The sequence below is a fragment of the Mycolicibacter heraklionensis genome (genome assembly GCF_001021505.1).
In the GTDB taxonomy this organism is placed as follows: domain Bacteria; phylum Actinomycetota; class Actinomycetes; order Mycobacteriales; family Mycobacteriaceae; genus Mycobacterium; species Mycobacterium heraklionense.
In genome coordinates this window covers 57,672-114,490 of sequence record NZ_LDPO01000007.1, presented here as the reverse complement: position 1 = coordinate 114,490, position 56,819 = coordinate 57,672, and the positions used below count along the sequence as shown (strand labels likewise).

Below are 56,819 nucleotides of genomic sequence, written 5' to 3'. Positions count from 1 at the left end.
TCGGTGGGGTGCGGCTGACGGTCTTCCTGTTGGCCAGCGCAGGGGCGGCGGCGTCGGCGACGGCCGCGGAGATGCTGGCCTCTGAGGCCACCCGCGATCGCGTCTATTTCGGCACCGACACCCGTGCGCAGGCCCTGCTGATCGGTGCCGCGGCGGCGGCCCTGCTGGTGGGGGACTGGCCGGCGCTGACCGCCGGCTGGTCGGTGGTGCGGACCCGCCGCGCGCTGTGGGTCGCTCGCCTGCTGCCGCTGGCCGGGCTGGCCGTGCTGGCGACGGCGGCCCACCGCGCCACCGGCACGGCCGCGGAGTTCCATGGCGGCTTGCTGACCCTGGTGGCCGTCGCCGGGATCGCGGTGATCGCCCCGGTCGCCCTACACCAGAGCGGCCTGGTCGCCCGGGCATTGGCCTGGTCTCCGCTGGTGTGGCTGGGGACTATCTCCTACGGCGTGTACCTGTGGCACTGGCCGGTCTTCCTGGTCCTCAACGGCCAGCGCACCGGATGGACGGGGTGGGCGCTCTTCGGCGTGCGGTGCGCCGCCACGCTTTTGCTGGCTGCGTTGTCGTGGTGGGCCATCGAGGAACCGATCCGCCGGTGGCGGCCGGCGCGGGTGTCGCTGCTGCCGCTGGGGGCGGCGGTCAGCGGCACCGCGGTGGCGGTCACCGTGCTGGTGGTCCCGGTCGTCGAGCTGCCCACGGCCGAGAACGGCGTGACTCCGGATGTGGCCGCGGCCGCGGCGGTGTCCCCGTCGCCTCCGGCGCGGCTGTCGGATCCCAAAAAGCCACGGCCCCAGCCCGTGCGCCACGACCCGAACCGGCCGCGCACCGTCTCGGTGTTCGGGGATTCGATCGGCTGGACGCTGATGCACTATCTGCCGGAAACCCCCGGCTATGACTTCATCGACCACACCGTCGTCGGCTGCAGCATCGTGCGAGCCGGCCCGTACCGCTGGGCCGGCAAGACCATCGATCAGGGTAAGGAGTGCGACGGATGGCCGGCCCGCTGGACGCGGCAGGTCAAGGCCGACCAGCCCGACGTCGTGCTGTTGTTCGTCGGCCGCTGGGAGACCGTGGACCGAGTCAACGAGGGCCAGTGGTCGCACATCGGCGACCCGACCTTCGACGCCTACCTGATCGCGGAGCTGCGCCGTGCGCTCGACGTGCTGGAGTCCGCCGGCAGCCGGGTCGTGGTGACGACCGTGCCCTACAGCCGTTACGGCGAGCGGCCCGACGGCAGTCTGTGGCCCGAGGACAATCCGGAGCGGGTGGACCGCTGGAACGCCCTGCTGCGCCGGGAGGTCTCCGGGCGGAGTGCCGTCACGGTGATGGACCTGAATAAGAAGCTGGGGCCGGCTGGCACCTACACCGCCAAAGTCGACGGCATCAAGGTCCGCAGCGACGGTATTCACCTCACGCCCGAAGGGGTGAAGTGGCTGCTGCCGTGGCTGGAGGAATCGCTGAGCTGACCACCGCGGGCAAACGCGGCGTGAGTGCAACGTCACACCCGCTCGGGGATCCTCAATTAAGTTAGTTTTGCTAACGTAGTTTACATCGGTGCAGACCGCGCCCATGAAAGCCCAGAAAAATCACTTTCGCGAGATATTCATTAGAGGTTTGAACATGTCCACTGTTTCCCCCACTGCTGACGAGGAGCAACTCGCCCGCCGCATCGCCGATCTAGTCGCCACCGACCCGCAGTTCGCCGCTGCCCGGCCTGACCCGGCCGTCGCCGCCGCTGTCGAAGGGCAGTCGCGGCTGGCGCAGATCGCCCGAACCGTCTTCGACGGCTACGCCGAGCGGCCGGCGCTCGGCCAGCGTGCCGTCGAGTACGTCACCGATCCGGCCACCGGCCGTACCGCCGCCGCACTACTCCCGCACTACGAAACCATCACCTACGCCGAACTGGGTGAGCGAGTCCGCGCCGCGGCCGCCGCCCTGGTCGCCGGCGCGGTGCGGCCCGGTGACCGGGTCGCGGTGCTGGGCTTCACCAGCGTCGACTACACCGTCATCGACGTGGCGCTGGGCCAGATCGGCGCTGTGTCGGTGCCGCTGCAGACCTCCGCGGCGATCAGCACGCTGGTGCCGATCGTGACCGAGACCGAGCCCCGCGTCATCGCCGCCAGCGTCGACTCGCTGCCCGATGCGGTCGAGTTGGTGCGGACGGGTCCGGCGCCCACCCGCCTGGTGGTCTTCGACTACCACGAGCAGGTCGACGACCACCGCGAGGCGCTTGCCGACGCCCGGGCCCGGTTGGCCGGCGTCGAGGTGGTCGTCGAGCCGCTCGCCGACCTGCTGACCCGCGGCCGCTCTCTGTCTTTGCCGACCCAGGTGGACTCCGGCGACGACGCCGACCCCCTGGCTCTGCTGGTCTACACCTCGGGCAGTACCGGCGCCCCCAAGGGTGCGATGTACCCGGAGCGCAACGTGGCCCGGATGTGGGTGCGGTCCACCAAGAACTGGTTCGGCCCGACCGCCGTCTCGATCACGCTGAACTTCATGCCGATGAGCCACATCATGGGCCGCGGCATCCTCTACGGCACCCTCGGCAACGGCGGTACCGCCTACTTCAGCGCACGCAGTGACCTGTCCACCTTCCTCGAAGACCTGGCCCTGGTCCGGCCGACCGAACTGAACTTCGTGCCCCGAATCTGGGAGATGCTCTACCAGCACTTCCGCAGTGAGGTCGACGGGCTCGGGGGAGATCGAGCCGCCGCCGAAGCACAGGTCTTGGCGCAGATGCGCACCGAGCTGCTCGGCGGGCGGTGCGTCTTCGCGATGACCGGCTCCGCGCCGATCTCCGACGAGCTGCGGTCCTGGGTCGATCAGCTCACCGAGCAGCACGTGCTCAACGGCTACGGCTCCACCGAAGCGGGCATGGTGCTCTTCGACGGCGAAGTGCAGCGGCCGCCGGTCCTCGACTACAAGCTGGTCGACGTCCCGGATCTGGGCTACTTCGGCACCGACACCCCGCACCCGCGCGGTGAGCTGCTGCTCAAGACCGAGAACCTGTTCCCCGGCTACTACAAGCGTCCCGAGGTGACCGCCGAGGTCTTCGACGCCGACGGTTACTACCGGACCGGCGATGTGGTGGCCGAGGTCGCACCGGACCACCTGGTCTACGTCGACCGGCGCAACAACGTGCTCAAGCTGGCCCAGGGCGAGTTCGTCACCCTGGCGAAGCTGGAGGCGGTGTTCGGCAACAGCCCGCTGGTGCGCCAGATCTACGTCTACGGCAACAGCGCCCAGCCCTACCTGCTGGCCGTGGTGGTCCCGACGCCGGAAGCTCAGGCGCGCTTCGATTCCGACGCCGCCCTCAAGGCCGGGATCGCCGAGTCGCTGCAGCAGGTGGCCAAAGACGCCGACCTGCAGTCCTACGAGGTTCCGCGCGACTTCATCGTCGAGACCGAGCCGTTCACACTGGAGAACGGACTGCTGACCGGGATCCGCAAGCTGGCCTGGCCGAAGCTGAAGGCGCACTACGGCGATCGCCTCGAACGCCGCTACGCCGAGCTGGCCGAGGGCCAGGCCAGTGAGCTGAGCGAACTGCGTCAGCACGGTGCGCAGCGCCCGGCGCTGGAGACCGTCGGTCGCGCCGCCGCGGCGCTGCTGGGGGCCTCGGCCGGTGAGGTGTCTGCGGACGCCCATTTCACCGACCTGGGCGGCGACTCCCTGTCGGCGCTGACGTTCGGAAACCTGCTGCGTGACATCTTCGGGGTCGACGTGCCGGTGGGCGTGATCGTCAGCCCGGCAAACGATTTGGCGGCGATCGCGGACTACATCACCGCCGAGCGCAACGGCTCCGGACGGCCCAGCTTCGCCTCGGTGCACGGCCGGGACGCGGTGGAAGTGGCTGCCGCCGACCTGACCCTGGACAAGTTCCTCGACGCGGCGACCCTGGCCGCGGCCCCGTCACTGCCCGGCCCCTCCGAGCAGGTGCGCACCGTGCTGTTGACCGGTGCGACCGGCTTCCTCGGTCGCTACCTGGCGCTGGAATGGCTGCAGCGGCTGGCCCCGGTGGACGGAAAGCTGATCTGTTTGGTGCGGGCGAAGTCCGACGAGGATGCCCGCCGACGGCTGGACAGCGTCTTCGACAGCGGAGACGCGCGGCTGCTGGCTCGCTACACCGAACTGGCCGCCAAGCACCTGGAAGTGCTGGCGGGTGACAAGGGCGAGGCGAATCTCGGTCTGGACCAAGAGGTTTGGCAGCGGCTGGCAGACACCGTCGACGTGATCGTCGACCCGGCGGCGTTGGTCAACCACGTGTTGCCCTACAGCGAGCTGTTCGGCCCGAACGCGCTCGGCACCGCCGAGCTGATCCGGGTGGCGCTCACCGGCAAGATCAAGCCGTTCACCTACTTCTCCACCATTGGTGTCGGCGACCAGATTCCGCTGGGCAAGTTCACCGAGGACGCCGACGTGCGGGTGATGAGCTCGGTCCGTGCGATCAACGACGGCTACGCCAACGGCTACGGCACCAGCAAGTGGGCCGGCGAGGTGCTGTTGCGTGAGGCCAACGACCTCTGCGGCCTGCCGGTCGCGGTGTTCCGCTGCGACATGATCCTGGCCGACACCAGCTACGCCGGCCAGCTCAACCTGCCCGACATGTTCACCCGGATGATGTTCAGCCTGGTCGCCACCGGCGTGGCACCCGGTTCGTTCTACGAACTGAGCGCCGACGGCCAGCGGCAGCGCGCCCACTACGACGGCCTGCCGGTGGAGTTCATCGCTGAGGCGTCCACCACGCTGGGGTCCTTCGCAAGCGGCGGGTACACCACCTATCACGTGATGAACCCGTACGACGACGGTCTGGGGATGGACGAGTTCGTCGACTGGCTGATCGAGGCCGGCTACCCGATCCGGCGGATCGCCGATTACGGCGACTGGTTGCAGCGGTTCGAGACCACGCTGCGGGCGTTGCCCGAACACCAGCGCCAGGCGTCGCTGCTGCCGCTGCTGCACAACTACCAGAAGCCGCAGCCGCCGATCTGCGGGTCGATCGCCCCGACGGACAGGTTCCGGGCTGCCGTGCAGTCTGCCGGGATCGGGCCGGACCCCGAGCATCCCGACATCCCGCATGTCACGCCGGCGGTGATCGTCAAGTACATCACCGATCTGCAACTGCTCGGGCTGCTCTAAACGCAGCAGTGAATCAGCCGCTCCGCGAAGCGGTTTCGGGACAGCTCCGGCCACCGCCAGCCCGGCGGCCGGAGCCGTCCCGGCCCGTTTGCGTTTGACGGTCCGGTGTTTCGATGCCACCATGGTGGAAATTGCCACGACATGCCCGTGTGTCTCGGCCGGAAGGAGGTGAGGGCAAAGTGAGTTCCAGTGACGGTCCGCATCCGTATCCGTGTTCCACGATCGATTTGTTCCTCACCGGCTCCGGCACCTCCGCTGAAGGTTTTTCAGTATCTTTCAGGGCCTGAACCTCGAGTTCCGCCAACCCGTACGGGTTGTGTCGGCCGGTGAATATCCCGGCAGGAGAAAATCATGGCTTTCATCACCATCAGTGTTCTGGCTCTCCACAGCTCGATCGAGCACCAGGCGGGCGACCGCATGGTGAGCCGGCTGCGTAACCGCCTGGCCGCTCGCCGCGAAATGCGGCGCGAGCAGCGCGCTGAGCGCTACGTGGCGCACATGCCGACGGCGGTGCTCGGCGCCTGCTGAAGCGATGCGGCGGAGCCGCGCGCAACCACCATCCGGTTGCGCCGGCTCCGCCGCGTTTCGCCTTAGGCCTGCACGATGATTGGGTCGCCCAGGTGCACCGAGTTGAAGTACCACGCGGCGTCGTCCGGGCTTAAGTTGATGCAGCCGTGGCTGACGTTCGAGTAGCCCTGCGAGCCCACCGACCACGGGGCGGAGTGCACGTAGACGCCGCTCCAGGTGACCCGAACGGCGTACTCGCCGTTGAGCAGGTAACCCTCCGGGTCGTTGAGCGGGATGCCGATGGTGCGCGAATCGAACTTGATGGTGCGCTCTTTCGAGAGTGCGGTGAAGGAACCGATCGGCGTGGGGCGCTTGGGTTTACCCATGGATGCCGCCATGATCCGCTGGATCTCGCCGTTGACGCTCACGGTGAAAGTGTGGTCGGAGATGTCGGCGAGCCCCACGACCGCGTCGCCGGTCTCGAAACCCGTTGACATCCCGTGGGCGTCGACGCTGATCTTGCTGTGCGGTGACCAGTAGCCGTCCGGGACCCACTGCACGACGTCGCTGCTCGTCCACTCGAAGTGACCGGCATTGTTGCCCGTGGAGTTGATGTGGATCCCACGTTCGGCGACCGCCCGGTTCTCGACCGGTCCGTTGAAGGTCACGATCACCGGGTAGGCCACTCCCACGACAGAGCCGGCGGCCGGCTCGATCGCCGCGACGGCCAGCCCCCGTGCCGGCGATGTCTGAGCCGCTTCGCTGATGCCGGCCGACGCCCCTATAGATACGACAGCCAGGGCCACCGACCCGGCAATCGCCACAATTCCCCGCCTCACGTTGCGCATGGCGTCCATTGTGCCAACTGCAACGTCATCAGCGCAGGTTTAGCCGTCGTCCGACGCGCTGAGCAGGTCTCCCCAGGCCGCCTCGGTCCCGGTCGAGCCGATGGTGTGGATCGCGAACATCGACCCGCCGGCCAGCGCGATCACCACGGTCACGATCCCCAGCCGCAGCAGTGAGCCGACTTTGCTGCCGCGCGACAACGCCACGTGTAGCCCTGCCAGCAACGTCGCGGCGACCGCCAGGCCCACTGCCATATAGAGGCCGTACTCGCCGGCGGCCATGTGGGCGTCCAGCTTGGGAGACGGGGCGAACTTGCCGGTGTCGGCCAGCCACTCGCCGGCGGTGACCGTCAACGGCGTCACCAGCAGTGTGATGGCGGAAAACGTCACCACCAGCCAGACCAATCGGCGCCGGGCCGCCGGCCACACCGCGCACACGATCAGCAGGACCGCGGTCAGGGGAACCAGCGACACCACCACGTGCAGCAGCAGGACGTGCGCGGGCAACCCGGCGATGGTCGACATGGACGTCCTCTCTGCGGGGATCAGGCGGTGCTGGCGGCGTGCGCGGCCGCCGCCTCCGACAGCGGTTCGTAGCGGGCGAAGCCGCGGCTGAACGAACCGGCGCCGTGGGTCAACGATCGCAGGTCGACCGCGTACCGGATGAGCTCGGTCTGCGGCACTTCGGCCTTCACGCACGTGTGGTCGGCGCCGACTTTGTCGGTGCCCAGCACCCGGGCGCGGCGGGCGGACAGATCGCCCATCACCGCGCCTACCAATTCGTCGGGTATCAACACGGTGACCTCGTCGATCGGCTCGAGCAGTCGCACCGTCCCGTTGGTCGCGGCGTCGCGCAGCGCGGCCGCGCCGGCCATCTGGAAGGCGAAGTCTGAGGAGTCGACGCTGTGCGCCTTGCCGTCGGTCAGGGTGACCCGGATGTCGACCACCGGATAACCGCCGCCGGTGTCGTTGGTCAGCCCGCGCTCCATCTGGGCGCGAATGCCCTTCTCGACGCTGGGGATGAACTGGCGGGGCACGGCTCCGCCGACGACGCGGTCGACGAACTCGAAGCCGCCGCCTTGGGCTACCGGCTCCACTTCGATATCGCAGATCGCGTACTGGCCGTGTCCTCCGGACTGCTTGACATGCCGGCCGTGGCCTTTGGCCTTGCCGGAGAACGTCTCTCGCAGTGCCACCCGCAGGGCTACGGTGTCCACCGATACCGCATAGCGGTGGGCCAGCGCGTCCAGCACGATGCCCGAGTGCGCCTCGCCCATGCACCACAGCACGGTCTGATGGGTTTCCGGGTTCCGCTCGATGCGCAGGCTGGGGTCTTCGGCGGCCAGCCGGGCCAACCCGACCGCCAGCTTGTCCTCGTCAGTCTTGGCGTGCGGAATGACCGCGACCGGCAGTAGCGGATCGGGCATCGACCAGGGTTTGCACACCAGGGGTTCGTCCTTGCCCGACAGGGTGTCTCCGGTCTCGGCGTGGCTGAGTCGGCCGACAGTGCAGATATCCCCGGCCATCACGACGGTGGCCGGGCGCTGTTGTTTGCCGAGCGGAAACGCCAGGGTCCCGATCCGATCGTCTTCGTCGTGGTCGCAGCGACCGGTCCCATCGCCGAAAAACCCGGCGCAATGACCGCTGACGTGGATTCCACTGTCGGGCTTGATGGTTCCCGAGAACACCCGCACCAGGCTGACCCGGCCGAGGTAGGGGTCCGACGTCGTCCGGACGACTTCGGCCAGCAGTGGCCCGTCCGGGTCGCAGCTCAGCCCGGCGCGCGCGACGCCGTTCGGGCTGAACACCTCCGGCAGCAGATGTTCCGGCGGCGCCGGGAAGCCGGTCGCGATGACCCCGAGCAGTTCGGGAATGCCGAGGCCGGTGACGCTGCACACCGGGATGACCGGGAAGAACGAACCGCGGGCCACGGCCCGCTCCAGATCGGCGGTGAGAACCGCTCGGTCGATCTGCTCCCCGCTCAGGTAGCGGTCCAGCAGCGACTCGTCCTCCGATTCCTCGATGATCGCCTCGATCAACGCGCCGCGCTGCTGCTCCGCGCCGGGCAGGTCGATCGAGTCGGCCGCCAGCAGCCCGATCAGGCCGCCACCCTCAGCCGGTGCCGGTACATACAGCGGCAGCACCGTGTCGCCGAACGCCGCCTGGGCGGCGACCAGGCGGGCGGGGAAGTCGGCCCGCGCGTGGTCCAGCTTCGTGACGACGACCGCGCGCGGCATGGCTACCTGGCTGCACTCCTGCCACAGCGCGGCGGTCGCGTCGTCGATGTCTTCGTTGGCCGCGATCACGAACAGTGCACAGTCGGCGGCCCGCAACCCGGCGCGCAGTTCTCCGACGAAGTCCGCGTAGCCCGGGGTGTCGATCAGGTTGACCTTGACACCGTCGTGCGCCAGCGAGGCGCAGGCGACCCCGACCGAACGCTGCTGACGCAGCTCCGCGTCGTCGTAGTCGCAGACCGTGCTGCCGTCGGCGATGCAACCGGCTCGAGGCAACACCCCAGCGGCCACCAGCATCGCCTCGACCAGCGTGGTTTTGCCGGAGCCGGGCGGACCGACCAGCACGACGTTGCGGATGGCGGCCGGGGTGGCCGCGGTGGGGGCGGAACCGGCGCCCCGTGATGTCCCGGTCTTGTCTGCCATGGCAGCCTCCTCCGCAGATCAGCCTTCCCTCAACAGGCGCTGAGCACAAGAGTTGCGCCGCGGCGACATCTGCCCGGCCGGTCTATAGCGTTTGCCGGCCGGATCGGCGGTTCCGGTAAGCTGGGCATTCTTGTTTCGCGAGTCAGTGTGGCCCGACTGCAGGAGGTATGACGTATGAGCAGAGCGCATCGCCCCGGCCGGTGGCGGCTGCTCAGCGTGACGACCGCGGCGATCGCCACCGCGGGGCTGGTAGCGGTGCCGGTCCAGGCGTCGCCCACCCTGCCCGCTCCGCCGCTCGACCCGGGGGCGATGGTTGCCCAGGTCGGTCCGGCAGTGGTCAACATCGACGCCCAGATGGGCTACCAGAGCGCGGTCGGCGCCGGAACCGGCATCGTGTTGGACCCGAGCGGCGTGGTGCTGACCAACAACCACGTCATCGCCGGCGCCACCAGCCTGACGGCGGTCTCGGTCGCCAACGGCCAGAGCTACGACGTCGACGTGCTCGGCTTCGACCGCAGCCACGACGTCGCGGTGCTGCAGTTGCGCGGCGCCGATGGGTTGCCCGCCGCGAATATCGGCAACTCCTCGCGGGTCGCCATCGGTGACCCGGTGGTCGCGATGGGCAACGCCGGCGGTCACGGTGGCACGCCGAGTGCGGTGCCCGGGCGCGTCATCGGGCTGAACCAGACCGTCTCAGCGGCCGATGAGCTGACCGGCAGCACCGAGACCCTGACCAACATGATCAAGGCCGACACCGCGATCCGCCCCGGTGACTCGGGCGGTCCGATGGTGAACGCCGCCGGACAGGTGATCGGGATGAACACCGCGGCCTCGGACAACTACAAGTTCGCCCAGCCCGGCGGCGAAGGCTATGCCATCCCGATCGACCAGGCGATGGCCATCGCCGGCCAGATCCGGGCCGGCGTCTCGTCGAACACGGTGCACATCGGCGAGACGGCGTTCATGGGTGTCGGCGTGGTCGACAGCAACGGCGGCGCGCGGGTCGCCCAGGTGCTCGACGGCACCCCGGCCGCGGGCAGCGGTATCGCCCGGGACGACATCATCACCTCGGTCAACGGCCGGCCGGTGAACTCGGCCACCGACCTGACCGACGTGCTCGACCAGCAACACCCGGGTGACACCGTCACGCTGACGTGGCGCAACCCGGGCGGCGGCGACCACAGCGCCACCGTGACTCTGGTGCCGGGCCCGGTCGGCTGACGCACTAGGCGCGCGTGCTAGATCAACGCTATGGCAGCGAAGCCAGGCTGTCATGGGTGCTTGCTGGGCTGGCCGGGGTCTTGGCCGCCACGGCCTTCACCCATTCCGAGGGTTACTTCGTCACCTTCATGACCGGCAATGCCGGGCGTGCGGCGCTGGGGTTGTTCACCGACAGTCAGTGGATGTCGATCTCCGCCGCGGCCCTGCTGGTGTCCTTCATCTCCGGTGTGGTGATCGCCTCGCTGTGCCATCGTCACGTTTGGCGCAGCCGGCCGCACGGCGCGTTGCGGCTGACCGCCGTGTCGCTGCTGGCCGCGACCCTGACCGACTGGGTCGAGGGCGGGCCGGCGCTGCCGGTGCCACTGCTGCCGATCCTGCTCGTCGCGTTCGGGGTGGGCGCGCTGAACACCACCTTCGTCCGCGACGGCGAAGTGTCGATTCCCCTGAGTTACGTGACCGGAACGGTCGTCAAGCTGGGGCAGGGCATCGAGCGCCACATCAGCGGCGGATCCATTCACGACTGGTTCTTCAATTTCATGCTGCTGACCGGGTACATCTCCGGGGCGGCTATCGGTGGCGTGATCAGCCTGTTCGTCGGCGGTACCTGGATGCTGGCCACCGCCACCGTCATCTGCCTGCTGGCCACCTGGTACAGCCACCGCTACGTCGACCGCCGCGGGCTGTGGCGCTGACCGCTCGCCCGCTCTAGCCGGTCGCCGCTTTCCCGACAAACACGTCGGCGGCAGTGCTCGATTGCACTGCCGCCGACGTGTTGGGGGTCGATCAGGTCGGGTCGATGCCCACGCCCAGCGCGCGCTGGATGTCCGACTTCATCGCGACCAGCTGCTGGTTCCAGTACGGCCAGTCATGGGTGCCGTCGGACGGGAAGTTGAAGACCCCGTTGTTGCCGCCGGCCGCCGTGTAGTTCTGCTGGAACGTCTTGTTGGTGCTCAGTGTCATGCCCTCCAGGAACTTGGCGGGCAGGTTGTCGCCGCCGAGCTCGCTGGGCGTGCCGTTGCCGCAGTAGATCCAGATCCGGGTGCGGTTGGCCACCAGCCGCGGGATCTGCACCATCGGGTCGTTGCGCTTCCACGCCGGGTCGGACGACGGACCCCACATGTTGGAGGCGTTGTAGCCGCCGGCGTCACTCATGGCCATCCCGATCAGCGTCGGCCACCAGCCCTCGGACGGGTTCAGGAAACCGGAAAGCGCTGCCGCGTAGGGGAACTGCTGCGGGTAGTAGGCCGCCAGTGTCAGCGACGAGCTACCCGCCATCGAGAGGCCGACGACGGCGTTGCCGAACGGTGACACGCTCTTGTTGGCCTGCAGCCAGGACGGCAGCTCCCGGGTCAGGAAGGTCTCCCACTTGTAGGTCTGGCAGCCGGACTTGCCGCACGCCGGCTGGTACCAGTCGGAGTAGAAGCTGGACTGCCCGCCCACCGGCATGATCACCGACAACCCGGACTGGTAGTACTCCTCGAACGCCGGGGTGTTGATGTCCCAGCCGTTGAAGTCGTCCTGGGCGCGTAGGCCGTCCAGCAAGTAGACGGCGTGGGTGCCGCCGGGCTGGAACTGCACCTTGATCTCACGGCCCATCGCAGCCGAGGGCACCTGCAGGTACTCCACCGGCAGGCCCGGGCGGGAGAACGCCGACGCGTTGCCCGAACCACCGACAACCCCTACCAGGCCGCTCAGCAGCGCGGCCCCCACCGCCGCGACCATCAGCCGGCGCGGTAGCCGACGGGCCGCGTTACGCAACTTCTCAACGCTCTTCATAGCTCTTTCCCATCCGAATGTCGTGCGGTCTTGCCCTTCTGAACGGAGTCAAACACGGTGCGCCGCCGTGACCTGTTCGCCGCCACGGGTTTTCATATCGCGGTTCGGCAACGATTGAGATTCGGCGCGGACTCGCCACCGGCCGGGCGGGCGTTGGGGGTGGGCATATAGTCGACGTAATCATCGACGAAGGGCAGGTCATGCAGGCGAGTGCTCGGGTCTTGGGGACCGCTGGGGCTCCGTTGGCCGGAGTGCGCGTCATCGAGATCGCCAGCTTTGTCGCCGTCCCGCTCGCCGGAATGACGCTGGCGCAGCTGGGCTGCGACGTGGTGCGTATCGACCCGATCGGCGGTGCGGCGGACTACCGGCGCTGGCCGGTCACCGACGACGGCACCTCGATCTACTGGACGGGCCTCAACAAGGGCAAGCGCTCGGTGGTCGCCGATCTGCGCGCGCCCGAGGGCCAGCGTGTGGTGCAGCAACTGATCGCCGACAGTGGTGTATTGCTGACGAATATGTCTGGCCGACAATGGCTTTCCTACGACACGCTAGCGGCGCAGCGTCCCGACCTGATCCATCTTGAGGTGCTCGGACGTGCCGACGGCTCTACCGCGGTGGACTACACGATCAATGCGGGTGTCGGCTTTCCGCTGGTCACCGGCCCCGGCGACTACGCCGCACCGATCAACCACGTGCTGCCGGCGTGGGATATCGCCTGCGGGCTGCACGCCGCCCTGGCAGTATCCGCCGCGCTGCACCGCCGCGACCACACCGGCGAGGGTTGCCGGATCCGGTTGGCGCTGGAGGACGTCGCGCTGGGCACCGCCAGCGCCCTGGGCTTCCTCACCGAGGCCATGGTCAACGGCGCCCGGCGGGAACGCATCGGCAATGCGGTCTACGGGCAATACGGGCAGAGCTTCACCAGCGGCGACGGGGTGTCGTTCATGGTCGTCACGCTGACCGACCGGCACTTCCGCGATTTGGCCGAGCTGACCGGCTCGACGAAAGTCCTTGCCGCACTGGCCGAAGCGCGCGGTATCGATTTCGGCGACGAAGGACAGCGCTACCGCCACCGCGACCTGCTGACCGGGCTGTTCAGCGGCTGGTTCGCCGAGCGGCCGGCGGCGCAGATCGAAGCCGCCCTGGCGGAGACGTCGCTGCTGTGGGACCGCTACCGCAGCTTTGCCGAGGTGGCCGGCGACGCGCGTCTGCGCGACAATCCGATGTTCGCGCCGCTGCATCAGCCCCGGGTGGGGGAGTACTTGGCGGCCGGGCTGCCGGCGTCGATCGACGGCGCTCACCCGCCTGCCGTCGCGGCACCCGCGCTGGGCGCCGACACCGAGCAGGTGCTGGCCGACCGCCTGGGGATGAGCGCCGAAGATATCGACCGACTGCGCCAAAGCGGCGCGGTGGCAACGGATTAGCAAAGGAGCTTCGAGCACGTGCGTACTTTTCGATCGATCGATGAACTTGCCGCATGCCAGGACCAGGTGATCGGGCACAGCGACTGGGTGACCATCACCCAGGACGCCGTCAACCTGTTCGCCGACGCGACGGGCGACCATCAGTGGATTCACGTCGACCCCGAGCGTGCGGCCACCGGGCCCTTCGGCACCACGATTGCCCACGGATATATGACCCTGGCCATGCTGCCGCAGCTGATGGCGCAGATCAGCCGCCTCGACGGGGTCAAGTTGGCGATCAACTACGGGCTGAACAAGGTCCGCTTCCCGGCGCCGGTACCGGTCGGCTCCAAGATCCGGGCCGAGACCTCGGTGGTCGAGGTGGCCGATGTCGGCGGCGGCGCCCACCAGGTGACCTACTCGACCACGGTCTCCATAGATGGCAGCGCCAAGCCGGCCTGTGTCGCCGAGAGTGTCGTGCGCTACGTGCTCTGAGTACGGCCCGGCTTCGCGTCCCGGCCCCGGGGTCGGGACGCGAAGTAGTGCGCGACGATCGCCGCGATCTGCAGAAATCGGCGGCGGGTCGCCGGTGCCATCTCGGTCATCACGTCGATCACCCCGCCCGGGCGCAGGTGCGGGTCGAAGGGCACCTCAACCACCGCCTGGCCGTGCTGCAGGAACTGCGTCGCCAGTGCCGAGCGGGTGCGTCGGTCGGCGTGGCCGTCGGAGTCGTTGAGCACCACCACCGTGCGCTGCAGCAGCCCGCCCTGGCCGTGGTCGGCGAGCCACTCCATGGTCTTGGCGGCCGCGCCGGCACCGTCTGCCCACGGTGACGAGACCACGATCAGGGCGTCCAGGTCACGCAGCGCCTCTTGGGTCACCGGCGAGTCCATCGTCGAACCGCAGTCGATGATCGAGATGGTGAAGTGCCGGTCCAGGCGCAGCGCGGCCTCCCGGTACAACGCCGCGTCAAGGATCCGGCGACGTCCCGCGGCCGGCTCACCCACCAGCACGTAGAGTCCCGCCGCGTTGGCGCCCACCCGGCTGCTGATGTCGGCGAACGATTGCATGCTCTGATCGGCGGCCAGATCCCAGTAGGAACTGGTGGCGTGCGGATCGATGCGGCTGCCGAGCCGGCCGAACGCGGTGTCGGCGTCGACGGCCACCACATGGTCGGCCCGGCGCAGTGCGGCGAACACCGACCCGACGCTGGCCGCCACCGTTGTCTTGCCGACACCGCCTTTACCCAGTACACCGACCTTGAAGCTGCCGTTGGGCATGGCCCGGATGGCCGCCTGGTAGGCCATTTCCTCCCGCTCGGCCGGTGACGGGCCCAAGTTGACCAGCCCCAGCGTCGCGGACAGCACCACGCGCCGCCAGCCACGGGTCGGCTGAGGCCGCGGCATCGGGGCCGACGGCGGGTAGGGCGCGGCCGCCGGCGGCCGCTGTGGAGGTGGCGTCCAGGGGCGCGGCTGTTGCTGCTGCGGCGGCACCCGCTGCCGCAGAAAGTCGTCGTCTGCGTTCATCGGCTCCTCGAGGCATACGGCAGCGGCACGGCCAGCTGGCCCAACAACACCGCAGCCTAGTCGCGGAGGTGCCGATCACCGGTGAGCCCTGCCCGAGAAGCGCGAGTCGCGCTTGCGCCCGGGTCAGCAGTCGTAGTACAGCGCGAACTCGTAGGGGTGCGGGCGCAGGTTGACCGGGGTGATCTCGTTGTCCCGCTTGTAGTTGATCCAGGTCTGGATGACGTCCGGGGTGAAAACCCCACCTTCGGTGAGATATTCGTGGTCGGCCTCGAGGTTGTCCATCACCTCGGCCAGGGTGGTCGGGGCCTGCGAGATCGCGGCCGCCTCGTCGGCAGGGAGGTCGTAGAGGTCCTTGTCGATGGGGGCGGCCGGCTCGATCTTGTTCTTGATGCCGTCGATGCCGGCCATCAACATGGCCGAGAACGCCAGATAGGGGTTGCCGGACGAGTCCGGACAGCGGAACTCCAGCCGCTTGGCCTTGGGGTTGGTGCCGGTGATCGGGATACGCACGCAGGCCGAGCGGTTGCGCTGGCTGTAGACCAGGTTGATCGGCGCCTCGTAGCCCGGGACCAGGCGCTTGTAGGAGTTGATCGTGGGGTTGGTGAACGCCAGCAGCGACGGCGCGTGGTGCAGGATGCCGCCGATGTAGTGCCGGGCGGTGTCGGAGAGTCCGGCGTAGCCGATCTCGTCGTAGAACAGTGGCTCACCGTCCTGCCATACCGACTGGTGTACGTGCATTCCTGAACCGTTGTCCCCGAAAAGCGGCTTCGGCATGAACGTGACGGTCTTGCCGTGCGCCCAAGCGGTGTTCTTGATGATGTATTTGAACAGCATCAGGTCATCAGCGGCGTGCAGCAGGGTGTTGAACTTGTAGTTGATCTCCGTTTGCCCGCCGGTGCCGACCTCGTGGTGGCCGCGTTCGACAGTGAAACCGGCGTTCGTGAGGTTGGTCGCCATTGCGTCGCGCAGATCGACGTATTGATCGGTCGGCGCGACCGGGAAATAGCCGCCCTTGGGGCGAACCTTGTAGCCGAGGTTGGGGCTGCCGTCGGCTTCGGTCGTGCGGCCCGTGTTCCACCAGCCGGCGATCGAATCCACTTTGTGGAACGAGCCGTTGATCTGAGAGTCGAAGCTCACGGAGTCGAAGATGTAGAACTCGGCTTCGGCGCCGAAGTAGGCGGTGTCGGCGATGCCGGTGCTGGTGAGGTAGCTCTCGGCTTTCCGCGCGATGTTGCGCGGGTCGCGCGAATACGGCTCACGGGTGAACGGGTCGTGGACGAAGAAGTTGAGGTTCAGCGTCTTTGCGGCCCGGAACGGATCGATGCGGGCGGTTTCCGGGTCGGGCAGCAGCAGCATGTCCGACTCATGGATGGACTGAAAGCCGCGGATCGATGAGCCGTCGAAGGCGAGGCCATCCTCGAATACGCTTTCATCGAGCGCAGCGGCCGGGATCGTGAAATGCTGCATAACCCCCGGCAGGTCGCAGAATCGAATGTCGACGTACTCAACGGACTCGTCGGCGACGAGCTTGAAAATGTCGGCGGCCATATTGGTCTCCTTCACGTGCAGACAGCCAAACGATAGGCAGCACACATTTCCTGGACATCATCCAGTTATTGCGTTGGCGTAACACAAACCTCACGGGAAGCTCGCTGTCCTGCGAACTAGCATGTTTGCTAGGTCGGGGTATATCGTGGCGTTGCCTGTGAGATTTTTCAGGCAGGAACGCCGTTCAACGTCGCACGGACCAATCCCCTTGACCGCTTGTCCATACCGGGCAACGGGCAAGGACGTGCGAAGGGTCAGGTGGCGATGGCACCCAGTCGGGTGGGGCTCTACAACCCCGCGTTCGAACACGACGCGTGTGGGGTGGCCATGGTGGTCGATATCCATGGCCGGCGCAGTCGCGACATCGTCGACAAGTCGATCACGGCGCTGCTCAACCTGGAGCACCGCGGCGCTGCCGGAGCCGAACCGAACAGCGGTGACGGCGCTGGGATCCTGATTCAGATTCCGGACCTATTCCTGCGCGCCGTAACCGATTTCGACCTGCCGCCCGAAGGCAGTTACGCCACCGGGATCGCCTTTCTGCCGCAGTCGGCCAAAGAGTCGGCGGCAGCGTGTGTCGGCCTGGAGAAGATCGTCGAGGCCGAGGGCCTACAGGTGCTCGGCTGGCGCGAGGTACCGATCGACGACTCGTCGTTGGGCGCGCTGGCTCGGGATGCGATGCCGACCTTCCGGCAGCTGTTCATCGGCGGGGCGTCGGGCATGGCCCTGGAGCGCCGGGCCTATGTGGTGCGCAAGCGCGCCGAGCACGAGCTGGGCAGCAAGGGTCCCGGACAGGATGGTCCGGGACGGGAGTCCGTCTATTTCCCAAGCCTTTCCAGCCGGACCATGGTGTACAAGGGCATGTTGACCACGCCGCAGCTCAAGGCGTTCTACCCCGACCTGGCCGACGAGCGGATGCAGAGCGCGCTGGGCATCGTGCATTCTCGGTTCTCCACCAACACCTTCCCGTCGTGGCCGCTGGCCCATCCGTTCCGCCGTATCGCGCACAACGGCGAGATCAACACCGTCACCGGCAACGAGAACTGGATGCGCGCCCGCGAGGCGCTGATCCGCACCGACGTCTTCGGCCCCGAAGGCGGCCAGCGCAGCGCCGACAAGCTGTTCCCGATCTGCACGCCGGGCGCCTCCGACACGGCTCGGTTCGACGAAGTGCTCGAGCTGCTGCACCTGGGTGGCCGCAGCCTGCCGCACGCGGTGCTGATGATGATCCCGGAGGCCTGGGAACGGCACGAAAGCATGGACGGGCCCACCCGGGCTTTTTACGAGTACCACGACTCGCTCATGGAGCCTTGGGACGGCCCGGCCTCCATGACCTTCACCGACGGCACGGTGGTGGGCGCGGTGTTGGACCGCAACGGCTTGCGGCCATCGCGTATCTGGGTCACCGAAGACGGGCTGGTGGTGATGGCGTCCGAGGCCGGTGTGCTCGACCTGGACCCGGCCACTGTGGTGCACCGGCAGCGGTTGCAGCCCGGGAAGATGTTCCTGGTGGACACCGCCGCCGGGCGGATCATCTCCGATCGTGAGATCAAGTCGACGCTGGCCGGCGAACGGCCGTACCAGCAGTGGATCGATGAGTGCCTGATCGGCATAGACGAGCTTCCCCCCGGTGACGCAGCCCGGATGGAGCGTCACCGGGTCCTGTTGCGCCAGCAGATATTCGGCTACACCTACGAAGAGCTCAATCTGGTGCTCGCGCCGATGGCGCGTGCCGGCGCCGAGCCGATCGGATCGATGGGTACTGACACCCCGGTGGCGGTGCTCTCGGCGCGCCCGCGCCTGCTGTTCGACTACTTCCAGCAGTTGTTCGCCCAGGTCACCAACCCACCGTTGGACGCCATCCGTGAAGAGGTGATCACCAGCCTGCAGGGCGCGCTCGGCCCGGAGGGTGATCTGCTCAACACCGAAGAACCCACCTGGCGGCAGATCGTGCTGCCGCAGCCGATCCTGAGCAACTCCGAGCTGGCGAAGCTGGTAAAGCTGGACCCGCAGCAGCGGATCGGTTCCCGGGGGCCGCACGGGCTGTCCACGGCCGTCATCAGCTGCCTGTATCCGCCTGCCGCCGGCGGTGCCGGACTGCGCGCAGCGCTCAAGCAGGTGTGCGCTCGGGCCTCGGAGGCGATCGCCGAGGGTGCCAGCTTCCTGGTGATCTCCGACCGGGAGTCCGACGAGACGATGGCTCCCATCCCGTCGCTGTTGGCCACGGCCGCGGTGCATCATCACCTGGTCGCCGAGCGGACCCGCACCAAGGTGGGCTTGGTGGTGGAGTCCGGTGACGCCCGCGAGGTGCATCACATGGCGGCGCTGATCGGGTTCGGTGCCGCCGCCATCAACCCGTACATGGCGTTCGAGTCCGTCGAGGACATGCTCGACCGGGGCCTGATCGAAGGCTTGCAGGGGCCCCAAGACCGTGACAAGGCGTTGTCCAACTACGCCAAGGCCGCCGCCAAGGGTGTGCTGAAAGTCATGTCCAAGATGGGGATCTCGACGCGGGCGTCCTATACCGGGGCGCAGCTGTTCCAGCCCATCGGTATCTCCCAAGACGTTCTCGACCAGTACTTCACCGGCCTGTACTGCCCGATCGGCGGTATCACCCTCGACGACATCGCCGCCGATGTCGCCGCCCGCCACGGGCTGGCCTATCTGGACCGCCCAGCAGAGCGGGCGTACCGCGAACTGCCGGTGGGCGGGGAGTACCAGTGGCGTCGCGAGGGCGAACACCACCTGTTCAACCCGGAGACGGTGTTCAAACTGCAGCACTCCACCCGGACCGGCCAGTACGAGGTCTTCAGGGAGTACACCAAGCTGGTCGACGACCAGAGTGAACGCCTGGCCACGCTGCGCGGTCTGCTGCGGTTCAAGGCCGGGGAGCGGCCACCGGTTCCTCTGGAGGAGGTGGAACCGGCCACCGAGATCGTCAAACGGTTCGCGACGGGCGCGATGAGTTACGGATCGATCTCCGCCGAGGCACACGAGACCCTGGCGATCGCGATGAACCGGATCGGCGGCCGCTCCAACTGCGGTGAGGGCGGCGAGCACGCCGACCGTTTCCTTCCCGACGCCGACGGTTCCTGGCGGCGTAGCGCGATCAAGCAGGTCGCCTCGGCGCGATTCGGCGTGACGAGCGAATACCTGGTCAACTGCACTGACCTGCAGATCAAGATCGCGCAGGGGGCCAAGCCCGGCGAGGGCGGTCAGCTTCCGGGCAACAAGGTGTATCCGTGGATCGCCGAGGTCCGGCACGCCACCCCGGGCGTCGGGCTGATCTCTCCACCGCCGCACCACGACATCTACTCCATCGAGGACCTCAAGCAGCTGATCCACGACCTGAAGAACGCCAACCCGGAGGCTCGCATCCACGTGAAGCTGGTCGCCGAGAACGGTGTGGGAACAGTGGCGGCGGGAGTGTCCAAGGCGCACGCCGACGTGGTGTTGATCTCCGGTCACGACGGCGGCACTGGGGCGGCGCCGCTGACCTCACTCAAGCACGCCGGAGCTCCGTGGGAGCTGGGCCTGGCCGAAACCCAGCAGACGTTGCTGCTCAACGGACTTCGGGACCGGATTGTGGTGCAGGTGGACGGCCAGCTCAAGACCGGGCGCGACGTGGTGATCGCCGCGCTGCTGGGGGCCGAGGAATTCGGCTTCGCCACTGCGCCGTTGGTGGTCTCGGGTTGCATCATGATGCGGGTCTGCCATCTGGATACCTGCCCGGTGGGGGTGGCAACTCAGAACCCGGAGCTGCGCGAACGGTTCAGTGGCCGGCCGGAATTCGTCGAGAACTTCTTCTGGTTCATCGCCGAAGAGGTTCGCGAGTACCTTGCGGCATTGGGATTCCGCACCATCAACGAGGCAGTCGGGCAAGTGAACGCGCTGGACACCACGTTGGCCCGCGCCCACTGGAAGGCCCACAAGCTCGACCTCGCACCGGTTCTGCACGAACCGGAGTCAGCGTTCATGAACCAGGATCTGTACTGCACCTCCAGTCAGGACCACGGTCTGGACAAGGCATTGGACCAGCAGTTGATCGCTATGAGCCGCGAGGCTCTCGATTCGGGCACCCCGGTGCAATTCACCAGCGCGATATCCAACGTCAACCGGACTGTCGGCACCATGCTCGGCTATGAGGTCACCAAAGCCTATGGTGCCCAAGGGTTGCCGGACGGAACCATCGACATCACCTTCACCGGGTCGGCCGGCAACAGCTTCGGTGCATTCCTCCCTCCGGGCATCACCCTGCGGGTCTTTGGCGACGCCAACGACTATGTCGCCAAGGGCCTGTCCGGTGGCCGGATCGTGGTCCGCCCCCCGCTGGATGCGCCGGTCGGCTACATCGCGGAGGAAAACATCATCGGCGGCAACGTGATTCTGTTCGGTGCCACGTCCGGCGAAGTGTTTTTGCGGGGCGTGGTCGGCGAACGGTTCGCGGTCCGCAACTCCGGTGCGGTGGCGGTGGTCGAGGGAGTCGGCGACCACGGCTGTGAGTACATGACCGGGGGCAAAGTGGTGGTGTTGGGCCCGACCGGGCGCAACTTCGCCGCCGGCATGTCCGGGGGAGTGGCCTACGTCTATGACCCGGACCGGGAGCTGGGTGCCCGGCTGAACACCGAGATGGTTGACCTCGACACGTTCGACGATTTCGACGCCGACGACGTGGCCTGGCTGCGTGACGTGCTGGCGGCGCATGCCGCCGCCACCGACTCGGTGCCCGCCCGCGCGATCCTGGCCGATTGGGCCAACCGCGGAAGGGACTTCGTCAAAGTGATGCCGCGCGACTACCGGCGGGTGCTCGCCGCGGTCGCCGAGGCGAAAGCCAGCGGCACAGATCCAGAGGAGGCGATTATGGCGGCGGCTCATGGCTGACCCGAGAGGATTTCTCACCAACACCCAGCGCATCCTGCCGCTGCGTCGACCGGTCTCGGAGCGGCTGGGCGACTGGAACGAGGTGTATCAGGATTTCGCCGAGGACACCCTGCGTCAGCAGGCGGGCCGCTGCATGGACTGCGGTATTCCGTTCTGCCACAACGGCTGCCCGTTGGGCAATCTCATCCCGGAGTGGAACGACCTGGTGCGTACCGGGCGCTGGCGTGAGGCGTTCGATCGGCTGCATGCCACGAACAACTTCCCGGACTTCACCGGGCGGCTCTGTCCCGCGCCATGCGAGCCGGCCTGTGTGCTGGGCATCAACCAGCCGCCGGTGACCATCAAACAGGTCGAATACGAGATCGTCGAACGCGGCTTCCAAGAGGGCTGGGCGGAGCCGATCCGGCCGTCGGTGCTCACCGGCAAGTCCGTCGCGGTGGTGGGTTCCGGTCCGGCAGGCTTGGCTGCTGCCCAGCAGCTGACTCGGGCGGGGCACACCGTCACGGTGTTCGAGCGCGACGACCGGATCGGTGGGCTGCTGCGCTACGGCATTCCAGAATTCAAGATGGAGAAGCGAATCCTGGACCGGCGGCTGGAGCAGATGGTCGGCGAGGGCACGACGTTCCAGACCGGTGTGAACGTCGGCGTGGACCTGACGGTCGAGCAGCTGCGCGCGGACTTCGACGCTGTTGTGTTGGCCGGCGGTGCTACCGCCTGGCGCGACCTGCCGGTTCCGGGCCGGGAGCTGGACGGCATCCATCAGGCGATGGAATACCTGCCGTGGGCGAACCGGGTGCAGGCCGGCGATCTGGCCGAGCCCCCGATCACCGCGCACGGCAAGAAGGTGGTCATCATCGGTGGTGGTGACACCGGCGCCGACTGCCTGGGCACGGTGCACCGCCAGGGCGGGACCTGCGTGCACCAGTTCGAGATCATGCCGCGCCCTCCGGAGATTCGTGACCCCTCCACGCCGTGGCCGACCTATCCGTTGATCATGCGGACGACGTCAGCGCACGAGGAGGGTGGTGAGCGGGTGTTCTCGGTCAACACCGAGGCGTTCACCGGACGCGACGGTCGGGTGACCGGGTTGCGGGCCCACGAGGTGCGCCGCCGGGGCGGCGGTTTCGAGAAGGTGGACGGCACCGACTTCGAGCTGGAAGCCGACCTGGTGCTGCTCGCGATGGGCTTCGTCGGGCCGGAACGCTCGCCGCTGCTGGCCGACCTGGGTGTGGAGTTCACCGAACGCGGCACCGTGGCACGCGACGCGGAGTACGCCACCGCGGTGCCGGGTGTCTACGTCGCCGGGGACATGGGTCGAGGCCAGTCCCTGATCGTCTGGGCGATCGCCGAGGGACGCTCCGCAGCGGCCAGTGTGGACCGTTATCTGATGGGTCGCACCGCATTGCCGTTGCCGATCGTTTCGACGGCGGCACCCATTCGGTAGCGGGCAGCTGGTCAGGTATCAGCGCTGCGCGTGGCGGCGTGGCGCGAGCAGGATGCGGGCCGCCAGGTCGAGCAGGTAGCCCAGTACACCGATGACGGCGATCACCGCGACCACCTGGTCGTAGGCGAGCTGATCGCGGGCGTTGAGGATTTGGTACCCGAGACCGGACCGCACGCCGAGCATTTCGGCAGGCACCAGCACCACCCAGGCGATGCCGAGGGCGAGCCGCAGACCGTTCTGTACCTGTACGCGGACCGCCGGCAGCACCACCGCGGTCAACTGCTCGAACCGGCTGGCGTGCAACGACCGCGCGACATGGAGATATCCCGGGTCGATCGCATGTACCCCGGCGACCGTTCCGAGCAGCACCGGCCAGACCGCCGCGGCGGCGATCAGGAAGATCACCGGCTGGCTGCCGATACCGAACACCGCCACGGTGATCGGGGTCCACGACAGCGGAGAGATCATCCGCAGGAACGCCACCACCGGCCCGGCCGCCCGCTCCGCGGTGCGGCTCAGGCCGATGAGCAGGCCGGCCGGGATGCCGACCAGCGCGGCGATCAGCAGACCGATCAGCAGACGGTAGAGGCTCACGGCGGTGTCGGCCAGCAGCACGCCCCGACTGACCAGGTCCGCCAGCGCCGCAAGGACATGCTGCGGTGCGGTCTGCCGCAGCAGTGACTGCGGCGCGCAGAGTGCAGATGTGGCCGCCCACCACAGCGTGATGGCAACGCCGACACTGGCGACCGGCGGCCATACCCGCGGCCACCACCGAGACCGCCCGCCCGCATCGGCACCGGGGCCGGGCTGGTCACTGCGCTGCACTGCGATGGTCGTCATGAGGCGAGTACCTGTTCTTCTCGGGTGAGGGATGCGGCCAGGCCGAACGCGCCGGGCCCGCCGTGTTGCGCCAGGGCAGATCGCACGAACTGGTCGTCGACGAGGTCAGCGTGCACCCGGGCGGGATCCAATCGGTCCAGGAAGCGGCGATCGCCGTCGATGACCGTCTCACCCATGGCCTCGACGAGGCGGTGGGTGAAGCCGGCAAAGGGAAACGGGGTGAAGCCCAACCGCTGCGGCTGCCAGTCCGGATGCGCCAGCGGATACGGGGGATCGGGATAGGTGAGCGCCAGCTGCACCGCCGGCACCGGTTGCGGCAGGTAGTGGCCCCCGCCAAGGGCTTTGGCCGCTTTGACGCGGTCGGAGTTCAGCAGCAGCTGGGCGCCGACCACGGCGTCGGTCACCTGTTGGATGGCGGTGGGTCGCTGGGCGATCACGTCGTCGCGGGTGATGAGCACGCAGCAGGCGTGGTCACGCCAGACGTCGCCGAGGAAGGTGTGGATGCGGCCGATCTTCTTGATCTGGGCGACCGCGTTGAACGGGTCTGCCACGACGTAGCCGCCGATCGAGCGGTTGGCCAGTGCGGGCACCATGTCCGATGGGCTCATCACGATCAGCTCCACGGTGCGTGCGGCGCGAGAAGCGCTGCGTCGCACGACTGGTCGCAATCCGTGCGCGCGCAGCAGCTGCTGCAGCACGATGTTGTGGATGGACCACCAGAACGGGATGGCCACTTGGGTGCCGGCCAGGTCCGCCAGGTCCTTGATGTGCGGCGCCACGGTCAGCGCCGAGCCGTTGGTGTGATTCCAGCCCAATACCCGAACGCCGCCGCCCAGGGCGTAGCGCAGCTGGACGGCCATCGGCATCAGTAGATGCACCACATCCACTTTGCCGGTGACGAAGGCCTCGCCCAGCGCTGCCCAGCTGCGGAACAGCACGGGTTTGGCCGAACTGACCAGCCCGGCCGGATACAACGCGGCGCTGTGCGCCAGCAACAGTGGGGCGGCGTCAGTGATCGGCAGGTAACCGATGCGCAGCGGGCCGGTGCTGTCGGAGGCGCGGCCGACGGTGGCACTGCGGGCCAGATCGCCGATCCCGAAGACGCCGCCGGCCGCCGCGGCAGCCGCCGCGCCGATCAGCAGGCCGCGCCGTGTCAGCGTGGTCACGCCCGCACTCCTACGTCGCCAACGCGGTCGGCGTCGTAGTGCGCCAAGATCTCCTGTCGCAGGCCGGCGTGATCGTCCGCTGCGGTGCCGCCGACCAGCCACTCGTTGCGCAGCCGCCCGTCGGCGCCGAGCAGCACAACCCGCTCGGCCAGCCGCAGTGCTTCGTCGACATCGTGAGTCACCAGGACAACGGTCACCCCCAGCTCCGCTGCCAACTGCGCCAGCCAGCCCTGTAGGTCGGTGCGGGTGGTCGGGTCCAGGGCGCTGAACGGTTCGTCGAGCAACAACAACCGCGGGTTGGTGGCCACCGCGCGCAGAATGGCCACGCGTTGCGCCTGACCTCCCGACAGCTGATCGGGGTAGCGATCGGCCAGCTGGTCGACACCGAATCGGGCCATCAACTCAGCGGCGCGCGCCGGGTCGAAGTCAGCGCGGTGGGCGGCGAATCGCCGTGCGTAGGCGACATTTTCGGCGACGGTGAGCCAGGGCATCAGCAGCGGCCGCTGGAACACCACACCGGTACGTGGCCGGTTGCCGTCGGAATTCCAGGTGACAGTGCCGCCGTCCAGCGACTCCAGCCCGGCCAGCACCCGCAGCAGTGTCGACTTGCCGCTGCCACTGCTGCCCAGGACCGCGACGAACTCACCGTCACCGACCGAGATATTGATATCGCGCAAGACGGTGACGGAGCCAAACCGCTTGCTGCCCTGGGCTACACGTACCGACTCAGTTCCCACCGCAGTTGTCCTTCCGATGGCGATTGGATGGGGAGAAAGGCCGCTTCCCGAAAGCGCCGGTTGGCCGCGCTGCGGGTGGCGTAGCCGGCGCCGCCGGCCAACGTCGATTCCAGCCGGGTGGCGTTCACCGCGGTGGTCGCGGCGTCCAGGCGCAGCCGAATGATCTCGGCGAGGCCGGCTGCGTGCGAGCGGCCGGCCAGCGTGAACAGCTTGTCGCGCAGCTGGTGGAGCTGTTCGCCGAGTTCGGCGCGCTCGGTACCGAACTGCTCGGCCAGCCTGCCGCCGGCCTGACCGGCGCCCTCGAGCGCGGCGGCGGCCACTCCGACGCAGAAGGCGGTCTGCAGCAACAGAAATGTCGGTCGAATCGTGCTGACGAAGGACGCCAGGTCGTCGGTGAGAATCTGCTCCGGTGAGACCGCGACATCGTGCAGGCGCAGCGATGTCGAGGCGGTGGCCTCCAGCGCCATCAAGTCCGGAGCCGGGTTGATCGTGATGCCCGGAAGATTCGCATCGACCACCGCAACCAGGGTTGCACCGTCGGGGCGGCGGGCCGGCAACACGATCAGGGAATCGTCGAAGACGTTGGACGCCCAGTGAATCGGTCCGGTGATCCGCAGATCGTCACCGGAACCCTCGGCGACCAGCGGAACCGGGCCCAGGCCGGCGACCTGCTTGAGCCCGGCGGCCATCGCCGTCACTCCAGCGCGGGCGCCGGTGCTCAGCGCCTCCAACCTGCCCTCCCGTGCCGGCGCCGGCGCGTGGGCCAAGTAGGTCACCGCCATGGTGTGCGCCCACAAGGAGAATCCGACCGCCAGGCTCGCCGCCGCGGTGTGTTCGATCATGGAAACCAACTCCGGCAGGCCGTCGTCGCGCAGTGCCGCCTCGAAGAATCCCGCCGACCCGAAGCGGGTCAGGTCGTCGCGGACGTCAAGGCCACCGGAGTCGAGCGCCTCGGCGCGGTCCGCCACGATCGCGGTGAGGTCGGCCAGCGCGGTGTGCACGAGGTGCACCGGAGCGCTCACCGTTGCTCGCCTTCCAGCCGGTGCAGTCGGTCGATCGGGGTGGTGACGGCCTCGCGAGCCCGGCGGACCGCGGTCTCGTCCGGGGCGTCGTAGAAGCACAGGCACTTGTCCATGTCTTCGCGCACGTAGGTGCGCAAGAAGGTCACCTCGGGGACATCGGCGTATTTCGGCGACTTGGCCTTCTTACGGGCCAGATAGGTGTCCATGTCCAAATCGGCGGGCAGGTCCCATTCGACGAGATAGCCTGCGGCGGGGCGGGCGGCCTTGAGTTCCGCGAGTTCGGCGCCGACCAGTCGTACCGGGTGCGGACCGCTGGCCTCGGCCACCGACAACGTCGCCGCGTCGATCGAAGGCGCCTGACAGGAGCCGAATTCCGCGATCGCGAAGATCCGGTGCGCCTCACCGGTCACCTGGGCCTCGATCAGTTCGCCGCCGTCTCGGTGGATGACGGCGTCGAGTTCCTTGATTGCCCGGTCGGCGTCGGAGCGGTCGAGGCGCAGCGGAGCGATCTCGTAGAGGTACAGAGTCATGGGGTTGTCCTTTCGCCGTCGGATGGCTTCGACGGTGCCAGCGATAGACAACCCTGTCTATCGAAGCGACTGGGTTAATCTGCTGCCATGACGCGCACGACCGGATCGGGCCGGGACCAGGCCTCGCACGCCACGCGCGGCGCGCCGCCCGCGCAACGTCTGCTTGAGAAGGCAACCGAACTCTTTGCGGCACAAGACATTCGGGAAGTGGGTATAGACCGGATCTTGGCCGAAGCCGGGGTCGCCAAGGCGAGCCTTTACAGCCTCTACGGTTCAAAGGACGCGCTCGTGCTGGCCTACCTCCATGCTTTGGATCAGGCTGATCGCAAGCGCTATCACGGTGCCGCGGCTCGACTGGACGATCCCGTCGAGCAGATCCTGTTGTTCTTCGACCTGGCCGCGGTGGCCGCCAAGAAGCGCCGCTACCGCGGGTGCCTGTATGTCAACGCGGCCGGCGCGTACGCGGGGACCGAACTCGAGCCGGTGGTGGCGCATCGTCGCTGGATGCACACGACGTTGGCGGGTCTACTCGCTCAAGCCGGTGTTGCCGACGCCGAGGAGCGGGCGGGCGACCTGCAGTTGCTCTATGACGGCGCATTGGTGGGCTCCAAAGTCGAACGGTCCGTCGCGCCGATCGTTCGAGCTCGTCGGCTGGCCGCCGAACGACTCACGACTACAGCCCCACACGTCACTTGAACAACTTCTGCCTCAAGTGTCGGCGCGTCGTGTCTTGTTTGCCATGCGACGGGTGTCTAATGGTCAGCTATGTGATCCGCGTTAACAGCTTGTTAACATGGTCCGCATTATTCCAATCTGGTCCGAACCGGGGCGGGGGTCAGCGCCGTGTACATCAACCCGATATACCGATACCGGATGGGCCGTATGGCCTGGTCACTGCTGCGGCATCCGCGCAGGAGCCGGGAGTTCCCAGCCAAGCACGAGCGGTTGATCACCGCTGACGAACTCTTGCGCTTCGCGACGTAGGTTCGACCGAACCGGCGGGAGCGGATTCCCGAGCGGAGTTTGCTGACTGTTATCAGTTCGTAATCTGCGCCAGCAGGCCGGACTCGCGGATCGCTTCGGCCAACGGTTCCAGCACCGCCGGGTCGTAGGGCGCCGGCAGGTAGACGATCGCCAGGTCCAAGCCCTCGGCGCCCAGGGCTGCGGCGTCCTCCATCAACCGGCCGTAATCGAGATCCGGCTGCAACCGCAGGTGCGCCGACAAGGTGATCTGCTTCGGGTCGCGTCCGATATCGGCGCAATGGCCGGCCAACACGTCGCGCTTGCGGGCGAACTCGGCGGCAGTGCCGCCGACGAAGTTCCAGTGCTGGGCGTATTTCGCCGTGATCTTCAGGGTGCGCTTCTCGCCGCTGCCGCCGATGCAGATCGGCGGGTGTGGGCGCTGCGGCCCCTTGGGCTCGTTGCGGGCGTCGGTCAGTTGGTAATAGGTGCCGGAAAAGCTGGTGGTGTCCGCGCTCAACAGGCCGATGAGGACCTGGCAGGCCTCCTCGAAGCGGTCGAAGCGCTCGGAGATGCTGCCCAACTCGATTCCGTAGGCGCCGGACTCCTCTTCGTTCCAGCCCGCGCCGATTCCCAGCTCCAACCGTCCGCCGGAGATGATGTCGAGGGCGGCGGCCATGTTGGCCAGCACGGCGGGATGGCGATAGTGGATCCCGGTCACCAAGGTGCCCACTCGCAACCGGGTGGTCGCCTGGGCCAACGCCGTCAGGGTGGTCCAGCCCTCCAGGCACGGCCCGGTGGGGTCGGAGAAGATCGGGTAGAAGTGGTCGAAGGTCCAGCCGGACTCGTAGACGTCGATATCGTCCGCGGCTCGCCAGACCGCCAGCATGTCGGCCCAGGTGGTGTTCTGGGGTGAGGTCTTGAACGCGAAGCGCATCCCGCCGAGCCTAGCGGCGATCACCGGGTCGGTGAATCCGCGAACTCAGGTGGCGGGAAGTAGGCTCACCCGGTGGACATAACCCTGGGGATCGACACCAAGGTGACCCTGTTGGCGGCCGGCCTGATCTTCCTGCTGGCGCTGCTGCTGGGGGTATGGAAGTACCAGCAGATCGCCACCTCGGAGAATCGCCAGGCGCACGTCTACGTTGACATCGCACACCGAGCGGCGCTGATGTACTCCTTCGCCACGCTGTTGGTCGCGGTGTTCGTCGAACTCAGCGGCTGGCCGACCTGGGTCAACATGACCGCGGCGATGGTGGTGGTGTACTTCTTCGTCACCGCGATCGGCAGCTACATGCTGCACGGCGCACTGCGCGACACCACGAACCAATTCGAGTCGGGCGGCTGGTTCCTGCGCGTCGGCATGGTGTTGCTCATCGTGGGTGAGATCGGCGGTTTCTCGGTGCTGCTGGCCGGATTCGGCGCCGCTCAGTTCTGAGCAGGCCTCAGGACGCCTGACCGTAGATGCTGCTGACCCAGACGTGGGTCAGCGTGTCGACCACCTTCTCGTGGGGCACCGACGGCTGCTCGGCCACCAGCGCTGCCATCATGGTGCGTTCGTTCATCTGATTCAGCGACGTCGCGAGATCCAGCGCGTCGATGGTCGCCGGCGCCGCGCCGCGCTCGCGTTCGGCGGTGATCATCGCGGCGGTCTGCTGGATCCATCGCTGCATGAAGCCATTCCACATCGCTTTGAATTCCGGGCTGGTGGCCAGCGCCTCGGTGCCGGCCCGGGCGATCGCCCGGTGCGAGCTGAACGCGACGAAGAACGCCTTGATGCCGCTGCGCCAGATCCGGCGCGGGTCGGTGGGCAGCCGTTGCACCGCCCCGACGAACTCCGAGTCGGCGGCCGCGATCAGCGGTTCCAACAGTGAGAGCAGCACCGCGTCCTTGGACTTGAAATAGAAGTAGAAAGTGGGTCGCGAGATCCCCGCGCCCTTGGCCAGGTCGTCGACCGAGATCTCGGCCAGGGGACGCTGCTCGAGCAGCCGCTCGGCCGTGGCCAGGATCGCGAGTTCCCGATCGTCGCCGGACGGCCGCGCTGCACGGCGCCCATGACGGGTCGCATTTGGGCTGGCCATGGCGGCTACTTTACACGACGTCGATTTAATCAACAGGGTGTTGACTCACTCGACACACCGTTGATAATCTGGCGCCATGACTGAACACCTCGATGTTGTGATCGTCGGCGCCGGCATCTCCGGTATCAGCGCGGCCTGGCACCTGCAGAACCGCTGCCCGAACAAGAGCTACGTCATTCTGGAGGGCCGGGACAACCTCGGCGGCACGTGGGATCTGTTCAAGTACCCGGGCATCCGCTCGGACTCCGACATGTTCACCCTCGGTTTCCGGTTCAAGCCGTGGCGGTCGGCCCACTCGATCGCCGAAGGGGCGGACATCTGGAACTACATCAATGAGGCGGCCGTCGAGAACGGCATCGACAAGCACATCCGCTACCGCCACCGGGTGGTCGCCGCCGATTGGTCCGACGACGAGAACCAGTGGACGGTGACCGTTGACAACAACGGCCAGCAGGAGCAGATCACCGCGTCGTTCGTGTTCGCGTGCAGCGGTTATTACAACTACGAGGAGGGCTATTCGCCGGAGTTCCCGGGCTCGGAGGACTTCGCCGGCACCATCGTCCACCCGCAGCACTGGCCGGAGGATCTGGACTACGCCGGTAAGAAGATCGTGGTGATCGGCAGCGGCGCCACTGCGGTGACACTGATTCCCGCGCTGGCCAACTCCGGGGCCGGGCATGTGACGATGTTGCAGCGCTCGCCGACCTACGTCGGGGCGCTGCCGCTGGTGGACCCCATCGCGGTGCAGGCCAACCGGTTCCTGCCGAAGAAGGCGGCGCACTTCGTCAACCGCTGGAAGGCCATCGGGTTCAGCACCTTCCAGTACCAGTTGTCGCGGAAGTTCCCGCAGTACATGCGCAAGACGCTGATGACGATGGCCAAGCACCGGTTGCCGGAGGGCTATGACGTGCAGAAGCACTTCGGCCCGCGGTACAACCCGTGGGACGAGCGGCTGTGCCTGGCGCCCAACGGTGATCTGTTCAAGACCATCCGCGACGGTAAGGCCGACGTGGTCACCGACACCATCGCGAAGTTCACCAAGACCGGGATCCTGCTGGACTCCGGGCAGGAACTCGAGGCCGACATCATCATCACCGCGACCGGCCTGAACATGCAGCTGTTGGGCGGTGCGACGCTGTCGCGCAACGGCCAGGCCATCGAGCTCCCCAAGACCATGACCTACAAGGGCCTGATGTTCTCCGGCGTGCCCAACGCGGCCGTCAGCTTCGGCTACACCAACGCGTCCTGGACGCTCAAGGCCGACCTGGTCTCGGAGTTCGTCTGCCGGGTGCTCAACTACATGGACGAGCACGGCTTCGACCGGGTCGAGGCCCAGCACCCCGGCGATGCGGTGGAGGAGCGGCCGTTCATGGACTTCAGCCCCGGGTACTTCCGCCGGGCGATGGACACTCTGCCCCGGTCCGGTTCCGAGGCCCCGTGGCGGCTCAAGCAGAACTATCTGCTGGACCTGCGGCTGATCCGGTACGGCAAGGTGGACGAGAAGTCGCTGCAGTTCAGCAAGCACCGCGCCGCGGTAAGCGCCTAGCGGCGATCGCGAGGACGGCGGAGCCGGGCGAATGGGGGCACCTCCCGCTTGCGGGGGAGGGTCGCCGCCATCTCCTAGCGGCGCTCCGGCCAATAGTAGGAGTCGGGGTACGGTCGGGACCCGAACAGCGCGGTCCCGATCCGTACTTCGGTGGCGCCCTCGGCGATCGCCAGCGCGAAGTCGCCGCTCATCCCCATCGACAACCTCGGCAGGTGGTGGCCGTGTTCGGCCGCGGTGTCCCGGAGCACCCGCAGCCGGCGGAAGCAGCCGCGGACCGTGCCGGGATCGGCGGTGTTGATGGCCAGCGTCATCAAACCGCGCACCCGCATAGTGGAGTAGCCGGCCAGCTCATCGAGGAACGGCAGCAGTTGGTCGGGATCCAGGCCGTACTTGCTGGGCTCGTCGGAGGTCTTGACCTGTACCAGCACGTCGATGACGCGGTTCTCGGCGCGCAGGTGGCGGTCCAGCGCCACGGCCAGCTTGGGACGGTCCAGGGACTGCACCTCGGCGGCCAGCCGCGCCACCACGCCGGCTTTGTTGGTCTGCAGGTGCCCGATCATCACCCAGTCGATCCCGCAGTCGGCCAGCGGCCCGGCCTTGTCCTTGATCTCTTGGACCTTGTTCTCGCCGAACCGGTGCAAGCCCAGGCCGACCGCTTCTCGGATCAGCTCGGGACCGAAGGTCTTGCTCACCGGCAGCACGTCGACATCGCTCGGCAAACGCCCCGCGGCACGGCACGCGTCGTCGACGCGCGCGCGGAGCTGCTCCCAGCGCGTCCGCAAGGTCGCGTCCATCAGGTGCCGTCCTAGACGACGACGATGCCGTCGTCGTCGCTGTGCGCGATCGCGCCGGGCACGAAGGCGATGCCGCCGAACTCGACGACGACGTCGCGCTCGCCGGCGCCGGTCTTGGTGCTCTTGCGGGGATTGGTGCCCAGCGCCTTAATGCCGATGTCGAGGGTGCGCAGAGTCGAGGCGTCGCGCACCGCACCGTGCACGATCAGCCCCGCCCATCCGTTGCTGCGGGCCAACTCGGCGATGACGTCACCGACCAGCGCGGTGTGCAGCGAGCCGCCGCCATCGATCACCAGCACCCCGCCGTCGCCCGGCTCGGAGAGCACCGATTTGAGCAGTGCGTTGTCCTGGAAGCAGCGCACGGTGCTGATGCGCCCGGCGAATTCGGTGCGGCCGCCGAGCTGGCGGAACTGAACGTCGCAGCTGCGTACGTCCGGGCCGACCTCGTCGACCAGGTCAGCGGTCGGCCGGAAGCGGGCGGTCACCGCCGGTCAGCCTCGGCGCGCGCGCCGCAGCCGGCGAAGCAGCAGCAGTGCAAGCACTCCGAGGATTCCGGCGGCCAGCAGCGGGCCGGGCGAACGTCGTGCCGGTGACGCTGACGGGCTCAGCGGGTTGGGGGCGGTGTCCACCGTGGACTTCGCCTGGGCAGCCGCTTCTTTGGCGCGCTCAGCGAGTTGGCCCGAGCCGTTGGCGGCGACCGCGGGCGGGGTGGGAGCCGTGGGGGTCGGGGCCGGCGCCGCGGGTGCACTCTTGGCGGGCGCCTTTTTCACCGGTGCCTTCTTGGCGGCCTTGGCCGGAGCTTTCTTGGCGGCGGCCTTTTTAGCCGGTGCCTTCTTGGCGGCGGCCTTCTTCGCGGGAGGCTTCGGCGGCGCCGGGGCCTGCGGGTCGGCCGGCAGGTCAGCGCCGGCTGGCGCCACCGGTTCGGGCGAAGCGGCGGACTCGTGGTCGGGCTGGCCTTGCGGTTCGGTCATACGGCAGCTCCTCTGGCGGGGTTCTCGTCTCGGATCAACTCGGCGACACCGGCAACGTTCCCATCATGCCAGCATCTGCCAGCGGTGGGCGCCGGCCAGAAGTCAGGATCGAGGCCGGTTGAGCCACAGACCGGCCCCGACGAGCGCCACCGCGCCGGCAACGAACGGCCAAATCGGCAGGTCGCCCTGGGGATCGGCGTGGCGGCGCGGAATGGCGGGTGCCGCGTCATTGCGGTCGGTGACAGCCGGGCCCGGCTCCCCGTTGCCGGCTACCGTCAGCTGGAACGGCCACGAACCGGACACCACGTGCCCGTCGGCGGAGGTGACCCGATAGTGGACGGTGTAGGTGCCAGTGGGTCCCAGCGGACGCACCGCGACGCTGGCGACCGCGCCGTCCACCCGAGTGTCCCCGGTGGACCACAGATGCCCGTCGGGACCCACTACCGTCATGGCCGCGAAGTCGGACTGAAGTTGCTCGTTGAAGGTGGCGCTGACGCGTTCCGGCCCACGCGACAGCTCCGCGCCACGGGCCGGGTCCGTCGACACCAGCACCGCATGCGCGGCGGCTACCCCGTTGGCCGCGAACAGCATCCCCAGCAGGAACACGCCCGCCAGTACGCCGCGCAACGCCCGCCTCACGCCCGCCGCCTGCCCAGGGCGATCGTGGCCGCCAGCGCGGCGACCAGCAGTGCGGCGCCGCCGAGCAGCCGGGCCGGATTGTCGGCGTGATGCTCGCTGGCCTCGGGTTCGACCTCCGGCGCCGGACCGGCGGAGACAGCCGGCTCCGGGTGCTGGGCGTGGTGCTCGGCTGCCGACGCCGGGCCGGTCCCCAGCTGCAGTGTGGGCACCGGGTGCTCCGCCTCGCCGCCGCCCGGCGGGGGCGTCTGGTCCCAGCGCACCTCGGTGCCGTCGGCGTATCGCTGTGCCGACGGGAAGTCCACCGTGTCGGCATCGGGCAGTCTCATCGCGATCCGGAAAAGCCCGAACTGGTCGGCGCCGATGCCGGCTCCGGCGGTGGCTGTCCAGGTCACCGAGCGCACCGCCCCGGACTTGGGGTCGCGGTCCAGACGTGCTGTCCAACCGGGCTTGGTTTCGGTGCGAGCCGAGGCCACGTCGGGCAGTGTCACCGTGAGTTCCGTTGTGGCAGAACCGCTCGGCGACTCGTTGGGGACCTCGAAGGTGACCATCGCAACCCCGCCGCGCACCGCGCCGGGGCTGCTGGCGTGGACATGCGCCCAGGCTGGTGCGGCGCCGGCAAAGAAGCCTGCGGTGATCGCCGCGGCCAGCGCGCACGCGCGCATCCGAGCGCTCATGACGGCAGCCCCAGCCGGGCCATCAGATCGGCGTCGATCCCATCGAGCTGGTCGCTGATCGAGGCGGAGGCGACTCGGCGACGATCTCCCGGCATGGTCTCGATGGCGGTCACGGCCGTCGACAGGTCCGACAACCGTTCGGTGATCGCCGAGACGAACTGCTTGGTCTCGGAGTCCTTGGGCTTGCGGTCTTGGACCAGGCGCAGGGTCTTCTCCGCCCCGGCGATCCGCGCCGAGAGCCGGGCGGTGTTTTTTGCGGGTCCGGAGAACTCGCCGATGCGAGCCACCGGCACCCCGAGCTGGGCGGCGCGCTGCTCGTCGATCAGGCCGCGCACAGCCATCGCGGCCCGGTACACCAGCGGCACGATGACAGGCGCCAGCATTCTGGTCACCACCAGCGTCCGGCGGACGCGGGCGGGCGAGAGAATCCGGCCGTCGCGGGCGGCTTTGAGTTGGCTTTCGGCGGCCTTGCGCGCGGTGCGGTCGCGGTTACGGTCCGACTTGATCTGGGCTTTCAGTGCGCGGGCGTCCGCGCGCTGGGTGGCCTTGAAGCGTTTCGCCTCGCCCTTGGCGGCCAGCCGCGCCTCGAGTTTGGCGCCGGCCTTCAGCGCCCGTGCTTCGGCACGTCGGGTCGCGCGGCTCTTGCGTTTTCTGAACAGGCCCATCGCGGCCGCCTCCCCGGTGTCTCGCTGGAACCGATGAAGCCACCCTAATCGCGGCGCCGGCGCCTCAGGCGCTGAGGTGCTCCTTGCGGCGGAGCTCATCGATGCGGGCCAGGACGTCCTCCTGGGCCTCGGGCGAGAGCCCGACGGCCTGGGTCGCGATGCGCCGCACCCCGGCGTCGCGGATGCTGTCCAGCCACGACAACTCGGCGTCGAGCTTGGCGTAGTAGTCGTCGTCGGTGAAGAACGCCGGTTTGATCCGGAAGAAGTTGGCCAGCGCTGTCATGGTGGCGGTGGACGGGTTCGTCCGGTTGCCCGAGCGCAACTGCGAGAGGTAGGGGGCCGACATCGTGACGCCCTCCGCTTTGAGTGCCGCGATTACCTCGGCGGACGTATGCGGTCCGCGGCCGGGTGGATAGACCACATCGAAAAGGCGATTCAAGCGGACAGCGAACGTCGCGCTCATCGATAGGACCTCCAGGGGGTAGGCAGGCGACCGACAGGCGCTCCGCGAGGGGGAAGCGGTAGCGCCTGATGATTTGCTGATCATCGTAGCGATAGTTACCGACACAACCAAGGGTGTTTCCGGAGCGAATTCGATCTTGAACCACGAGATCGGGCTTGGTGCAGTTCATTCGGCGTACCGTAGAGATCGCTGTGGCCGGATTTTCTTGTCGTACCAAGCACAATTGCGTCGTCATCGGTGAACGAAGAGACCCACCAACATCACCCCGTTAGTCCTCGCTACTGGAAGCCCCTCCGGGTAAGTGAAGTTTCCACCGCGCGTTGGGCTGTCTGAGAGATTTGCTACCGAGTGGTGGAATCGTCTCCGGCGGTCTGTCCGGAACAGCGGAGGGAAGCCCGCCACAGCGCCGATCCCGATGCCACCGAAACCAGTCCGGCGACCGCGGTGATGGCCACCGGCCGCCAGCCCAGCGCCTCATCGAAGAGGATCCACAGGCCGCACGCCAGGAAGAGCAGTCCGGCCGCGGCATGCAGCAAGTGTTCGGGCAACCGACGGTGCAGCACCGTCCCCGCCGCGATCGCGACCGCGTCGGCCAGCACCATCCCGGCCGTCGCACCGAGCCACACGCCCAGCCAGTTGCGGTCGCTGGCCAGCGCGACAGTCGCCAACATCGTCTTGTCGCCGAGCTCGGCCAACAGCACCGAGGACACCACCGCGAACAGCACGAATCGAGGCTCGCGGACGGTGGCTTCCCCGGGTGCGGAGTTGGTTCCCTCACGCCAGGTCCACGCCGCGAAACCGATGAAGGCGACGCCGGCGACGGCGGCGATCGGGCGGGCCGGCAACGTCAGCCCGAGGAAGTGCCCCACCGTCACCGAGATCCCATGGATGGCGAATGCCGCGATAGCCACTCCACTGAGAACCACCCACCAGCGGTGCCGCAGCGCGTAGGTCATGGTGATCAGCTGCGATTTGTCGCCGAGTTCGGCGAGGAAGACCACGCCCAGGCTGATCAGCATGGCGGCAAGCATGCGGGACGCCCTTTCGTCAGCTGACGAGGCTAGTGACTGCCCGGCCCGGCCGCCAGCCGGCAGGGAATTTCGGCTGGCCGAATCCAAGGATCCGGCGACAGGACATTTGGGGGCGAATTGTCTTATGCGGCAAGCAGCATGGCCAATATCGCGGTGTCGGGGTGGCTGACCGGGTCAACACCGACCCGACTCACCATCGAGGTGACGGTGCCGTCGGATTCGGCTTCGACCCAGGCCGCCCGGTGCTCCAGGCCCAGGTAGGGCAGGCCGGGCAGCAGTACGCATCCGGAAGCCGCGCCCCGACATTCGGGCAGCGAGGGAATGGTCTCCGAGGGCGGGTGCAGCATCAGCAGCGCGGAGGGCTGACGGCCGGCGAAATACCCCGGTGCGATCGCCGACTCACCGGTAACGGTGCCCTCGGCCAGCAGCAATCCGACCGTGCCGGGGCCCGGGTTGTCGGGGAGTTCTTCGTGGGTGCCGAACACCGTTGTGGTGGGCAGCAACCCGGGCATCGAAGCGACGCGGACCGCGATGCTGAGCAGCTGGGTCCATTCCTTGGTCGAATCAGGCCAGCGGCCGAAGACCACGAATCCGTGCAGCTCGCCGCGGGAGTGAAATGGGGCGACTTCGATCGCCCGGCCGGACCCTGTCGTCTCCATCGCGCACCCTCCGCGACATTTTGGCTTGTTGGCTGACTCGCCTGCTCGCATTTCAGCGGGTGGGTTGTCTGGCAGCATGCGGCACTCGCAAAGCCGATTCAAGGGGACACGGCGCGGGAGTGGGTAACGAAACGGTGAAAGAACTAAGGTGGGGCGCCACGCCAACGGCGCGACGCCCCACCTCGGCCGGAAGTGCGGCTAGAAGATCAGCCCCGAAGTCTTCGAGGTGGCGGCCGCGAAACGCGACTGCACGTCGGCCCAGTTGACGACGTTCCAGAACGCCTTGACGTAGTCCGCCTTGACGTTCTTGTACTGCAGGTAGAAGGCGTGCTCCCACATGTCCACCTGCAGCAGCGGGATGATGCCCAGCGGCACGTTGGCCTGCTGGTCGTAGAGCTGGAAGGTCAGCAGTTTCCCGCCGAGGGTGTCGTAGCCGAGCACCGCCCAGCCCGAGCCCTGCAGGCCGTTGGCGGCCGCGGTGAACTGCGCACGGAACTTGTCGAACGATCCGAACGCGTCGTCGATGGCCGCGGCCAGTTCGCCCGTCGGCTTGTCACCGCCGTTGGGGGACAGGTTCTTCCACCAGATCGAGTGGTTGACGTGTCCGCCGAGGTGGAACGCCAGGTTCTTCTCGTTCAAGAAGATCGCGCCGTGGTCGTCGTTGGCCCGAGCCTCCGCGAGCTTCTCCAGTGCGGAGTTGGCGCCGGACACGTAGGCGGCGTGGTGCTTGCTGTGGTGCAGTTCGTTGATCTGACCCGAGATGTGCGGCTCAAGGGCTCCGTAATCCCAGTCCAAGTCCGGCAAGGTGTAGTCGGCCACGGGGTTCCTTCCTTCGGTCAGTACTGATCCGGTGTCGATCACCGTTGATCATTGTCGACAAGCGTTGACGGTCTAGCGGCACCCCATTCCCACCGCGGTCGCGGTGCGATAGGGCCACCTTCAACCACATTGCTCCAACGCCAGGTGTACCGCAACAACGGGACGGGCTATCGCGCGGCGTCGGCCGACCTCGGCCGACGGGCCGTGGTTCAGGCCAGGACGAGCACCAGCAGGAATGTCAGCAGCACCAGGGCGATCACTCCGGCGCGCAGCGACGCCAACAGGTAGGCGCGCTTGTAGGTGGACGATCCCGAATGCCAGCCCGACGCCGTTGCGACGGGTCCGGGTCCGATCGGTCCTGCCGTCATTCCCCTACCCCATACATCCCGGTTCCCCCAACTTCACCGTGCGGCCCACCCCCGTGAGACGCATCACATCAGGTCTGTGACGGCGATCATAGCGCTTTGTCTATCCAGTGGAAAAATTCGACGGGATAACCCGACTTACCTGCACCGATGCGATCCCGGCGATGCCGGCCGCGGAGCGCGGGCCGCAGGCGGCTGCTTAGCCGATCAAGCGATTTCGCTCGACGTTGTTAGTCGGTTCGCTTCGACGATGCTGCGTTATCCACAACCGATGCGTCTTACGGCATGTAACAAGCACATCACCCCGCGTGCGGCTGTCGATGGGTGTGTGGATAAACCTGTGGAAACTGTGGATAGCCGGTAGTAGCTGCCCGGGTGCCGAGGCGGCCGTGTGGAACGTCTTTGACGCCGTTCGCCGGACGCTCCGGCGGCGGCTTCGCCGACCTTGCGCTCGCCGCTAGGCTGGTGCGGTGATCCAGGTGTGTTCCCGCTGCAACACGCGGTGGAACGTGCGCGACCGCCAGCGGGCCTGGTGCCCACGCTGCAACGGTGCGCTGTGGGCGCCGCTGACACCCGAGCAAGAAGCCGAGTTGCAGTGGACCCAACCCGGGCCCCCCGCGCCGCCGGCGGCATCCGGGCAGGCGCCGCCGCGGCTGGGGCCCGGATACCGCTGGATCGCGGTGCGGCCCGGTCCGCCGCCTCCGCAGCCACCCCAGCGGCGCCCGCTCGGGCCCACCCCGCGCTACTCGGTGATGCCGCGCTGGACCCTGATGGGCGGGCCGATTCGCGCTGCGGCACAGTCGAAGCCCGGGGAGCGGCCGGCGCCCACCGCGCGCTCGCTGGAGAAGACGCTGGGTGCCGCGATTGCCGCGCTGGGCGTCGCGGCCCTGGTGCACGTCTTGATCTATGTGTTGATGATCGTCAATCGCACCCGGCTGCTGAATCCCCTGATCGCCGGCGGCGCGGTGTGGCTGGGCCGGCTGGCCGGACTTGCCGCGATCGCCGCGGTGGTCGTCTGTGCCGTGGTGCTGACCAGGTGGCTGCTCGCCCGTCGTTCGGTGACCTTCGCCCGATTGCGTCTGCCCGAGTCGCGCCCGGCCTGGGCGGTATGGGCCGGATGCCTGGTGCCGGTAGTCAACCTGGCCTGGGCGCCGGTCTTTGTCATGGAGCTGGCCAAGCGGGAGGACCGGCTGGAACGGCTGCGCAAACCCATCGTGGTGTGGTGGGCCGTGTGGGCGGCCAGCACTGCCGCCGCGATCTTCGCCACCGCCACCAGTTGGGCCGACGGGGCCCAGGCCATTGCCAACAACATGGTGGCGACCGTGGTGGCGTACCTGCTCGGCCTGGCGGCCGTGGTGACTGCGGCCCGGGTGGTCGAAGGATTCGAGCGACGATCGATGGGCCGGCCCGCCCACCATTGGGTGGTGGTGGCCGATGGCCGCGACACCGCCGCCGTGTCGCCACCGGCTCCGGCAGGCGCACCGATGCCGGAAGAAGCCACGACACCGGCCCCGGCTCTTGAGTCCGACGGGCGGGAACCGGCAGCATAAGCCCATGACACCGGCCGGTGATGTCGTCTCGGAACACCCGTTCGTGGTCGCACACCGGGGTGCCTCCATCGACCGCCCGGAACACACCCTGGCCGCCTACGACTTGGCGTTGCAGGAGGGGGCTGACGGCGTCGAGTGCGATGTACGGCTGACCAGTGACGGTCACCTGGTCTGCGTGCACGATCGTCGGGTGGACCGGACCTCCAGTGGGGCCGGGGTGGTCAGCGAGATGACGCTGTCGCAACTGCAGCGCCTCGACTACGGCGGGTGGCACCGCAATGGGCAGACCGGTTCGCCGGAGGGCGCCGGAATCGGCGACACCGGCCTGCTCACTCTCGACGCGCTGGTTGCGCTGGTTCTGGACTGGCACCGGCCGGTGAAGATCTTCATCGAGACCAAACATCCGGTGCGATACGGCTCGATGGTCGAGCGCGAGGTGCTCGCACTGCTGCATCGATTTGGGCTCGCCGCGCCGGCATCGGCTTCACGGTCGCGGGCGGTGGTCATGTCGTTCTCCGCGGCGGCGGTATGGCGGATTCGCCGGGCCGCGCCCCTGCTCCCGACGGTCCTGCTCGGGTCGGGTGCCCGTTATCTGGGTGGCGGCGCGGCGACGACCGTCGGTGCCACCGCGATCGGTCCGTCGATCGACACGCTGCGGGAACATCCGGAGTTGGTGGACCAGGCCGCCGCGCGGGGCCGCGCGCTGTACTGCTGGACCGTCGACCGCAACGAGGACGTCGACTTCTGTAGGGATATCGGGGTCGCGTGGATAGCGACGAATCAGCCCGCCCGAACCAAGGCGCGGTTACGGGCGGGCTGATCGGCGGGCGAGGGGTTTACCCGCCGGCGATACGCGGCGCGCCGCTCTCTTGGCCCACCGTGATCTCGCGTGCGATGAAGGTCTCCAATTCGAACAGATTGTGCCCCGCGCGGTCGGCGACCCGTAGCAGCCGGGTCATCAGGGCCACCTCCTCGACCTGCTCGCGCAGGAACCACTGCATGAACTGGTCACCGAGGTGATCGCCCTCATCGCGCGCGACGCTGGTGAGCCGGCTGATCTGCTCGGTGACGGTGCGCTCCTGCTCGAGCGTCAGTGCCAGTGCATCCCGCGCCGCGTCGAACTGGTTGCGTACCCCGTCGACGCCGGGAATCTCGACGCGGATGCCGCGGTCGAGCAGGTACTGCACCATCATCATCGCGTGGTTGCGTTCCTCGACCGCCTGGGCGTAAAAGAACTTCGCCAATTCTGGTAAATCCTCGCCGTCGAAATAAACCGCAACCGCAACGTATTGCTGCGCCGCGGTGAATTCGTGGTAGATCTGCTCTTGAAGCAGCGCGTGGAATTTCGTCTTATGGCTGTCGGTCTCGATCATGAACGCGATGCTACCCCTGGTCAGCACCGGTTTGCATCCAAGGCGAGGCTTACTCAGGTCAGCATTGCCTAAGTAAAGATAGGGTAGGCTGAAATTGCGTAATCGTGTGTGGAAATTAGGTTGGGCTCAATTGTCGGCGCTCGATGCGGGTGGTGTATCGCGACGCAATGCATCGAATAGCTGGGCGGCCTCGGCGTGGTCCCACACCACCGCGTCGCCGACGTCGGTGTAAACGAACTCGCCGATCGGCACGGTCAGCATGGTGGTGGCGCCACGCAGCGCCCAGCCCAGCGCCGCCAGGTCCACGACGCCGGAGCCGTGGTCCACGGTCACCGCGTGTGCGGCGGCGTGCGGCACGGCGTACCAGCGCAGCGGGTTGAGCCAAACGACCGGATCGGCGATACGGGCCAGCAGCGCCGACAGGAACAGTCGCTGGTGGGCCATCCGGTCCAAGTCGGCGCGCGGCGTGGCCCGGCTACGCACGTAGCCCAGCGCGGCCGCACCGGCCAGCTGCTGGCAGCCGGCCGGCAGATTCAGCCCGGCCAAGGGGTCGTCGATCGGTTCGTCCGGGCACAAGGTCACGCCGCCGAGGGCGTCGACGAGCGCGGCGAAGCCGCCGAATCCGATCTCGAGATAGTGGTCCAGCCGTAAGCCGGTGGCCTGCTCCACCGTCCGGGTCAGCAGGGCAGCGCCGCCGAGGGTATATGCGGCGTTGATCTTGTCTTCGCCGTAGCCGGGGACCGTGACGTAGGAGTCGCGCGGCAGAGACACCACCGTGGCCGGCGACCCTGAACCCGGGCCGGGCAGGTGGACGAGCAACACCGTGTCGGTGCGCCCGTCGCCGATGTCGCCACCCGTGCTCAGGTCCTGCTGCTCCTGGAGTGTGAGATCGGCGCGGCTGTCCGTACCGACCAACAGCCATGTTGTCCCGCGGCCCGGCGCCGGACGGTCGGCGTAATCGGAGAACGCCACGGTGCGTTGCAGCGCGGTGTCGAGCCAGGCCGCGGCCCCCACCAGGCCCGCCGTGGCGAGCAAGACACCCAGCAGAGCGAGCGCCGTCAGCCGGAGCGGCCAGGATCGCCGCCGGCGCGAAGCGGGCGGGCGCGGTATTGGTGGGCGCGGCGCGGGTGGGGGCGCAGGGCGCCGGCGCGATTCTGCAGCAGGTGGTGCGGGGTGGGGTACCGGCGGCCGGACGACCCGCGGCGGCGGCGCGGCAGAGCCCGGCCGGCCATAGGGGTCGCGGTACAGCAGCGGTGGCGGCTCCCGACGCGGCGGCGGTGGAAGGTGCCAGGGCTGGCCCGGCCCGCGATCGCCGTTCACCCGCCCAATCTACGTACCGCGCAGCGACAGGGCGATCTCCGCCGCCGGCGCAACCGGTTGGTGGCCGCCGAACAGCCGCAGGTCACCGCCGTAGAGGCGCATTTTTCTCAGGTCTTGTTAGTAATCTTCCGAACAAATCGTTATCTTGGCCACGTCAGTCGCCGCCGCGATCATGAAGAGAGGTCTACCCGCAGATGACTCGTCAGTGCAGCACGAAGCGGAACCGTCGGGTAGTCGGGCTGAGTACGGCAGTGGGGGCGTTTCTGGCTCTCAGCATGACCCCGCTGGCCCCGGCGCCGGTGGCGTCGGCCGAGGGCTTCGACGACGTGTTCGACCTGGCGCTGGCGCCGTTTGCGGATGCGACTACCGGCGGGCTGGACTGGGATGCGGTGTTCAGTCCGGCGGCATGGAACGCGTTTTTCGACCCGGCCCACTGGGATGACGTGCTGGCTGGGGCAGCGGTGGCGTCGCCGGGCTTCGTCCTCCCGGACCCGACGACGTTGATGAACAACTGGGTCTACACCCCGCTGTACACCGGTATCGATTGGCTGGTCAACAGCTCCTGGACGGCGCCGATCGTCGACGGGGCCAACCAGGTCAGCGAGGCGCTGGGGCTGGGCCTGATGCTCGGCGACGGCGCGGCCGGTACGGCGGAGTCGGCCGCTGGTGGCGCGGGCGGCTGGTTGTTCGGTGATGGCGGGGCCGGCTGGGACAACACCGAGGTCAACGGCGTCGGCGGTGCCGGGGGCGCGGCCGGGTTCTTCGGCAACGGCGGCGCCGGTGGCGACGGCGGCGAGGGCGGTGCCGGTGGCGTCGGCGGGGCCGGCGGTTGGTACATGGGTGTGGGCGGCGCCGGCGGTGCCGGCGGCGACGGCGTGAACGGTGGCATCGGTGGCGCCGGCGGCGCCGGGATCGGGTGGATGCTGGGCATCGGCGGTGCCGGGGGCGACGGCGGCGACGGCAGTCACCTCGGCGGCAACGGCGGTGACGGCGGCAACGGCTCGATGTGGTTCGGCAGCGGCGGTGATGGCGGAGATGCCGGCAACGGCGTCTACCAAAGTCAGGGCGACCTGCCGGCCCTGGGCGGGGCCGGCGGCCTCGCCGGCTCGATGGGCACCCACGGCGCGGTGGGCCACTTCGGCACGCTGGAGGGCGCCCCGGCAAGGGCTGCGGCAGAACTCGGCACCGCCGGCAATTGGATCGTCGACATCGACGGCCGGGTGGTCATCCTGCAGGGCGTCAACCAGGTGTACAAGTCGCCTCCGCTCACACCCGGCGGCGACGGCTTCGGCGACGACGACGCCGCATTCCTGGCCGCCAACGGCTTCACCGCGGTGCGGCTGGGGGTCTACTGGTCGGAGATCGAGCCGCAGCCCGGGGTGTACGACTTCGCTTACCTGGAGTCGGTCAAGGACACCATCGAGACTCTCAAGGCACACGGCATCGTCAGCGTCATCGACATGCACCAGGACCTCTACAACGAGCAGATCGGTGGCCACGGCGCCCCGGACTGGGCCACCCTGTTCAACCCGAGCGACAACGACACCAGCTTCGCGTTCCCGTTCGCCTACGCCCTCAACCCCGCGCAGAACCAGGCCTGGGATGCGTTCTGGACCAACCAGAAGGTGGACGACATCGGGCTGCAGAACTCCTACGCCCGGATGTGGCAGACCGTCGCCGACTACCTGGGCGGCACCCCCGGCGTGGCCGGCTACGAGATCATGAACGAGCCGTGGCCCGGCTCGCCGTGGCTGACCAGCTTCCTCGGCTTCCCCTCCTTCGACCGCGAGACGCTGACGCCGTTCTACGACCAGGTGACCTCGGCGATCCGGTCGGTCGACTCGACCACCACGGTGTACTACGAGCCGAATGTGCTGTTCGGCAACGCGACCGCGGGCACCAACCTGGGCCCGGTCGACGACGACAACACCGTGTTCGCATTCCACGACTACTGCATCTTCGACGCCCTGGGCGGTGGCACCGCCACCGGATGCTCGCTCTGGGACGGGATGATGATGGAAGGCGCCCAGCGCTACATCGACCGCTACGACGTTCCCGCGGTGGTCACCGAGTTCGGTGCCACCCACAACGTCCCCACCATCGTCAGCCAGCTGAACTCGATCAACCCGCACATGTTCGGTTGGCTGTACTGGGGCTACACCAACGAGGCGGGCTCGCTGGTGCACGACACCAACCTGCCGCCGACTGGCGACAACGTCGACGAGCCCATCGTGGCGGCGCTGGCCCAGCCGTACCCGCAGGTGATCGCCGGAGTCCCGAACGCGTGGTCGTTCTCTAACGGAGTCTTCTCATTCAGCTACTCCACGGCGATGGCCGACGGCTCGGGCAGCTTCGGCGCCGGTTCGGAGACCAAGATCTCCATCCCGGAGATCCAGTTCCCGAACGGCTACCAGGTCAGTGTCACCGGCGGCCACGTCGTCTCGGCGGCCAACGCCTCGGTGCTGGTCATCGAGTCCAACGCCGGCGCCGGCACCATCAGCGTCACGGTGAACCCGAGTCAGCCGAGCGCCTAGCGCAGCCAGCCCAGCTTGTCGGCGAACAGCGCGTACCCGACGAACGCCACAGTGTCGATCAGTGCGTGCGCCAGGACCAGCGGCCACAGCCGTCCGGTGCGCTGCCAGGTGTAGCCGAACACCAGCCCCATGGCCATGTTGCCCAGCCCGGCGCCGAACCCCTGATAGAGGTGGTAGGCGCCGCGCAACAGTGCTGAACAGGCCAGCGCCACCCGCGGCGAAACCCGCAGCTGCCGTAGCCGGGTCAGCAGGTAGCCGACCACGATCACTTCCTCGGCGAACGCGTTGGCGAATGCGATCACGACCAGCATCGGCGCACGCCACCAGGTGTCGTTGATCGCCGCGGGAACGACGTCGGCGTTGAGGCCCAGGGCCCGTGCCAGCAGGTACAGACCCAGCCCGGGCAAGCCGATCAGGGCGGCCAGGCCGAGTGCGCCGGCCAGATCGGTGCGGCGGGGCCACCCGTTCAGCCCGATGCGGGCGGGTGTGAATCCGCTGCGCCACAGCAGGTACAGCGCCAGCGCACCCCAGGCGATCAGTTGCACGGCCCAGGCGGCGTTGAGACCGAGATCGATCAGGTCGAAATAGGACCGGCGCGGGTTCAGGGGAATCCGCTGGGAGCTGAGGTCACGCAGCACCGCGTCGGTGAGCTGCAGGATCGCGGTGAGGGCGCTGAGCCCGTAGGTGACCGCCAGTACCAGGACGATCTCCAGGCGCAGCGCGCGTCGCGGGGTCGCCGGCTCGGTCACCCAGCCACGGTAGCCGCTGGACTCCTGGCGACTACTGCTCCTGGCGTCGGGCCTGCAGGCCGTTGAGAAACGGGCAGCCCATCAGTGCGCGCACCGCCCGGTTCAGGCTGAGCACATCCTCGACCGGCCGCGGGAAGCTCAGCCGGACATCGCGGTCTCCCTCGGGGGCCTCCACCCGCAGCCACATGCCGTAGCGGTCTACCGCCAGCGGGCGGGCCTGTCCGCGCCGCAGCTGCGGCGGCAGTTTGGCGGCGGCGAGCCGGGCCACCATGTCGGGGTGTGCCGAGTCCAGGTGCTGCAGCCAATGTGCCTCGATCGCGCAGAACGGGTCGGGGCGCGCTGCCAGCAGCTCATGCACGTCGACCGCCTCGGCTCCGGTGGCGTCGGCCAGCACCGCCGACTCGGGCGTCAACCGCAACAGCGCGTAGTCGACGTCGGAGTCACTGCCGTCCGGTGCACCGATATCGCGGGAGTGGGATGCCGAGCGAGGCGAGACGACCTGGAGCAGAGCGGGGTTCGGGTCGACCGCCGCGATCCGGTCGAGCAGTATCGCGATCTCACGGTCGGGCACCGGGCGCAGCAGGCCCCGGATCCACGCCAGCGCACGGACCCGTTCGCGCAGCCGCAACGGAGCATGGTCGGTCAGCTCGAGCATCGCCTGCACGCCGGAGTCGACGGCGGCTTGGGCGACCGGGTCCCCGAGGGGGACCGCAACCACGACGGACCCGTCCCGCAGCAGGTGGCAGACCGGTGCGTTGACCGGCGCGGTGTCGGCGGAGTCGGCGATCGCCAAGAGTGCTTGGCCCCGGATGCAGGCGCTGCGAATCCGCTCGGCGGACGTCGGGACGGTTGCTGCTGTAGTCGTGGCCATCGATCACCTTTCGAAGTGAGGTAAGCCTAACTTAAATAATGACCGCGGCGGGCGCAACAGGAATTGTGGAATTCGGATCGCGATGCCACCTCCGCCGAGCGTGAAGGTGGCGGCACGTTCGAGAGGGTCGCGCCGCCGGTGAGCGCGCCGGCGGGCTGCGGCCGATAGGGTTGTCCGGTGACCCGCATCAGCTATCTCGGCCCGGCGGGGACCTTCACCGAAGCGGCGCTGCTCGCGTTGACCGGCGCCGGACGGGTTCCCGGCGCCGACCCGCAACCGGTGCCGGCCGAGAGCACGCCGGCCGCTCTTGATGCAGTGCGCTCCGGTGCCGCCGACTACGCGTGCGTGCCGATCGAAAACTCGATCGAGGGCGGGGTGACGCCCACCCTGGACGGACTCGCGGTCGGGTCGCCGTTGCAGATATTCGCCGAAACCGCCTTGGACGTCTCGTTCTCGGTCGTTGTCGCGCCGGGCCGCGGCGAAGCCGACATTCGCACTGTGGCCGCTCACCCGGTGGCCGGCGCCCAGGTTCGGCGCTGGCTGGCCCAGCATCTGCCGCAGGCCCGCGTCGTGCCGGCGAATTCCAACGCCGCTGCGGCGCAGCAGGTCTACGACGGTGAGGTGGACGCCGGGGTGAGCACCGCGCTGGCCGCCCAGCAACGCGGGTTGGTGACACTGGCCGAGGGCGTCATCGACGAACCCAACGCCCGGACGCGCTTCGTTCTGGTGGGTGCCCCGGCGCCGCCGCCGCAGCGCACCGGCGCCGACCGGACGTCGGTGGTGCTGCGCCTGGACAACGCACCCGGAGCCCTGGCGGCGGCCCTGACCGAGTTCGGAAGTCGCGGTATCGATCTGACCCGTATCGAGTCCCGGCCGACCCGCACCGAGCTGGGCACATATCTGTTCTTCCTGGACTGCGTCGGACACATCGACGACGGCGCGGTTGCCGATGCCCTGCAGGCGTTGCGCCGCAGCTGCGCCGACGTCCGCTACCTGGGCTCCTGGCCGATCGGGCCGGCGGGCCGATGCGGGGCGGCGTCATGAGCGGGCGGCTGGTGCTGCTGCGCCACGGCCAGTCCTACGGCAACGTCGACCGTCGGCTCGACACCCGCCCGCCCGGTTCGGAACTGACACCGTTGGGCCGGGACCAGGCCCGGGCATTCGCGGCGGGCGGCACGCACCGTCCGATGCTGGTCGCCCATTCGGTGGCCACCCGCGCAGTCCAGACCGCCGCGGAGATCAGCGGCCGGCTCGGCGTGACCGCCCGCGCACTCGAAGGCATCCACGAGGTGCAGGCCGGTTCGCTGGAGAACCGCAGTGACGACGACGCGATCGCCGAGTTCAACGCGATCTACCAACGCTGGCACTCCGGCGAGCCCGGAGTCGCATTGCCCGGCGGCGAGTCGGCCGAGCAGGTGCTCGACCGCTACTTACCGGTGGTCACCGAGCTGCGGATGCGTTACCTCGACGATGAGGACTGGACCGGGGACATCGTCGTGGTCAGCCACGGCGCGGCGATCCGCCTGGCGGCAGCGACGCTGGCGGGCGTGGACGGCAGCTTCGTGCTGGAGAACCATTTGGAGAACGCCACCGCCGTGGTGTTGGCGCCGATCACCGACGGCCGCTGGAGCTGCGTGCAGTGGGGCTCGTTGACGCCGCCGTTCTATCCCGAACCGCAGCCGGACCCGGTCGGCGACGCGTTGCGGTCCGACACCGACCCGATGGGCTAGACCGCCAGCGCGTAAACCTCCGCGCAGCGGCACCCGACCGCCTCGCAATCCAGGGCGAACGAGTGCGGCAGCACCTCGCCGGCGCACCCGTCCTCGGTGCACTCCGTGGCCTGCTGCACGTGGTGGATGAGCGTGCCGTGACAGTGGTCCAGCCCCGCCCGGCAGTCTCGGCAGTGGTTGTCCATGGGTTGTTCCTAGCACTATGCGCCGACAACATCGCTCCGGCACGCCGGGCAGGTGCCGCTCAGCCCCAGCCCAGTTCGTGCAGCCGGTCGTCGTCGATGCCGAAGTGATGGGCGATCTCATGGATCACGGTGATCCTGACCTCGTCGACGACCTCGTCGTCGGACTCGCACATCTCCAGCAGCGCATCCCGGTAGATGGTGATGGTGTCCGGCAGCGACCCCGCATAGCTGGAATCACGCTCGGTCAACGCCACCCCTTCGTAGAGCCCGAGCAGATCGGGCTCCTCGGTGTTGCGGTCCTCGACCAGGATCACCACGTTGTCGAAGGCGGCGGCCAGCTCGGCCGGGATCAGGTCCAGCGCGTCGGAGACGAGATCGTCGAACCGGCGCGGGTCCATCGCGACACTCACCGCGGCTGGCTACCGGCGGGCAGTTGGTTCAGCCGCTCCGCGGGGATCGACGGCGGCGGGACCGGGGGCTGACCGTTGATCAGCAGCGATCCGCGGGCACTGTTGATCAGCGCCGCCCAGCCGCCGTTGCCCAGCGTGGCGCCGAGGCTGCAGGCCACCTCGCGGCTGCCCGCCGACCAGCTGGGCAGGGAGACGGTGGCGTAGGTCAACGTCAGCGTCGTGTCCCGCAGCTGTACCGGGTCCAGGTAGGCGTCGGTGAGCCGGGTGCAGGACTCCTTGATGAACGCATCCTGCTCGGACTCGGGCGGCAGCGCGTCGGGGAACCGCTCGGCCAGATTGACCGTGCCGGTGACCTCCTTGGTATGCGGCGCGGCGCAGTCGACCGGAACATCATTGGGCTGGTTGGTGGCCGGGTCGATGCCCAGGCAGGTGCCCGGCGGCCAGACCTTGGACTGGTCGATGTCGGCGACCTTGCCGACGAACGCGGTCTGCCGCCCGCCCACGCCCGGCAGTTGCAGGCCGCACAACATCCGGCGCTCACCGTGCTGGCGCCAGGCGCGTTCGCCGGCCCACAGCATGCTGGCCACGAACTTGCTGTGCGGGTCGAACTTGGCGCCGAGGTAGCGGCGCACCGACGACTCGCACTGTTCCTGGGTGATCTGCTCGATGCGGGCCATCGACGGCGGTGGGGCGTCGGGCCCGTACTCGGCGCCCGGGAACATCTTCATGTCCACCGGGCCGGCCACCTCGAACTTGTGCTCGTCGGCGCAGCTGACGATCGTCGCTGCGTCCAGGTCGTTCTCCGGCCAGTTCAGGCAGTCGCCGGCAACCGCGTGGTCGATCGCCTCGTTGCCCTTGACCGTGCCGAGGCCCAGCCCCGGCCCGGCGCCTTTGCCGCCCGCCCCCGGCGCCGGCTCGGCCTTCAGATGGCCCAGCAGCCCGCCCGGGCCGTCGCCGAGGACCGGGACGACCGTGATCAAGCCGGCGATCAGCAGCCCGCCCAGCGCGGTCAGCACCAAGCCGCGGCGCGTCGGGGCGGCTGGGAGCGTGCGCCGCCAAGACACCCGCGTTGCGGGTGGATTCTCCTGGTCGGCTGCCTGTGACATCGGGTCCATTCTGACAGGCAGCCGCAGGCGCGTGACAAATGATGCGAAAGTGATGCAGCCGGCCAGGTTGTAGGGTTTTGCCGTGATCGACCTGAAGCTGCTGCGTGAAGATCCCGACCGTGTCCGCCGCTCCCAGGTGGGTCGCGGCGAGGACCCGGCCCTGGTGGACGCCTTGCTGGCCGCCGACACCGCACGCCGCGCCGCGATCGCGGCCGCCGACTCGCTGCGCGCCGAACAGAAGACGGCCAGCCGGTCAGTCGGGGCGGCATCGCCCGAGGAACGCCCCGCCCTGCTGGCGCGGGCCAAGGAGCTGGCCGAGCAGGTCAAGGCCGCCGAGACGGCCCAGGACGAGGCGGAGACGACGTTCACCGCGTCGCACATGGCGATCGCCAACGTGGTGATCGACGGAGTGCCCTCGGGCGGCGAGGACGACTTTGCGGTGCTGGACGTGGTCGGTGAGCCGCCGGCGATCGAGAACCCGCGGGACCACCTCGAGCTCGGCGAGGCGCTGGGCCTGATCGACATGGGCCGGGGCGCCAAGGTCTCCGGCTCGCGGTTCTACTTCCTGACCGGCCGCGGCGCGCTGCTGCAGCTGGGTCTGCTGCAGCTGGCCGTGCGACTGGCCGTCGACAACGGGTTCACCCCGATGATCACCCCGTCGCTGGTTCGCCCTGAAGTCATGTCCGGCACCGGATTTCTGGGTGCGCACGCCGACGAGGTGTATCGGCTCGAGGCCGACGATCTCTACCTGGTGGGCACCTCCGAGGTGCCGCTGGCCGGCTACCACTCCGACGAGATCCTGGACCTGTCGGGCGGGCCGCTGCGCTACGCCGGGTGGTCGTCGTGCTTCCGCCGGGAGGCCGGCAGCTACGGCAAGGACACCCGCGGCATCATCCGGGTGCACCAGTTCGACAAGGTCGAGGGGTTCGTCTACTGCCGGCCCGAGGACGCCGAAGCCGAACACGACCGGCTGCTCGGCTGGCAGCGCGAGATGCTGGCCCGTATCGAGGTCCCCTACCGGGTGATCGACGTCGCCGCAGGCGATCTCGGGTCCTCGGCCGCCCGCAAATTCGACTGTGAGGCATGGGTGCCCTCCCAGAGCACCTACCGGGAGTTGACGTCGACGTCGAACTGCACCACCTTCCAGGCCCGCAGGCTGGCGACCCGCTACCGGGACGAGAACGGCAAGCCGCAGATCGCGGCGACGTTGAATGGCACCCTGGCCACGACCCGGTGGCTGGTGGCGATTCTGGAGAACCACCAGCAGCCCGACGGCAGTGTGCGGGTACCGCAGGCGCTGGTGCCCTATCTGGGCACCGAAGTGCTAGAGCCGTAGCGCCTAAGCGCTCGCGTCGGTCCGCAGCCAGGACCATATAGGTAGTTGCCCGCCTCACTCGGAAATTGCCGGAGACCCGGCACAGGTGCGCTGGCCGCGAGTGGGAATTTGACGACGCGACACGCCCGTGTCACGTCGTCAAATTCTCACTGGGCGCCTATTTTTCCATCTCCCAGGACGGGCGAAGCCCCCAGAAACGCTTTGAGCGACAACAACCACCGCGGTGACCGAGCCCGATAGCACTGCCGGCGGAGGTGGCGGGCCAGGCCGCCCCACCGCCAACCCGACATAACGTGGGTTGTCGCTCAAAGGCGGGCAACAACCACATATGTGGTTTGGGCCGGTCAATCGGTCGGCCGGCCGTGGCGCGACGCCAGGATTTCCCGCAGCACGGGTAGCACCCGTTGATCTTTCAACCGATTCGCTGCCTGCTTGCTGCGGATGATGTCGGCGAGCGACGCCGTCGGGATCAGCAGGCCGAAGGCGGCCTGGTCGGTGGCCTCCTTGACGAGGTCGGGGTAACCGGTCGTTCCGCTCGGGACCAGCGATATATCCAGGTCGCCGTAGCGGGTCACCAGATTCCACACTCCGCCCGCCGCGAGTGACACCTCGTCGCGCGCGAACGGCAGGCCGCCGTCAGCACCCTCGGTGCGAATTTTCGCGCCGAGTTCAGTCAGGGCGTCGGACAGCCGTTTCAGATTGGCCGACGATGCCTCGGGCGTGATGTCGATGTCCTCGGTGGGAAACGGCGACCCATGGGCGATGGCAGCGAAACCTCCGATGAGCACAAAGCGGACGCCGTGCCGCAGCAGCACCTCCAGCAGCGGCCCTGGCTGCAGCACTTCAGGCACCCCGGCTCCCCGCTTCCCGGAACTGCCGCATCTGATCGGCGACCTGCTCGGCCCGGGTCCAGCGCTCCTGGGCGGTGAGATCCCGCAGTCGCGATGCTTGCGCGTAGTCGGAGTCATCGCGCTCGACCAGCATGATGTCGAGGTCGAGTCCGCACAGTCGCACCAGCCGCAGCACCTGATCGAAGCTTGGGGCAGTTCGCCCGGATTCGACCCGCGCCAGCGCACTTTGCGTCGTGCCGGCCAATTCGGCCAACTGGCGCTGGGTGAGACCAGCGCGTTTACGCGCCTCCCGTACCAGGTCGTTTCCTATCCCGCGCACCCAGTCAAGTATAGCAGTACTGCTATACCAGGGCCCCGGTGGTATCAGGCAGCGAACAGCCGGCGTGAGCAGTCCAGCAACATCCGGTGCAGTTCCTCGCTGGGAATGTCGGCCACTGCGGGATCGGCTGCCGCACCGAGGATTCCGGGCACCAGAACAGCGATCGCGATGAGTGTGGCCGGGTCGGGCTGTGGTCCCGCCAAAATGGTCTGCAACCGGCGGGAGGCGTCTCGGAATTCTCCGATGGCTTCGACGACCCCTACCACGGCGGGATCGGTGTGGAGCAGGGCAGTGGTGCGGCGGTGCCGGACGGCCAGTTCGATGAGGCCGCTGATGGTGGCCTCGCGCTGGACCTCGCGGGAGGCGATCGCCTCGGCGATCGTGACCACCCGGGCGATGTCGGAGAACACCGGGCGGAACACCGCGACCACGATGTCGTCCTTGGAGTGGAACTGGTAGTACACCGCCGACTTGTTGACCCCTAGCCGGTCGGCGATCATCTGCAGCGACGTGCCGCTCACCCCGTGCTCGGCGAACAGTCCTTGCGCGGCCTCCAGCACTCGGTCCCGCGCGAATCCCCTCGGCGCCATCGTCTTCGCCACTGCATGCCTCCTGCTGTCGGGCCGACCGTTCACCGGCGTGAGCCACGCCGCACGCTAAGACTGACCGATCGCTTGATTCTACTTTATCGATCGTATAATTTTGCCTTTCGTCGTACTTAACCGCAGGTTCAGGCAGGAGGGGGTGTTGCCGATGTCGAGTCGCTCGACGAATCCGCTGAGGCGCGCGTGGATGCCGTTGCTCATCGTTGCCGTGGTGGTGGTCGGGACGCTGACCGTGCTGCGGCTGCGCACCTACTTCGGCGGCGAGAATTCCAACCTCATCAGCACCAAGGTCGACGACACCAAGCCGTACAACCCGAAGGTCGTCACCTACGAGGTCTTCGGTGAACCCGGCGCCACCGCCGACATCAGCTATCTCGACCTCGACAGCAGGCCGCAGCACGTCGATGCCGCAACGCTGCCCTGGTCGGTGACCCTGAGCACCACGTTGTCCGCGGTGTCGCCGAATCTCTTTGCCCAGGGCAAGGGTTCCACCCTGGGCTGTCGCATCAGCATCGACAACGAGCTCAAAGACGAACGAACCGCCACCGGCTACAGCGCCCTGACCTTTTGTCTGGTGAAATCCGCATGAGCACACCGACCGACACCCCCTCCCACGGCGCCGAGCGCGGATTTATCGCCAAATGGATTCGGCGCCTGGCCATTCCGATCATGCTGGGGTGGATCGGAATCATCGTCTTGGCAAACGCGACCGTTCCGCAACTGGAGAAGGTTGCCGAGACGGCCGCGGTGCAGATGACACCGGACGACGCGCCGTCGATGATCGCGATCAAACGCCAGGGCCAGCTGTTCGAAGAGTTCAGTTCCAACAGCTCGGTCATGCTGGTGATCGAAGGCGAGGAGTCGTTGGGCGCGGATGCCCACCACTATTACGACGCGATCATCGCCAAACTCAAGGCCGACACCACCCACGTCGAACACATCCAGGACTTCTGGGGCGACCGCCTGACCGCGGCCGGCGCCCAGAGTCCCGACGGCAAGTGCGCCTACGTGCAGATCTACACCGCCGGCAACCAGGGCGAGGCGCTGGCCAACGAATCGGTCAAGGCGGTCCAGCAGGCCGTCGAGAGTGTCACGGCGCCACCGGGTGTCAAGGCTTACGTGACCGGGGGTGCGGCGCTGTCGGCCGATCAGAACAATGCCGGCACCCGCAGTATGCACATGATCGAGGGGCTGACCTTCGTGGTCATCATCACCATGCTGCTGATGGTCTATCGGTCCATCACCACCGTGCTGCTGGCGCTGTCGATGGTGATGACGGGGCTGATGTCGGCTCGCAGCATCGTGGCGCTGTTGGGCTACAACGGTCTGATCGGGCTCTCGCCGTTCGCCACCAGCCTGTTGGTGACCCTGGCGATCGCGGCGGCCACTGACTACGCGATCTTCCTGATCGGCCGATACCAGGAGGCTCGCAGCGCCGGCGAGGACCGAGAACAGGCCTACTACACCATGTTTCGCAGTACCGCGCATGTGGTGCTCGGCTCCGGCATGACGATCGCGGGCGCCACGCTGTGCCTGCACTTCACCCGGTTGCCCTACTTCCGGTCGCTGGGTATTCCGTTGGGGATCGGGATGACGATCGTGGTCATCACCTCGCTGACGATGGGGGCGGCCGTCATCACGGTGGCCAGCCGGTTCGGCACGCTGCTGGAGCCCAAGCGAGCTAATCGTGGCCGGGGCTGGCGTAAAATCGGTGCGGCCGTGAGCCGTTGGCCGGGACCCATTCTGATCGGAGCGACCGCGGTTGCCCTGGTCGGGATCCTGGCCCTGCCCGGCTACAAGCCCGGTTACAACGACCGCGCCTATATGCCGGCCGACCTACCCGCTAACCAGGGCTTCCTGGCTTCGGACCGGCATTTCCCCTCGGCGCGGATGAACCCCGAGATGCTGATGGTCGAAACCGACCATGACGTCCGTAACTCCGCGGACTTCCTGATCATCGAGCGAATCGCCAAACGGGTCACCGCGGTTCCCGGTATCTCCCGGGTCATGTCCATCACCCGGCCACAGGGCATCCCGATGGAGCACTCCACCTTCGGCTACATGATGGGCATGCAGGCGGTGAGTTCGGAGATGACGCGCAAGTTCAACGACGACCGCACCGCGGAGATGCTGGCCCAGGCCGAGGATATGCAGGGTCAGATCGAAACCATGACGAAGATGATCGAGCTGATGGAACAGATGAACGCCACCATGGGCCGCATGGTCGGCAAGATGCACCTGATGGTCTCCGACATCGAGGAACTGCGCGACAAGATCGCCAACTTCGACGACTTCTTCCGGCCGATGCGCAGCTACTTCTACTGGGAGCCGCACTGTTTCGACATCCCGGTCTGCTATTCGCTGCGATCGGTGTTCGACGCCATGGACGGAGTCGACACGATGACCGACAGCTTCAAACAGATCGTTCCGGACATGGACGCCATGGCCGCCCAGCTGCCCCAGATGCTCACGCTGATGCCGCCGATGATCCAGATGATGAAGAACGCCAAGGACATGATGCTGTCCACCTATGCCACCCAGAATGGCCTGGCCCAGCAGCGGCTGGAGGCCCAGGGAGATCCCGCCGCGATGGGGGAGGCCTTCGACAAGGCTCGCAACGACGACTCGTTCTACCTGCCGCCGGAGATCTTCGACAACGCCGAATTCCAGCGCGGCATGAAGATGTTCGTGTCTCCGAACGGCCACGGTGTGCGGTTCGTCATCACCCACGAGGGAGACCCGCTGAGCGCCGACGGCATCGAGCACATCGACGCGATCAAGCTCGCCGCCAAAGAGGCCATCAAGACCACTCCGTGGGAGGGCTCCAAGATCTACGTCGGCGGCACCGCCGCGATGTTCAAGGACATGCAGGAGGGCTCCAACTACGACCTGATGATCGCCGGAGTCGCGGCGCTGTGCCTGATCTTCATCATCATGCTGGTGATCACTCGCGCGGTGGTGGCGGCCTTGGTGATCG

53 protein-coding genes and 1 pseudogene (2 of these 54 cut by a window edge) are annotated in these 56,819 nt (G+C 67.9%); 20 read left to right on the top strand and 34 right to left on the bottom strand.

The window, feature by feature from the left end; all coding sequences use genetic code 11:
- The 3 genes from ABW16_RS10785 to ABW16_RS26375 form a co-directional block, all read left to right on the top strand.
- On the top strand, positions 1-1,463 hold the 3' portion of the coding sequence (locus ABW16_RS10785; RefSeq protein WP_082134053.1) for an acyltransferase family protein. It extends 613 nt beyond the left edge of the window; the window shows 1,463 of its 2,076 coding nt (coding positions 614-2,076); the start codon falls outside the window, past its left edge; its stop codon occupies positions 1,461-1,463.
- 154 nt (positions 1,464-1,617) lie between these two features.
- Entirely contained in the window at positions 1,618-5,133 is a 3,516-nt protein-coding gene (gene car / locus ABW16_RS10780; RefSeq protein WP_047319167.1) for a carboxylic acid reductase, read from the top strand.
- 351 nt (positions 5,134-5,484) lie between these two features.
- Positions 5,485-5,661 (top strand): hypothetical protein, encoded by a 177-nt coding sequence (locus ABW16_RS26375; protein ID WP_157864235.1) that lies wholly within the window; start codon positions 5,485-5,487, stop codon positions 5,659-5,661.
- Positions 5,662-5,723: 62 nt separating this feature from the next.
- On the opposite strand, the gene ABW16_RS10775 is transcribed toward ABW16_RS26375, so the two are convergent.
- From ABW16_RS10775 to ABW16_RS10765, 3 genes are read right to left on the bottom strand one after another with little or no spacing between them, the layout of a single operon-like run.
- Positions 5,724-6,479, bottom strand: a complete 756-nt coding sequence (locus ABW16_RS10775) for a L,D-transpeptidase (RefSeq protein ID WP_412178197.1) — start codon at positions 6,477-6,479, stop codon at positions 5,724-5,726.
- Between the two features lie 48 nt (positions 6,480-6,527).
- Positions 6,528-7,010, bottom strand: a complete 483-nt coding sequence (locus ABW16_RS10770) for a hypothetical protein (protein ID WP_047319166.1) — start codon at positions 7,008-7,010, stop codon at positions 6,528-6,530.
- 20 nt (positions 7,011-7,030) lie between these two features.
- The gene (locus tag ABW16_RS10765; protein ID WP_047319165.1) at positions 7,031-9,142 is read right to left on the bottom strand and encodes an elongation factor G-like protein EF-G2; all 2,112 of its coding nucleotides are present in this window, start codon (positions 9,140-9,142) and stop codon (positions 7,031-7,033) included.
- A 174-nt stretch (positions 9,143-9,316) separates the two neighbouring features.
- Between ABW16_RS10765 and ABW16_RS10760 the strand changes: the two genes are divergently transcribed.
- Together ABW16_RS10760 and ABW16_RS10755 are read left to right on the top strand one after the other, a co-directional pair.
- Positions 9,317-10,363, top strand: a complete 1,047-nt coding sequence (locus tag ABW16_RS10760) for a S1C family serine protease (protein WP_047319164.1) — start codon at positions 9,317-9,319, stop codon at positions 10,361-10,363.
- A gap of 14 nt (positions 10,364-10,377) precedes the next feature.
- Positions 10,378-11,055: a YoaK family protein gene (locus ABW16_RS10755; protein ID WP_047319163.1), complete on the top strand. Its 678-nt coding sequence runs from the start codon at positions 10,378-10,380 to the stop codon at positions 11,053-11,055.
- Between the two features lie 91 nt (positions 11,056-11,146).
- On the opposite strand, the gene ABW16_RS10750 is transcribed toward ABW16_RS10755, so the two are convergent.
- Entirely contained in the window at positions 11,147-12,139 is a 993-nt protein-coding gene (locus tag ABW16_RS10750; RefSeq protein WP_047319162.1) for an esterase family protein, read from the bottom strand.
- 200 nt (positions 12,140-12,339) lie between these two features.
- Between ABW16_RS10750 and ABW16_RS10745 the strand changes: the two genes are divergently transcribed.
- Positions 12,340-13,563, top strand: a complete 1,224-nt coding sequence (locus ABW16_RS10745; protein ID WP_047319161.1) for a CoA transferase — start codon at positions 12,340-12,342, stop codon at positions 13,561-13,563.
- Between the two features lie 18 nt (positions 13,564-13,581).
- Positions 13,582-14,037: a MaoC family dehydratase gene (locus ABW16_RS10740; RefSeq protein ID WP_047319160.1), complete on the top strand. Its 456-nt coding sequence runs from the start codon at positions 13,582-13,584 to the stop codon at positions 14,035-14,037.
- Here the strand turns inward: ABW16_RS10740 and ABW16_RS10735 are convergent.
- The gene (locus ABW16_RS10735; RefSeq protein ID WP_200900643.1) at positions 14,025-15,068 is read right to left on the bottom strand and encodes a MinD/ParA family ATP-binding protein; all 1,044 of its coding nucleotides are present in this window, start codon (positions 15,066-15,068) and stop codon (positions 14,025-14,027) included. The genes ABW16_RS10740 and ABW16_RS10735 overlap by 13 nt on opposite strands.
- Positions 15,069-15,191: 123 nt before the next feature.
- On the bottom strand, positions 15,192-16,616 hold the full coding sequence (gene glnA, locus ABW16_RS10730; protein WP_047319237.1) for a type I glutamate--ammonia ligase: 1,425 nt from the start codon (positions 16,614-16,616) through the stop codon (positions 15,192-15,194).
- A 264-nt stretch (positions 16,617-16,880) separates the two neighbouring features.
- Between glnA and gltB the strand changes: the two genes are divergently transcribed.
- Together gltB and ABW16_RS10720 are read left to right on the top strand one after the other, a co-directional pair.
- Positions 16,881-21,497, top strand: coding sequence for a glutamate synthase large subunit (gltB, locus tag ABW16_RS10725; RefSeq protein WP_047319159.1), 4,617 nt, complete (start codon positions 16,881-16,883; stop codon positions 21,495-21,497).
- Positions 21,490-22,941, top strand: a complete 1,452-nt coding sequence (locus tag ABW16_RS10720) for a glutamate synthase subunit beta (protein WP_047319158.1) — start codon at positions 21,490-21,492, stop codon at positions 22,939-22,941. The genes gltB and ABW16_RS10720 overlap by 8 nt, the downstream gene beginning before the upstream one ends.
- Positions 22,942-22,959: 18 nt before the next feature.
- Here the strand turns inward: ABW16_RS10720 and ABW16_RS10715 are convergent, their stop codons facing one another.
- The 5 genes from ABW16_RS10715 to ABW16_RS10695 are packed head-to-tail and all read right to left on the bottom strand — an operon-like array spanning position 22,960 to position 27,236.
- A complete protein-coding gene (locus ABW16_RS10715) occupies positions 22,960-23,781 on the bottom strand; it encodes an ABC transporter permease (protein WP_047319157.1) in 822 nt (273 codons plus the stop codon).
- Positions 23,778-24,947: an ABC transporter substrate-binding protein gene (locus ABW16_RS10710; protein WP_047319156.1), complete on the bottom strand. Its 1,170-nt coding sequence runs from the start codon at positions 24,945-24,947 to the stop codon at positions 23,778-23,780. The genes ABW16_RS10715 and ABW16_RS10710 overlap by 4 nt, the downstream gene beginning before the upstream one ends.
- On the bottom strand, positions 24,944-25,684 hold the full coding sequence (locus ABW16_RS10705) for an ABC transporter ATP-binding protein (protein ID WP_047319155.1): 741 nt from the start codon (positions 25,682-25,684) through the stop codon (positions 24,944-24,946). Before ABW16_RS10705 ends, ABW16_RS10710 begins: the two co-directional genes overlap by 4 nt.
- On the bottom strand, positions 25,660-26,706 hold the full coding sequence (locus ABW16_RS10700) for an acyl-CoA dehydrogenase family protein (RefSeq protein ID WP_047319154.1): 1,047 nt from the start codon (positions 26,704-26,706) through the stop codon (positions 25,660-25,662). Before ABW16_RS10700 ends, ABW16_RS10705 begins: the two co-directional genes overlap by 25 nt.
- On the bottom strand, positions 26,703-27,236 hold the full coding sequence (locus tag ABW16_RS10695) for a DUF4242 domain-containing protein (protein ID WP_047319153.1): 534 nt from the start codon (positions 27,234-27,236) through the stop codon (positions 26,703-26,705). The genes ABW16_RS10700 and ABW16_RS10695 overlap by 4 nt, the downstream gene beginning before the upstream one ends.
- Before the next feature lie 87 nt (positions 27,237-27,323).
- Here ABW16_RS10695 and ABW16_RS10690 point away from each other — a divergent pair, with 87 nt between their 5' ends.
- Positions 27,324-27,932 carry a TetR/AcrR family transcriptional regulator gene (locus ABW16_RS10690; protein ID WP_047319152.1) on the top strand — a complete coding sequence of 203 codons (609 nt, stop codon included), beginning with the start codon at positions 27,324-27,326 and terminating at the stop codon, positions 27,930-27,932.
- Between the two features lie 340 nt (positions 27,933-28,272).
- On the opposite strand, the gene ABW16_RS10685 is transcribed toward ABW16_RS10690, so the two are convergent.
- Complete coding sequence (locus ABW16_RS10685) at positions 28,273-29,133, bottom strand: LLM class F420-dependent oxidoreductase (RefSeq protein ID WP_047319151.1); 861 nt, start codon at positions 29,131-29,133, stop codon at positions 28,273-28,275.
- A 78-nt stretch (positions 29,134-29,211) separates the two neighbouring features.
- Here ABW16_RS10685 and ABW16_RS10680 point away from each other — a divergent pair, with 78 nt between their 5' ends.
- Positions 29,212-29,634 (top strand): hypothetical protein, encoded by a 423-nt coding sequence (locus tag ABW16_RS10680; protein WP_047319236.1) that lies wholly within the window; start codon positions 29,212-29,214, stop codon positions 29,632-29,634.
- 7 nt (positions 29,635-29,641) lie between these two features.
- Here ABW16_RS10680 and ABW16_RS10675 read toward each other — a convergent pair whose 3' ends face one another.
- On the bottom strand, positions 29,642-30,277 hold the full coding sequence (locus ABW16_RS10675) for a TetR/AcrR family transcriptional regulator (RefSeq protein ID WP_047319150.1): 636 nt from the start codon (positions 30,275-30,277) through the stop codon (positions 29,642-29,644).
- A gap of 76 nt (positions 30,278-30,353) precedes the next feature.
- Here ABW16_RS10675 and ABW16_RS10670 point away from each other — a divergent pair, with 76 nt between their 5' ends.
- Positions 30,354-31,823, top strand: coding sequence for a flavin-containing monooxygenase (locus ABW16_RS10670; RefSeq protein ID WP_047319149.1), 1,470 nt, complete (start codon positions 30,354-30,356; stop codon positions 31,821-31,823).
- 74 nt (positions 31,824-31,897) lie between these two features.
- Here the strand turns inward: ABW16_RS10670 and ABW16_RS10665 are convergent, their stop codons facing one another.
- The 11 genes from ABW16_RS10665 to ABW16_RS26770 all read right to left on the bottom strand — a co-directional run bounded on the left by ABW16_RS10665 (position 31,898) and on the right by ABW16_RS26770 (position 38,906).
- Positions 31,898-32,617 carry a YggS family pyridoxal phosphate-dependent enzyme gene (locus tag ABW16_RS10665; protein WP_047319148.1) on the bottom strand — a complete coding sequence of 240 codons (720 nt, stop codon included), beginning with the start codon at positions 32,615-32,617 and terminating at the stop codon, positions 31,898-31,900.
- Between the two features lie 11 nt (positions 32,618-32,628).
- Positions 32,629-33,102, bottom strand: coding sequence for a ribonuclease E activity regulator RraA (gene rraA, locus ABW16_RS10660; protein ID WP_047319147.1), 474 nt, complete (start codon positions 33,100-33,102; stop codon positions 32,629-32,631).
- A 6-nt stretch (positions 33,103-33,108) separates the two neighbouring features.
- A complete protein-coding gene (locus ABW16_RS10655) occupies positions 33,109-33,588 on the bottom strand; it encodes a hypothetical protein (RefSeq protein WP_047319146.1) in 480 nt (159 codons plus the stop codon).
- 102 nt (positions 33,589-33,690) lie between these two features.
- Entirely contained in the window at positions 33,691-34,179 is a 489-nt protein-coding gene (locus ABW16_RS10650) for a copper resistance CopC family protein (RefSeq protein WP_047319235.1), read from the bottom strand.
- Positions 34,180-34,223: 44 nt separating this feature from the next.
- Positions 34,224-34,889, bottom strand: a complete 666-nt coding sequence (locus tag ABW16_RS10645; RefSeq protein ID WP_047319234.1) for a YcnI family protein — start codon at positions 34,887-34,889, stop codon at positions 34,224-34,226.
- An 8-nt stretch (positions 34,890-34,897) separates the two neighbouring features.
- Positions 34,898-35,566, bottom strand: coding sequence for a DUF6474 family protein (locus tag ABW16_RS10640; RefSeq protein WP_047319145.1), 669 nt, complete (start codon positions 35,564-35,566; stop codon positions 34,898-34,900).
- Between the two features lie 64 nt (positions 35,567-35,630).
- Positions 35,631-36,029, bottom strand: coding sequence for a helix-turn-helix transcriptional regulator (locus ABW16_RS10635; protein ID WP_047319144.1), 399 nt, complete (start codon positions 36,027-36,029; stop codon positions 35,631-35,633).
- A 341-nt stretch (positions 36,030-36,370) separates the two neighbouring features.
- Positions 36,371-37,060, bottom strand: coding sequence for a TMEM165/GDT1 family protein (locus ABW16_RS10630; RefSeq protein WP_047319143.1), 690 nt, complete (start codon positions 37,058-37,060; stop codon positions 36,371-36,373).
- Positions 37,061-37,182: 122 nt separating this feature from the next.
- Positions 37,183-37,719 (bottom strand): hypothetical protein, encoded by a 537-nt coding sequence (locus ABW16_RS10625; protein WP_047319142.1) that lies wholly within the window; start codon positions 37,717-37,719, stop codon positions 37,183-37,185.
- A 198-nt stretch (positions 37,720-37,917) separates the two neighbouring features.
- Positions 37,918-38,538: a superoxide dismutase gene (locus tag ABW16_RS10620; RefSeq protein ID WP_046282829.1), complete on the bottom strand. Its 621-nt coding sequence runs from the start codon at positions 38,536-38,538 to the stop codon at positions 37,918-37,920.
- 209 nt (positions 38,539-38,747) lie between these two features.
- Positions 38,748-38,906, bottom strand: coding sequence for a hypothetical protein (locus ABW16_RS26770; protein WP_167344276.1), 159 nt, complete (start codon positions 38,904-38,906; stop codon positions 38,748-38,750).
- 467 nt (positions 38,907-39,373) lie between these two features.
- On the opposite strand from ABW16_RS26770, the gene ABW16_RS10615 reads away from it, so the two are divergent.
- Positions 39,374-40,453 carry a DUF4328 domain-containing protein gene (locus ABW16_RS10615; RefSeq protein WP_047319141.1) on the top strand — a complete coding sequence of 360 codons (1,080 nt, stop codon included), beginning with the start codon at positions 39,374-39,376 and terminating at the stop codon, positions 40,451-40,453.
- A 4-nt stretch (positions 40,454-40,457) separates the two neighbouring features.
- The gene (locus ABW16_RS10610) at positions 40,458-41,273 is read left to right on the top strand and encodes a glycerophosphodiester phosphodiesterase (RefSeq protein ID WP_047319140.1); all 816 of its coding nucleotides are present in this window, start codon (positions 40,458-40,460) and stop codon (positions 41,271-41,273) included.
- Positions 41,274-41,289: 16 nt separating this feature from the next.
- Here ABW16_RS10610 and ABW16_RS10605 read toward each other — a convergent pair whose 3' ends face one another.
- Together ABW16_RS10605 and ABW16_RS10600 are read right to left on the bottom strand one after the other, a co-directional pair.
- Complete coding sequence (locus ABW16_RS10605; protein ID WP_047319233.1) at positions 41,290-41,826, bottom strand: ferritin; 537 nt, start codon at positions 41,824-41,826, stop codon at positions 41,290-41,292.
- Between the two features lie 126 nt (positions 41,827-41,952).
- Positions 41,953-43,146, bottom strand: a complete 1,194-nt coding sequence (locus tag ABW16_RS10600) for an LCP family protein (RefSeq protein WP_082134052.1) — start codon at positions 43,144-43,146, stop codon at positions 41,953-41,955.
- Positions 43,147-43,421: 275 nt separating this feature from the next.
- Here ABW16_RS10600 and ABW16_RS27735 point away from each other — a divergent pair, with 275 nt between their 5' ends.
- Entirely contained in the window at positions 43,422-45,680 is a 2,259-nt protein-coding gene (locus ABW16_RS27735; RefSeq protein WP_157864234.1) for a cellulase family glycosylhydrolase, read from the top strand.
- Here the strand turns inward: ABW16_RS27735 and ABW16_RS10590 are convergent.
- Positions 45,677-46,429 (bottom strand): CPBP family intramembrane glutamic endopeptidase, encoded by a 753-nt coding sequence (locus tag ABW16_RS10590; RefSeq protein WP_047319138.1) that lies wholly within the window; start codon positions 46,427-46,429, stop codon positions 45,677-45,679. The two genes, ABW16_RS27735 and ABW16_RS10590, sit on opposite strands and share 4 nt — an antisense overlap.
- A gap of 31 nt (positions 46,430-46,460) precedes the next feature.
- A complete protein-coding gene (locus ABW16_RS10585; protein ID WP_047319137.1) occupies positions 46,461-47,300 on the bottom strand; it encodes a DUF2470 domain-containing protein in 840 nt (279 codons plus the stop codon).
- Between the two features lie 177 nt (positions 47,301-47,477).
- On the opposite strand from ABW16_RS10585, the pseudogene pheA reads away from it, so the two are divergent.
- Positions 47,478-48,320 (top strand): annotated as a pseudogene (gene pheA / locus ABW16_RS10580) (prephenate dehydratase); the annotation flags it as partial.
- A 20-nt stretch (positions 48,321-48,340) separates the two neighbouring features.
- Positions 48,341-49,030 carry a histidine phosphatase family protein gene (locus ABW16_RS10575; RefSeq protein ID WP_047319231.1) on the top strand — a complete coding sequence of 230 codons (690 nt, stop codon included), beginning with the start codon at positions 48,341-48,343 and terminating at the stop codon, positions 49,028-49,030.
- Here ABW16_RS10575 and ABW16_RS10570 read toward each other — a convergent pair.
- The 3 genes from ABW16_RS10570 to ABW16_RS10560 are packed head-to-tail and all read right to left on the bottom strand — an operon-like array spanning position 49,027 to position 50,731.
- The gene (locus ABW16_RS10570; RefSeq protein ID WP_047319135.1) at positions 49,027-49,215 is read right to left on the bottom strand and encodes a hypothetical protein; all 189 of its coding nucleotides are present in this window, start codon (positions 49,213-49,215) and stop codon (positions 49,027-49,029) included. The two genes, ABW16_RS10575 and ABW16_RS10570, sit on opposite strands and share 4 nt — an antisense overlap.
- 59 nt (positions 49,216-49,274) lie before the next feature.
- The gene (locus tag ABW16_RS10565) at positions 49,275-49,625 is read right to left on the bottom strand and encodes a metallopeptidase family protein (RefSeq protein ID WP_047319134.1); all 351 of its coding nucleotides are present in this window, start codon (positions 49,623-49,625) and stop codon (positions 49,275-49,277) included.
- On the bottom strand, positions 49,622-50,731 hold the full coding sequence (locus tag ABW16_RS10560) for a septum formation family protein (protein ID WP_233424738.1): 1,110 nt from the start codon (positions 50,729-50,731) through the stop codon (positions 49,622-49,624). Before ABW16_RS10560 ends, ABW16_RS10565 begins: the two co-directional genes overlap by 4 nt.
- A gap of 82 nt (positions 50,732-50,813) precedes the next feature.
- Here ABW16_RS10560 and serS point away from each other — a divergent pair, with 82 nt between their 5' ends.
- Entirely contained in the window at positions 50,814-52,067 is a 1,254-nt protein-coding gene (serS, locus tag ABW16_RS10555) for a serine--tRNA ligase (RefSeq protein ID WP_047319132.1), read from the top strand.
- Between the two features lie 344 nt (positions 52,068-52,411).
- Here the strand turns inward: serS and ABW16_RS10550 are convergent, their stop codons facing one another.
- The 3 genes from ABW16_RS10550 to ABW16_RS10540 are packed head-to-tail and all read right to left on the bottom strand — an operon-like array spanning position 52,412 to position 53,839.
- A complete protein-coding gene (locus ABW16_RS10550; RefSeq protein WP_047319131.1) occupies positions 52,412-52,918 on the bottom strand; it encodes a nucleotidyl transferase AbiEii/AbiGii toxin family protein in 507 nt (168 codons plus the stop codon).
- On the bottom strand, positions 52,911-53,237 hold the full coding sequence (locus tag ABW16_RS23855; protein WP_200900641.1) for a helix-turn-helix transcriptional regulator: 327 nt from the start codon (positions 53,235-53,237) through the stop codon (positions 52,911-52,913). Before ABW16_RS23855 ends, ABW16_RS10550 begins: the two co-directional genes overlap by 8 nt.
- A gap of 44 nt (positions 53,238-53,281) precedes the next feature.
- A complete protein-coding gene (locus ABW16_RS10540) occupies positions 53,282-53,839 on the bottom strand; it encodes a TetR/AcrR family transcriptional regulator (protein WP_047319130.1) in 558 nt (185 codons plus the stop codon).
- Positions 53,840-54,029: 190 nt separating this feature from the next.
- Here ABW16_RS10540 and ABW16_RS10535 point away from each other — a divergent pair, with 190 nt between their 5' ends.
- The gene (locus tag ABW16_RS10535; protein ID WP_275564536.1) at positions 54,030-54,431 is read left to right on the top strand and encodes an MmpS family transport accessory protein; all 402 of its coding nucleotides are present in this window, start codon (positions 54,030-54,032) and stop codon (positions 54,429-54,431) included.
- Positions 54,428-56,819: the 5' portion of an MMPL/RND family transporter gene (locus ABW16_RS10530; RefSeq protein ID WP_047319129.1), read on the top strand. The gene runs 518 nt beyond the window's last position; 2,392 of the gene's 2,910 nt are visible here — the first part of the coding sequence; it begins with the start codon at positions 54,428-54,430; its stop codon lies off the right edge, out of view. Before ABW16_RS10535 ends, ABW16_RS10530 begins: the two co-directional genes overlap by 4 nt.

Excerpts from the sequence above, each read along its gene's own strand:
- glnA (WP_047319237.1), bottom strand. The coding sequence starts at position 16,616 with ATGGCCGCCGACATTTTCAAGCTCGTCGCCGACGAGTCCGTTGAGTAC.
- ABW16_RS10635 (WP_047319144.1), bottom strand. The coding sequence starts at position 36,029 with ATGAGCGCGACGTTCGCTGTCCGCTTGAATCGCCTTTTCGATGTGGTC.
- ABW16_RS10535 (WP_275564536.1), top strand. The coding sequence starts at position 54,030 with ATGCCGTTGCTCATCGTTGCCGTGGTGGTGGTCGGGACGCTGACCGTG.
- ABW16_RS10625 (WP_047319142.1), bottom strand. The coding sequence starts at position 37,719 with ATGGAGACGACAGGGTCCGGCCGGGCGATCGAAGTCGCCCCATTTCAC.
- ABW16_RS10650 (WP_047319235.1), bottom strand. The coding sequence starts at position 34,179 with ATGCTGTTCGCGGCCAACGGGGTAGCCGCCGCGCATGCGGTGCTGGTG.
- ABW16_RS10645 (WP_047319234.1), bottom strand. The coding sequence starts at position 34,889 with ATGCGCGCGTGCGCGCTGGCCGCGGCGATCACCGCAGGCTTCTTTGCC.
- ABW16_RS10720 (WP_047319158.1), top strand. The coding sequence starts at position 21,490 with ATGGCTGACCCGAGAGGATTTCTCACCAACACCCAGCGCATCCTGCCG.
- ABW16_RS10575 (WP_047319231.1), top strand. The coding sequence starts at position 48,341 with ATGAGCGGGCGGCTGGTGCTGCTGCGCCACGGCCAGTCCTACGGCAAC.
- ABW16_RS10605 (WP_047319233.1), bottom strand. The coding sequence starts at position 41,826 with ATGATCGAGACCGACAGCCATAAGACGAAATTCCACGCGCTGCTTCAA.
- ABW16_RS10715 (WP_047319157.1), bottom strand. The coding sequence starts at position 23,781 with ATGACGACCATCGCAGTGCAGCGCAGTGACCAGCCCGGCCCCGGTGCC.
- ABW16_RS10735 (WP_200900643.1), bottom strand. The coding sequence starts at position 15,068 with ATGAACGCAGACGACGACTTTCTGCGGCAGCGGGTGCCGCCGCAGCAG.
- ABW16_RS10585 (WP_047319137.1), bottom strand. The coding sequence starts at position 47,300 with ATGGCCACGACTACAGCAGCAACCGTCCCGACGTCCGCCGAGCGGATT.
- car (WP_047319167.1), top strand. The coding sequence starts at position 1,618 with ATGTCCACTGTTTCCCCCACTGCTGACGAGGAGCAACTCGCCCGCCGC.
- gltB (WP_047319159.1), top strand. The coding sequence starts at position 16,881 with ATGGCACCCAGTCGGGTGGGGCTCTACAACCCCGCGTTCGAACACGAC.
- ABW16_RS10675 (WP_047319150.1), bottom strand. The coding sequence starts at position 30,277 with ATGGCCAGCCCAAATGCGACCCGTCATGGGCGCCGTGCAGCGCGGCCG.
- ABW16_RS10665 (WP_047319148.1), bottom strand. The coding sequence starts at position 32,617 with ATGGACGCGACCTTGCGGACGCGCTGGGAGCAGCTCCGCGCGCGCGTC.
- ABW16_RS27735 (WP_157864234.1), top strand. The coding sequence starts at position 43,422 with ATGACCCCGCTGGCCCCGGCGCCGGTGGCGTCGGCCGAGGGCTTCGAC.
- ABW16_RS10745 (WP_047319161.1), top strand. The coding sequence starts at position 12,340 with ATGCAGGCGAGTGCTCGGGTCTTGGGGACCGCTGGGGCTCCGTTGGCC.
- ABW16_RS10690 (WP_047319152.1), top strand. The coding sequence starts at position 27,324 with ATGACGCGCACGACCGGATCGGGCCGGGACCAGGCCTCGCACGCCACG.
- ABW16_RS10685 (WP_047319151.1), bottom strand. The coding sequence starts at position 29,133 with ATGCGCTTCGCGTTCAAGACCTCACCCCAGAACACCACCTGGGCCGAC.
- ABW16_RS10630 (WP_047319143.1), bottom strand. The coding sequence starts at position 37,060 with ATGCTTGCCGCCATGCTGATCAGCCTGGGCGTGGTCTTCCTCGCCGAA.
- ABW16_RS26770 (WP_167344276.1), bottom strand. The coding sequence starts at position 38,906 with ATGACGGCAGGACCGATCGGACCCGGACCCGTCGCAACGGCGTCGGGC.
- ABW16_RS10655 (WP_047319146.1), bottom strand. The coding sequence starts at position 33,588 with ATGACCGAACCGCAAGGCCAGCCCGACCACGAGTCCGCCGCTTCGCCC.
- ABW16_RS10610 (WP_047319140.1), top strand. The coding sequence starts at position 40,458 with ATGACACCGGCCGGTGATGTCGTCTCGGAACACCCGTTCGTGGTCGCA.
- ABW16_RS10670 (WP_047319149.1), top strand. The coding sequence starts at position 30,354 with ATGACTGAACACCTCGATGTTGTGATCGTCGGCGCCGGCATCTCCGGT.
- ABW16_RS10765 (WP_047319165.1), bottom strand. The coding sequence starts at position 9,142 with ATGGCAGACAAGACCGGGACATCACGGGGCGCCGGTTCCGCCCCCACC.
- ABW16_RS10750 (WP_047319162.1), bottom strand. The coding sequence starts at position 12,139 with ATGAAGAGCGTTGAGAAGTTGCGTAACGCGGCCCGTCGGCTACCGCGC.
- ABW16_RS10570 (WP_047319135.1), bottom strand. The coding sequence starts at position 49,215 with ATGGACAACCACTGCCGAGACTGCCGGGCGGGGCTGGACCACTGTCAC.
- ABW16_RS10770 (WP_047319166.1), bottom strand. The coding sequence starts at position 7,010 with ATGTCGACCATCGCCGGGTTGCCCGCGCACGTCCTGCTGCTGCACGTG.
- ABW16_RS26375 (WP_157864235.1), top strand. The coding sequence starts at position 5,485 with ATGGCTTTCATCACCATCAGTGTTCTGGCTCTCCACAGCTCGATCGAG.
- ABW16_RS10560 (WP_233424738.1), bottom strand. The coding sequence starts at position 50,731 with ATGTCACAGGCAGCCGACCAGGAGAATCCACCCGCAACGCGGGTGTCT.
- ABW16_RS10640 (WP_047319145.1), bottom strand. The coding sequence starts at position 35,566 with ATGGGCCTGTTCAGAAAACGCAAGAGCCGCGCGACCCGACGTGCCGAA.
- ABW16_RS10695 (WP_047319153.1), bottom strand. The coding sequence starts at position 27,236 with ATGACTCTGTACCTCTACGAGATCGCTCCGCTGCGCCTCGACCGCTCC.
- ABW16_RS10760 (WP_047319164.1), top strand. The coding sequence starts at position 9,317 with ATGAGCAGAGCGCATCGCCCCGGCCGGTGGCGGCTGCTCAGCGTGACG.